Consider the following 57,671-nt stretch of genomic DNA (forward strand, 5'->3'; position numbering starts at 1 on the left):
AGATCGCCGAAACCTATAATTTTTATTGAGGTGTTCGCTTGCCGACCGGTTTGTGTCCTGCGCCTGCCGGTCATTCTTCTCGCAGCGATCCATGATCATCGAACCGCGATACATCGTAAGAGAGAATCTGATGCCCTTTCGTTCCGACACTTTCCTTGGAACCTACAATCCTGATCAACTCAGGTCATTGCAACACGCCTTTCGTGAGACCTGCATTGAATTGGGAAGAACAAACCTGACCCTTGCAGAGCAGCATAGGCTGGCAAAAATCATCTATGGCATTTATGACAGTGGCATCGAAGATCCGGTGGCAATCGCGCGGATCGTCCGGCATGCTGAGAGCATCTGAGGGGTTTGAATCGCTGAAAACGCGCATATCGATGCTGACATGGATTTTGTGTGGGAGCCCTGCGATCGGCTTTGCAGACATTTGGGCATTGTATTGCTGGACAGGGCGCTGAGCTAAAAGCGGGTGCCGGCTGCGGAAAGCCGTGTAAAATCCCGTCCTTTCGCGCAGAGAAAGATGCTAACCTTTTGCGGGCAGAGCAGGAATTGCGCGACTGCGACACAATTCGGGGGGACTGTTTTGGATAGTGCGACGATTCTGACCATTCATTCGTTGTTATCGACCTGTTCCATTCGAGAAACGGCGCGCCTGGAGGGGCGCGCCGCTTCCACCGTCAGCGCTGCGCTGGAGCGGATGGAAAGCGCACTGGTCATTCCGCTTTTGCGGCGCGAGGGCGCCGTTCTCAGTCTGACCCTCGAAGCACAAAAGCGTGTGAAGCTTTTTGATGAGGCGGCGTATCTCTGTCGCTCTTTGTTTGCCGTTGGCGGCAGCACAGTCCTTCGACCGACCATTCGCTTTTCCGCGCTTATCCGGTTTTTGGTCGCCGCCAAGACCGGAAGCATACGTGCTGCCGCAAAAGAGCTGGGCGTGGGACAGCCGCAACTGACGCGTCAGCTTTCAGAACTTGAACGCAGTCTCGATTGCGCGCTGCTGTTGCGAACCCGAACCGGCGTGCGTTGCACAGCGACCGGCGAGAGGGGCCAACACGGCGGAGGAGTTGGTTTCCGGTCTCAAAAGCCGGCGCTATGACGCTATCCTCATTGATCATGGCGACTTTTCAAAAGAATTTGACGGGCGAGTGGTTTCCGATGCCCCGCTTGCCTTGATCGGCGATCACCGCATCATGGCAGAGCTGAAGGGCGATATGGCAAAGTTCCTGCTAAGGCATCTGCTGGCGCTTCCCAGCGTGAAGAGCGGGATAATGCAGCACGCGATGCACTATCTTGAAGGCGTACTCGGTCCGCTAACGCAAGCAAAGCTTCGACTGATGGAGATGGATTCAATTCCAGTCATCATCAATCTTGTGACCCGCCATGGTTATCTTTCGATCCTGCCGGAACCCGTCGTGGCGCGTCTTCCCTTCCCCATCACCCAATATCCTCTGGGCGCCGAGCATCGCCAGATACTTTCCTTTGTCTGGCGACGGAACACTTTTGCACCAAAGATGTTAAATGAGATGGTCTCGCTGCTCACTGAAGATAGCGCGTAGAAATTTGTTTCTCGCGATACATTGGCTGAGAGGCCTATAAACGCGGTGGGGATGGGTTGCATTTGCCGAGACATCCTCTGTTCGGAATCTGGGATATATCCCGGCCCGGTGTTTTTAAATAGCCTGAAACGTAAACAGCCAATGACTGTGAGGGAGAACATAGGATGAGAACATCGGTGATTTTGGCCGGCATGCTGGCCGGCATGGTCTTTTCGGCAACGTCAGGCTTTGCGGCTGATGTGGTGGTTGGGTCGAAAATCGATACTGAGGGCGGTGTTCTGGGAAACATCATTTCGCAGGTGCTCAAGGCCAATGATATTGCGGTGATCGACAAGATCCAGCTCGGCGCAACACCGATCGTGCGTGAGGCGATTACTCAGGGGCAGATTGACATCTATCCTGAATATACCGGAAACGCTGCCTTCTTCTTCAACAAGGGCGATCTGGATGTGTGGAACAAACCCCAGGCAGGCTATGAAGAGGCAAAGAAACTCGACTATGACGCCAACAAGATTGTCTGGCTGACACCGGCCAATGCAAACAATACCTGGGCAATCGCGTTGCGCCGCGATGTCGCTGAGCCGAACAAGCTGAAGACGCTGAGCGATTTTGGCAAATATGTCAGTGATGGCGGCAGCGTGAAGCTTGCGGCCTCTTCGGAATTCGTCAGCTCCGCCACCGCGCTGCCGGCGTTTCAAACCGCCTATCAATTCACCCTCAAACCGGATCAGCTGATTACGCTGTCGGGCGGCGATACGGCCGCAACGATTGCCGCTGCGGCGCAACAGACATCGGGCGCGAATGCGGCGATGGTCTATGGCACGGATGGCGGCATTGCGCCTGCTGATCTGATCGTCCTTGAGGACGACAAGGGTGTGCAGCCGGTCTATCTGCCCACACCGATCATTCGGGAGGCCGTCTTGAAAGAGCATCCACAGATTGCTGATATTCTCAAGCCGGTTTTTGAATCCTTCACGCTGGAAAGCCTGCAGGAACTCAATGGGCGTGTTCAGGTTGGCGGTGAGCCGGCGAGTGATGTCGCCCGTGATTATCTCACCAAGAACGGCTTCATCAAGTAGTCCCGGCCTTTTAGGATCAGGATCCGACAGGATCCTGCGACGGTAGCCAACGCCTGCGGGAAGAACGTCAGGTGTTGGCGCTGCGGATGGCTTTAATGGATGAACAGGATCCACCATGCAGATAACCGCAGGTCGAAACACTGCAGCCGCATTACGTTTCAGCATCGATCGACTGGGGGTGGTGATAGCCCTCATCCTTATTCTCTCGCTGATAGTCCAGCCCTTTGCTCTTCTGCGACCCAATCGGGTTGCGGCAACGGCGCCGGTGCAGCTTGTTGACGCTCTGCCATTCACGCAGGCGGTTTTTCTGATGGGTTTGATTCTGATCACAGTGGCGTTGCTGGTGGTGCGCTCACCGCTCAGGCTGCGGCTTTCTGCTCTGATTGCAACCCTGATCGCTGTCGCGATAGCGATCGGGCTGAGTGCGGACTATCTGACACCTGCTGGCAATAATTATGCGCGTGTTTCTCCCGGCGGAACCGTGTGGCTGATCACCTTTGCGCTGGCCCTGGCGATTGGTGACACTCTGGTCCGCATGCGACTGGCGCCGTTGTCGCGGTTGGCGGCATTGTTTATCTTCGTGGCACTGCTGGGGCTGTTCCTTTATAGTGGTGTGTGGCGGGATGTTTCCATCCTCAAGGAATATGCCTCACGACGGGATGCCTTTGCCAGTGCGCTTCGGACCCACGCGCTACTGGCAATTGGATCGCTGATCGCAGCCTTTCTCATTGCGACGCCGATTGGCATCCTCATCCATCGCTTCAAACGGTTGCGCGACGCCGTCATCTCGTTTTTTAACGTCATCCAGACCATTCCCTCGATGGCCTTGTTCGGCGTGCTGATTGCCCCTTTGGCCTGGGTAGGTATCCATATGCCTGGCGCTGCCGCACTGGGTATTGCAGGCATTGGTCCCGCCCCTGCTTTTATTGCTCTGGTTGCCTACGCGCTGCTGCCAATCGTTTCGGCAACGGTAACCGGACTGGATAACGTGTCGCCTTTGGTGGTGGACGCGGCGCGCGGTGTCGGAATGACCCGCCGGCAACGTCTACTGTCGATTGAACTGCCCCTGGCCTTTCCGGTCATATTGACCGGGATCCGCGTGGTGCTGGTGCAAAATATCGGCCTTGCCGTCATTGCCGGACTGGTGGGCGGCGGTGGCCTTGGAATGTTCGTCTTTCAAGGCATCGCCCAGACGGCAACCGACCTTGTGTTGCTCGGCGCCTTGCCGACTGTCGCCATGGCGTTCATCGCCGCTATCCTGCTTGACGCGCTTGTTGAAATCAGCCGGGCGCCGCAGCATAAGGAACAGAGCCCATGATTGAGATTGCCAACCTCACCCGTCTTTATGGCGCACAAAAGGCGGTCGATGACGTCTCCTTGACCGTCAATGCAGGAGAGATTGTGGTGATTGTCGGCACCTCCGGCTCTGGCAAGACCACATTGATGCGCATGATCAATCGACTGGTGGAACCCAGCGCTGGCGTGATCAAGATTGACGGCAAGGACAATCGGGAGGTGAGTGCGCATATTCTGCGTCGCGGCATCGGTTATGCCATTCAAGGCCATGGCCTGTTCCCACATCGCAGCATTGCCGAGAATATCGCCACTGTGCCGCGCCTGCTTGGCTGGGACCGCGCCCGGATTGCCGCCCGGGTCGACGAGTTGCTTTCCCTGTTTCATCTCGATCCGGCGGTCTATCGCGATCGGATGCCTCATGAGCTTTCCGGCGGCCAGCAACAGCGGATCGGGGTGGCGCGGGCTTTGGCCTCCAATCCGGCGATATTGCTGATGGACGAACCCTTTGGGGCGTTGGACCCGATTATCCGTGACAAGGCCCAGGAAGATCTCCTGGCGATCCAGAAACATTATCGGACGACGATTGTGCTCGTCACCCACGACATGGAGGAGGCGATCCGTCTTGGGACACGAATTGCGGTGATGGATAAGGGCCGCCTTTTGCAATATGCGACACCGCAAGAGATTATCGCGCGCCCCGCAACCCAATTTGTGCATGACCTGCTGGGCGGGGGCAGTGACCGGGTGTTCCGCCTGCTATCGCTTGTCACCGTCGATGGTCTTGTCGAGCCTGGTGATGCAAATGGCGATCCAATCGCAAGTGATATGTCTTTGCGCGAGGCGCTGGGGGCAAGCCTTTGGTCAGGCCGCACCGCCTTGCCCGTGCGCCGCGACGGCGCAATTATCGGCCGTGTGACCCGAGTGGCGATTGAAGACCATGCCCGGAGCATTGCATGAAACCGGGTGGGATTTTGAAAACTGTACTGCTGATCGTTCTCGTTTGCTTCGTCATGAAGCCGGAATGGTTTGCAGGCGCGCTGGCGCCCTTCACACGAAACGATGCGCCCGCCATCTATACGCAGAATTCGCTGCTGGCGCTCACAATCAATCATCTGGTTCTGGTGGGGCTTGCGACAATGGTTGCGACCATCATTGCGGTAACGCTTGGCATTCTGACTACGCGGCCGGGTGGGCGGGAATTTCTGCCACTTTCGCGCGCCATCGCCAATATCGGCCAGACCTTCCCGCCAGTGGCGGTTCTGGCGATCGCGGTTCCTATCTTTGGTTTCGGCTCGGTTCCAGCTTTCATTGCGCTGCTGCTTTATGGCCTGCTGCCGATCTTCGAGAATACGCTGACCGGTCTGACTGAGCTGGAACCCGCAGTGGTGGACGCTGGACGAGGAATGGGGATGACAGACCGGCAATTGCTGATCAATGTTGAATTGCCGCTGGCCCTTCCGGTGATCTTGTCGGGTGTGCGTCTGGCGGCGATCATCTCTCTGTCGACTGCCACAATCGGCTCGACGGTGGCTGCGAGCACGTTGGGCGAAGTGATTGTGGCGGGTCTCTTGACTGGCAACACCGCCTTCGTTTTGCAGGGCGGTTTCATTGTCGCGGGCCTTGCCATCCTGATCAATGCGGGTTTCGTGGCGCTGGAAACGCGATTTCGCCGTAACACTGCCCAATAGCGTGTAGGAAATATCAGCGCTCGAGCGCCGGCTCCACACGGAACTTCACCTCGTCATGGGATGATCATTGATGGCGCGGTGGCGACGCGCGCGCCGAATTATTCTGTCAAAACGACCATCCAAGTGGCAGGCAAGCGCGGCCGGCGCTGAGCTCCAGAGACAAGAAAGCCCGCTTCGCTGGGAGGAGGAGTGCGAAGCGGGCTGATCTGGAAAACGCGGCTTTGGGAGGAGGAGTGCCGCGCTTCATGTTCAGTCCCTGGGAGGAGGAGTGAGACTGAACATGTTCTAACTACGCATTTTGGCGGGGTCTCACAACATGCAAAAATGCATGGCTGTTATGCGCAGGATCTGGGAATGCAAAACCGCCCGGCAGCGGCAAACGCGCCCAGGCGGTCTTTTCCTCCCAGAGGCCGGTCTTCTATCAGCAATTACTCAGTAGAGCAACAAGTATCCCGAAGTACATAATCCCACTATTTTAGTGTGATCATAACAATAGTCCGGGTGCCGAAGTCGTTTGGAAGAGAAAATCGATCGTCCCGTATCGCGGGTGTGGGCGGGGGGCTTGGGCGCGCGATACGGGGAGCTTCCTGCGAACAGGGTGCAAGCCAAAGGTAAGGCTATTTGAGAGAAAGCGAAATGACAGATTGTTGCGGTTGCAAATCGTAAGTGCAGCAACCTAGGAAGAACGAGCGACGGCTTCAGCCCGCCCAGGCAAGCCAACACCACAGATCGCAAAGGTTTTGCAGGTTCTACAAACGCTCGGTTGTTCGATCCATATTTTTGCTCCTGGGGAACGGAGGAAATGACGGTAAGGGTTCTCAATGTCTGGTGGGATGGTCGCATCGTCGGGCTATTCACCCAGGATAGGCACGGTGATATCGGCTTTGCCTACGCCGGAGCTTGGTTTGATGACGAAAAGGCGCTTCCGCTGTCTGCCTCCTTCCCAAAGCGTCCGGAACGGCTTTCCCGTCAAGAATGCCGACCATTTTTCGGCGGCCTGTTGCCCGAGGAAAGACAGCGCCCGAAGATAGAAATGGTGGGCGAGGATGAGCTGCCATTGGGGCGTGATTTTTGCGCGATGTCAATCGTGCAGCCTGGCAGGCACGCGTCTGGGGATTAAGCTATGGCGCCAGGTCGCTAAGATATTTTAAAATCACCCGCATATCCTGTGAGGCACAGGCGATGTAGCCGTCGGGTCTGACCAGATAGCAAATGTCAGAACTATCACTTTCGTGAATCTGCGGCTCAACCAGATTGGCAAACCGCGATAGGGTCTCCGCTGCCATCTGGAATTTGCCGCCGAAAAGCATAAAGCGACCGTCCATCGAGGGTTGCGCTGCCTGCCGCGTGCCCGGTTTGATGAAACGCTCCCCCGGCTGCGGCCCCCAGGCAGCAGCCGGCCCGTTCAGTGGGCTCTGCGGGTAATGGATCGACAGTTCGGTAACCGCGCTGCCGATCAGATGTTGGACAGGAGCTGCTCCCAGGATGTGATGGGCGGCAAAGTTGCGCAACATCTGCAGGACCGGGTTTTTCAAGATGGCGATTTTGGTCAATCGTCCCGAAGATTTAAGCACATCGTCGCCGACAAGGCTGCGCTCAGCCGAATAGCTGTCGAGCAGATCCTCTCTGCATATTCCCTTGATGACGAGCGCCAGTTTCCAGGCCAGATTGAACGCATCCTGCATACCGGTGTTCATCCCCTGGCCCCCGGCAGGGCTGTGGATATGGGCAGCATCGCCTGCCAGAAAAATTCGTCCGTATCGGTAAGAGCGCAGTTTGCGATCATTGATCCGGAATCCCGCAAGCCAGACTGGATCACGCAGCGTGCAGGCCAGGGCGGTTCTCTCATCGATCAACCGCTGCAGATCGGCAAGCGACGGCGGCACAGCTTCGCCGCTCTCATTGCTGTCAATATTGGCGATGACGCGATAGCGTTGCCGGGAAATCGGGAACACAACCAATATGCCGGTTCGATGCCAATGCACCGATACCTCGGGCGCAAGTGAAGCATCAGCGATATGGACATCGCCCAGTACCCAGTGACTATCGAGCGTCTCACCGGCAAACTCTCCACCGGTTGATTTGCGCAGCAGCGAATGCGCGCCGTCACACCCAATCAGCCATTGGCCGTGTAGCGTTTCGTGTAGGCCCGTTGCGTTGATTGTGTCGAGCTGGACGCCTGCATCCTGCTGTAATGCTGCCACCGCTTCAACGCCGCGTTCAACCCGGACACCCTGTTTGTTGAGCATATCCTCAAGAAGGCGCTCGGTCTCAGATTGCGGGATCATCAGCGCAAATGGATAGGCCGAAGGAACCGCGCTGACATCAAGTCGGCCGAGAAGATTTTGTTGATTGCAGATCGAGATCTTTGTCACCACAAGGCCAGCATCAACGAAGGCGGACGCGCGCGCTCCCAGCAATTCAAGCGTCCTGCTCCAGATCACCAGCGCTTTTGACTGCTGTGTTGGCGCAACTGCCTTGTCGATGATGCGGACGGCGATATTCAGCCGGGTCAGTTCCAAAGCGAGAGTGAGCCCGACCGGGCCGGCACCGACGATCAGAACTGGTGGTTTACTGCTATCTGCCATCAAGCGAGCTCCTTCCGACACGACTCCCAGCGTTTGGCGTGCCGCATAAGGCGATTGACGAGAGCGGCAGCCTCGGCGCTGCGGTACTGGGGCTTGTCGAGCAATATTGCATTGTTCAGCACCGGTCTTGCAAGCCAGTATGCCGTCATGATGCAAGCGCGCAACCGCGATCACCCGGTCCGGCGGATCTTGTTAAGAAGGTAAATAAGAAGCAGCGTCCTGAGCAGAGTTGCAATCAGCAAAGGACCGATATTATCCGGTGCGAAATCGCCGGCGGTCAACGCTTGGCTGATATGGCCCATGGCTGTACCAATGTAAAAGAGAATGGCGTAGAGCGCGATTGCACATTTGAACCCGCGACTGCACCAGAATGCCGTTATCGCGACAACACCCATCGCAAGATCAGCAATCCCTATTTCCGTTTCGAAAGGGCTTGGTGACCAGCCAATCTGGGCCGAGGCGATTGCTGAAAAAAAAACGTGAAATATACCGGCCCAAACCCCATCGATCCCGACGGCAAGCAGAAGCAGCCAGCTGAGCTGGCGGGTCCCAGTGTGATCACGCTTGTGGATTGCCAGCACCACACAAAAAGCAATCAGCGTGAGGATCGAGGGCAGATTGGACAAAATGAAACGGATAGCATCTGCGATCATTGACAGGCCCTTTGCAACGAGACAGGAGATCGGCTTTTCGACACGCGCGGTCGCGATCAGGGGCAGATCGGACCCTCAATAGATCGATTGACGTGTTGCCACATCCCCAGAATTGCTGATGCGACCACAATCCCCTTCGCCAGGCATTGTGCGCTGCGATCTGCCCGTAATCAATCCCAGCCACGAACAGCGCTTTGATTATCAGCCTCGATATCGACTTGGCAGCATGCCTTTTTCCTGACGGAAAGCCTTGCTGAAATGACTGAGATTGTCAAAACCCACCGTGTAGGCCGCCTCGGTGACGCTCATACCGCTTGAAAGCAAGGCTGCGGCAGCATTCAGACGCGCCGTACGAAGACAGCTGTGGATGGAGCGGCCAATCTCCATGCGAAAGGCTTCCTTGAGCCGTCTTTCGTTCAGTCCGACCTCGCGCGCCAGGCGCGGGATCGTCCAATCCGTGCTGTATTGGGCTTCGATAATGGCGACGGCAGCATCAAGCTTGCGCATTTCATCAGGGTTCAAATTTCTGACAGGCTTGCCGGTCTTGCCCCGTGCAACCACATCAAGGCCGATACTGAGGGCTTCAACTGCCTTGCTGTAAAGATGCAGCTGTCGGGCCATGCCCTGTTCATATCGACATTGCAGCAGGCTTGTTGCCGCTGCAATCAGTTCGGGTGGCGCCTTGAATCCGACCAGAAACACATCCTGTTCTGGCAAGCTGTTCTGCGTCATCACCGGCCCACCCAGTCTTGCGAGAGACACACCCCCCAGTTTTTTGAGCAAAGCGGCTTCGAAACGGATGTCGACGACCCGCAGTCTTCGCCCTGCCCGCACGCAATTTTCACCCCGTGTCTGTCGGTTACAGGCAAACAGCACGGCGGCTCCTGGCTTCAAGGCGAAAGGGACTGCACCATCGACAGACAATGTGCCGTCGCCATCCAGGAAAACCGAAAGCGAGAAGGTGGCCGGACCTTCCGGGTGAAACACCGTGTCTTCAGCCGGCGTCACGTCAATCATGAAAATCGTGACGTCACTATCGGGTTGCTCGACGCGGGTGAAGGCGCGCCAGCCGAGCTGATCGATCTTATCATCGACCGCGTCGCGCCAATGATCAGCGGTTTGCTGGAGGGAAGGATCTGAAAATGTCATCTCTCGCTCGGCTTTCGGGCAATTAGTCCCGTTTGCGTCAATCGGTGTTCAAAAAACGTTAGCCGATATCTCGATAAAGTGGAATAGAGGCCTCAAGTTTTAATCTGGCGGCTCCGGTGGATCAATATGCGTAACGTGAGAACGATAATTTGGGCAAGTTCGGTCTGTTGCTCGGCGGTGAGCTGCACGGCTGCTTTCGCACAGGAGAGCCAGGGAATTGTTCTGGAGACAATCACGGTCACCGCATCCAAACGCCAGCAGGCATTGAACAGGATTGACGGCTCTGTTTCTGTGATAAGCGGAGAACAACTTGAACAGCGCGGCGTGCGGACAGTCGACGATCTCCAGAAGGTCTTTCCTGGATTGAGCATCGGCAATCGAGGCAATCGCATCTATTCCAATGTCACCATTCGTGGCCTGTCTTCGCCGGACTATTTCAATCCAAGTGTACAAATCTATGTCGATGGTGCACCGCAGACCCCTTCAACATTTTCGCAGATGCTGGTGGATGTGGATCGCGTGGAACTGTTGCGCGGCCCGCAGGGCACGCTTTACGGTGCCAATGCCTATGCGGGCGTTATCAATATTGTCACCAAGAAGAACAAGGAGAACCTTTTCTTCGTCCAGTCGACGCTTTCTGTCGAGGAGCCGTCAATTCAGATTGGCGGAACTGCTGTCATAACGCCCGACACGCTGTTTCTCGACTATGCCGGAACATTTGCGCATTTCTCCGGCGATATGGATGATCGCACCACAGGCGACAACAATATCAACACATCCGACAATGGATTTGGCCGCGCGACATTGCGCTACGCGCCCACTGGCGGTGATTTTGACGCATCGATCACCTATTCACGCGAATGGCTGCGTTCGCACGAAGAGGTCTATGCCTTCCAGCGAGATGTGGATGACCGCATTTATGATAGCGGTCTCTACGGCGAACTGCCGCTTCTCAAGCGCAAGGTCACCAATATATCCGGTCAGTTGAATTATCGCGTCGGGGACGTCACGCTTTCAAGCATTTCCGCCTATCAGGAAAGCGATGTCATGCGCAATTTTTCATCCGGCGCCGGTTCGCGTTATTTCTGGCCTCAGAACGACAAGCTGTTCACGCAGGAACTCAGACTGGCCTATGAAAGTGACATATTGAGTGGGGTGGCAGGGCTTTGGTACAGCCATGACGATTTCACCGGCACCAAGAACGGCTATTCTGGCTATTATGGCGACGCTCGCAACAATGTCATCAATGATAGCCTCGCAGCATTCGGCGAAGTCACATGGCATGTGAATGACAGGTTCGATCTGACGGGTGGCCTGCGCGCCACATATGATCGCTCGCATATTGATGCCTATCGCGAAGACACATATGCAACCGGCTATGGCTTCGATTTCGACAACAAGGCCCATTTCACCAGTCTTCAGCCGAAAATCGCCATTGGCTATGAACTTGCAGCCGATACCCGGCTGTTTGGCGTGATTTCGCGTGGCTATAAGCCCGGCGGCTTCAATCACAGCATTTCCTCGATTGTCGATGCAGCGCCTTATGATGCTGAATCCGCATGGAATTTCGAGACTGGGGTAAAGTCTACGCTTTTGGGTGGCGCGGTCGATATATCGGCGTCAGTCTATTATATCCGCTCCACCGACAAACAGATCTATGTTGGCATGATCGGTCAGCAATTCATCCGCAATGCCGGTGAAGCGAGCAGCACCGGCCTTGAGCTGGAAGGGACATGGCGTGCAACAAATCGCCTGACGCTGACCGGGAATGCCGCTTTCGGACGCTCTGAATTTACCGATTTTACCGACCCTTATACCGGCGTAAGCTATGATGGAAATCATGTTCCTTATGCACCCGACGTCACTGCTCATGTGAATATTGCCTACGTGCTAAGCGAAGATATCCTCAATGGCACCTTAACGGCAAATGGTGGGGTCAATTATAACTCCAAAGTCTATTTCGACGAAGCCAATGCCACCGGTCAGGATGGCTTTGCCACCGTTGATGCAAGCCTTGATTTTGCCAATGCAACAGGCTTCAAGGCACAGCTTTATGTGCAGAACATTGCCGACAAGAGCTATAAGACCTCGGGTTACGTAAACGGCCCCTATGAGCTCGGAACCCTGGGCAAAGGTCGCAGCTTTGGCCTGACCTTGCGCAAGGATTTCTAAGCTCATGCCGGATGCCAAAGCTTCCAGTCTGCTGCGCATTCTTGTTGCGGCAGGCGGTATCTACACCGCGCAGAGCCTTGTCGGAGGCCTCACTTTCATGGGGATTCCAGCAGTCTTGCGCGCTGACAATGTGGCGCTCGACAAGATAAGCCTCGTCTCGCTGGTCATGCTTGTCTGGGCCTTGAAGTTTCTCTGGGCTCCAACGCTCGAACGCCTGCGTATCCTGCCCAATGGCAGACGCCGATCGCGCGGGATAATGGTTTGTGGCGAAGTGATAACCGCAGCTCTGCTCGTTGCGCTCGGCTTTACGGGCGCCGCAAGCTTCACAATGATCATTGCCTTGCTCCTGCTCCTGGCGGTCGCTTCGGCGACCATCGATATTGCCTGCGATGCCTTTATCATCGAGCAACTGGCGCAAGACAGCCGCGGGCCAGGCAATGTTGCGCAGGTTGGCGGTGGTTACCTCGGCCTGATTTTCGGCAGTGGTCTGTTTGTAACGACTGTGGCGCTTCATGGTTGGCTCGCTGCTTGCATCCTGCTCGCCTGTCTGGTGATTCTGATGAGTCTGCCGATGCTTTTGACACGGGAGGCTCCTGTTGCGCCGATTGCAATGGCGAGCATGCCCAGCCTGGTTGATGCGTTTCAGCGCGTCGATATTCGAACCGGCCTGGTTCTTGCTGTGGTGTTTGAAATGAGTGGCCGTCTTACCCAGTCTCTGACCGGCCCGTTTCTTGTCGATGCTGGCGTTCCACTTTCCCTGCTGGGCATGCTCAATGGATTGGGTGGTGTGACGGCCGGTATTTGCGGCGCGGCGCTTGGTGGATGGATCGTACATCGGCGCGGACCGGTCAAAGCCGTTTTTTCCATCGCTGCAGCCCATGTCATCGCCCTATGCAGTGTGGCCTTGATCGTTGCACTCGGGATAAGGCATCTGCCGCTGCTGGTGACACTATTCATGATTGAAACTGCGGTGATGGCCGCGGGCTTTGTTGCCATTTACGCGCGACTGATGGGCCTTGTATCTCCATCACAGCCGGGGGTCGACTTCACGCTATTTCAAAGCGCAAGCGCCATTGCCGCCGCCTTGTTCGGTACAGGCGGAGGCCTTCTCGCCCATCAAGCCGGCTACGCAGCAAGCTTTGTCATGTCGGCTGCGCTTTCAATGCTGACGCCACCCCTCCTAATCATCCTTGAGCGCCGTCTGACAAAGGGAACCGCCGCATGACCAAGCCAGTTGCCGTGATCAATGGAGCCGGCGTAGCGGGTCTTGCTGCCGCCTGGTGGCTGGACAAAGCCGGCTGGCAATCCGTCATCATCGAGCGGGCCGAAAGCCTGCGTGACAACGGCTATATGCTGGGCCTGTCAGGGCTGGGCTATCAGACGGCGGCGCGTATGGGATTGCTGAAGGCACTCAACGCTGCATCCTACACGATCAATGAGAACATCTATAAGGACCGGAAGGGCAAGGAGCTGTTGCGACTTCGCTATCGCGACTTCATACGCGACCTTCCCTATCTTGCGCTTCGTCGCAATGATCTGGTCCGGGCTCTCGCAGATGCGCTTCCTGACACGGCATCGATCCGCTTTAACGATCACATCGAAAGCTTCACGGACAAAGGTGATCGCGTCGAAGCACGGCTTGCCAGTGGCGCAATTCTCCAGGCCGATCTGTTGATCGGTGCGGACGGATTTCGCTCTTCGACACGGCAACAACTGTTCGGCTCCGACAACAACGATCCTGGTTGCCTGCAGCCCCTTGGCTATTATTTTGCAGTCTATGATGTCGCTGCCCCACGAAGTTTTGAGACCGATTTTCTGTCCTATGCAGAACCCGGCCATCTCGCGGAATATTATTCATTGCACGGCGGACGACTGGCGGCGATGCATGTCTGGCGCGATCAGCGCGCGGGGTTCGACAAAACTGAAGACCGTTATGATCTTCTCAAAAATGTCAGCAGTCAAAGCCATCCGGAAGTGCGGTCCCTGCTGGAGCAGGCACAGCAGCAAGGATCAAACCTGCTCATTGACAGCCTTACCATGGTTGAGCTTCCGAAATGGTCGCAAGGTCGCGTGCTCTTGTTAGGCGACAGCGCCCATTGTCTGACACTGGTTTCCGGTCAAGGGGCCGGCATGGCACTTGCCTCCGCAGAAATGCTCGGAAAGGCTTTGTTGGCTGAAGCCGACCTCGACAAGGCACTGGTTCTACACGAACAGAAATTACGGCCGATCATCGGGCGGTTACAGGCACGCAGCCGTAAAATGGCGGCAATGTTCATTCCAAGAAGTGCCTTTGCCTTTCACTTACGCAATTTCATCATGCGCAACATGCCGCGCGCCTGGCTTGGACGCTATTTTACCAATGCGATCAAGGCGGAAGTCGCTTTGGCCACGCCGCCGAACCTCGACAAGGGCGAATAGCGCAAGGCGCGACCCCGCTGCTCAACAGACAACGGGGGAATGCGCTCACGCTTACTGACTGGAAATCAGTGCATGGACGAGATCGGCCTCAAGATCTGCCGGGTCTTCAAGACCCACGGAAATCCTTATCAATTGGGGGCCGATGCCAAGGTCATTTTTCTGTTCTTCGGGGACGACGGCATGGGTGAGCGAGAATGGATGCTGGATAAGGCTTTCCACGCTGCCGAGGCTGACGGCGAAGTGGAAATAGCGGGTCGCTGTCAAAATACGCTCGACCCTTGCCAGATCCCCTTCGACATCGATGGAGACCACACAGCCAAAATTGAACATCTGCTGCCGGGCCAGATCATGCTGGGGATGACTGGCCAGTCCCGGATAGATGACCTTGCGCAATCCCAGTTCCTGCCCGCGTCGTTCCAGGCTCCGCGCCAATGTAAGCGCGGTGTCCGCCTGCCTTATGCAGCGGATTTCCAGCGTCTTCAGCGAGCGATGCAGAAGCGCACAATCGGGAGGCGACATCACGGCACCAAGGGCATTTTGAAGATATTGCAGACGTTCACCCAATTGAGCGGGGGCCTGCGCAGACACGGCCACCACACCGCCCAGCAGATCGGAATGTCCGTTGAGCATCTTGGTTGCCGAATGGACAACAACATCGATCCCGTGTTCGATGGGACGCTGTCCTGCGGGGGAAGAAAATGTGCTGTCGCAGACGGTGACGGCACCGGCTTTTCTGCCCAATTGTGCCACCATTGACAGGTCAACAATCCGCAGGGTCGGATTGGAGGGTGTTTCGAACCACAACAGGGCAGGCTTGTGATCCTGCACGGCTTTGACAAGCGCGGTCTCGTCCGAAAAATCGACAAAATGGACTTCATGGCCTGCCGTAAGCGGTCGCACATCGGCAAGCAGACGATAGACACCGCCATAAAGATCGTTGTGCGCGACGATCGACGAGGCTGCGGGCAGCGTTTCCAGCAAGGTTGCAGCGGCAGACAGCCCACTGGGAAATGCAAAGGCGCGTTCTGCGCCCTCGAGATCGGCCAGGCAGGTTTCAAGCGCGTTGCGTGTGGGGTTGCCACTGCGGCTATAGTCAAAGCCTTTGCTGGATCCGATACCATCCTGAACATAGGTTGTGGCGTGATAAACCGGCGGGATCACCGCGCCTGTCAAGGGGTCGGGCCCCTGACCGACATGCACCGCGCGTGTTGCAAATTGCGGCTGGTTGCGAAGAAGCTTGTTCGTCACCTTTGTGTCTTTCCATTCTTGCCGCATGTCCCTCGGGGGCGCGGCCTGTCTCGTCCTAATAATCGATGAGCTCGCTGGTATCCTTGAGATAGAGCGGATGTCCGGGGGAACCGTTATTGGTGATCTTGAGCGCCTTGAGTTTCACGCCCGCAGCCCGCAGCGCATCCGTTACCGCCTGACCGTGATGCGCCAGTTTCTTGTGCAGGGATCCATAGGCCATGACCACGATCTGAGCGCCCAGAGCCTGTTCGACAATGGTTTGCAGATTTTCCGCAGTGCAGGGTATCACGTCGTCTTTAAGCAACATCTTGGGATTGGTCGCGCGATAGTCCATGACATTGCATTTCACAAAGCGTCCGTAGCCCCATCGGCGCGTGAATTTCTGCTCCTTGAAGACGGTTGGATCATCGACATTGAAATCGGCTGTGCTTGGATTCATGCCGATCCACAGCACGTAGCCCTGTTTTTCCGCGCCATCCCATTCCCGCTTGAGAAGCCGGCGATAACGGCCACAGGGGGAGAAAATCGCATCGCTCCTGATCTCGGATTTGACTTTGAGGCGGACCTTGCCGCCAGGATCATGGAGTTGGTGGCTCATTGCTGCTCGATCTTTCCTGTCTTCACCACTTGCTGTGCCCCTTTTAAACACAACATCGCCTTTTGACGACAACAATTCGCCAGGGTTAACAGGCGTGCAGGTGGCAGCTCGCTTCACATCCTATGCTCGCGATAAGGGCGGGTGGCGGCACAAGCGGGTTGTTCTGATATCGTCTGCCTCCTTGATGCCGAACCGCAACTTGTAAAGTGCGGGCGGTATCTTCGAGCATCGATCACCCATTCTAGCTTTCGATCAGCCTTTTTTTGCTTGCTTGAGAACGGAGGGACCGGCGTTTGGCGGCTTTCATCTCGATTCCTTAATGTTTTCAGGCTAGAACGGCGCGGATGAACCACCCCCACCTGTGAGCGACCGTTGGAACTCGATCAGAACACTCTTTTCTTCGCCGCCGGCATTTGCTCGCTCGCTGTCGCGCTGACAATTTTGACCGTTTGGTATCAGAACAGATGGGACCAGTTTTTGTTGTGGGGCTGTCTGGGCATGATCGTGCTCGGGATCGGCTCTGTGTTTTATTATTCCTCCGATCTGGCGCTGGCCCCCTCTTCGATGATTGCTTTCAGCATCATGACCTGTGGTTTCATGCTGTTACTTGTCGGGGCCAATACGGTGTCAAAGCCCCGGATCGATTCCAGCCTGCTTCTCCTTGCAACAGCAATCATGACCAGCGTCATCATCACACCAATCCTGATCGGTTATGCGGGAATAGGCATTGCTATCTTCAATATTTTTGCCGCCGCCATCCTGATCAGGATCGGAACCGTATTCATGTCGGTCTATCAAGAGGCGCCGGTACCGGTTTTCGGCATGGTGACGCTTTATTTCCTGACCGCCCTTTCCTTTGTTCTGTGTGCTCTGGTTATTGTGGCGAACCAGCAATGGACCATGCGGACAATTCCAAGCAACTGGGCCGAGGATCTCAATGCCATCATGGCCATCATCGGCATTACCGGCATCGGTGCCTTATCCTTGAGCTTTACTCAGGCGCGCATTGCAAAGCGTCATGCCAATGAAGCCCGGATCGATAGTCTCACGGGATTGTTGAACAGACGGGCGGTATTCAGTCTGCTTGCAACCACGCCACTGAAGGCTGGTGATGCGGCCATTGCCTTTGATCTTGACGGTTTCAAAGCCATCAATGACACGCATGGCCATGCAGCAGGTGATCGCGTTTTGGAGGAATTCGCCAATATTCTGCGCAGCCTGGTGGGAGAGAGCGGGCTGACCGCGCGGCTAGGCGGGGAAGAGTTCCTCGTGGTGATGAGAGATATGAGCAATTTCCATACACTGGCAATTGCCGATGCGATCCGCGAGCGTTTGTCAGCCTTCACCTTTGATGGCAATGCCGGACCTTTTCAGACGACGACAAGCGCCGGGATTGCCTTCTTCACGCTTGCAGACCGAGAATTTGATGTGGTTTTTCAGCGCGCTGACGCGGCGCTTTACCGGGCCAAGGGACTGGGGCGCAACCGGGTCTGCACCGAATTGCAGGTCGTGGCCTGAGCCTTTTTCCGCTCGGCCCAATCACCAGCAAGGATTTGGAGCCGCCACTCACGAGATATTCAAGGCGTTAGCAGAGTTGAGCGGGCCGTGGGGAACTCGCCTGCCATGACACCGTTTTGTTGCGGGTGGTCAACCCTGCTGGAAGGAAAAGGCGTGATGGTGAAATATTCGACGATAGCCGCAGTGATCGCATCGGTTCTGATATCGGCTGCGCCAGCTTATGCGCAGAGTATTGAGATCGGTCCGAACGGCATTCAGGTCAACCCGGATGGCGAGCGCCGTATGATGCGTGAGCGCCGGCCCGATCGTGGTGAGATCAGCGAGCGGCGTGCGGCGCGGATTGCGCGCGATGAAGGCATGGATGAGGTGGAGACGATTGCACGACGCCGGGGCGTGTTTGTTGTGCGCGGCATCGATCGCCGTGACAATGATATGCGTGTGGTGATTGACCGTCTGACCGGTGATGTGCTCGAAGTTCGATAGAGGCACGAGCCGGCTAACGCTCCGTGCACTGCGCCGCGGATGCGCATCCTGCATCCAAAAGGTCGATCAGACCGGTATTTTTCGAAGCTTGGGCTTGATGTTCGCTTGACCTTGGTCGTCTTCGACCTAAGTCTGGATTATTCGTGGTTTCGATGGCGTTTTTCATTTGAAGCCGTGAACACCCCGGTCGTGACCTCATCCGACCGGGGACTTTTTTGGGGTCAAGATACTGAGAGCGTCAACTGGGTCATCGGCCGTTTGCAGGACCTTGCAGACCAGGTTTGAGCGAACGCGAATGCATCCGCGAGGAGCAGCGTGATAATGAAAGCCGGGATTTTCAGCGACCCGTGCGACGTCAGCCATCAAGTCGGGCGCGGTGCTTGCGAGAAGAGGCCGCCAGGCGAAAGGAACGGAGGCGACATTCTGAGCGTCACGCAATTGGCCCAATCAATGTTTATCGAACAAAGCAGGTTTTGACGGAATGTATCCCCCTCCAACAGGTTGCCAAACGGCACTAATTGCTTCAAGTAGTTTGCTCAAGCGATGCTGAAGCACCAATAGCGAGACAAAAGTTTGCGTACTGGTTTTATCTTTATCTTTCTCTTTCTGGCGGTTGTTTCTCCGGTAAAAGCACTCGAGACGAGCAGCGCACCTGTTCTCAAACCCACGCAGCAACAGGCCGAAGCCGCGCAATTGACGGCGGAGTTTCTTCAGCGGTTCCATTACAAGCCTGTCAAGCTCGACGATGTTTTGTCTGCCCGCATCATGGACCGCTTCATTGATGCCCTCGACCCTGACCGCCTGATTTTCTTGCAGGCTGATGTCGAGAGTTTCAAAACGCGCAGCAAAGAGATTGACGACGGTATCAAGAACCAGGATTTGAGCATTCCGTTCGCGATCTATAATATTTATGGCGAGCGCATTGATGAGCGGATGACATTTGCGCGTCAATTGCTCAATGAGAAATTCGATTTCAGTTCGAACGAGTCCTATTCGATCGCGCGCTACAAGAAGCCCTGGCCGGCCTCGACTGCGGAGCGTGACGCGTTGTGGCGCAAGCGGATCAAGAACGACTGGCTGCGGCTCAAGCTGGCCGGAAAAGAGGATGCCGCCATTCGCGACACTCTGACGAAACGCTATGAAAACACGCTGGCACGGGCCAACAAGTCGAAGGCCGATGATGTCTTCCAATTGTTCATGGCCGCTTACACGACATCGGTCGACCCCCATACCGATTATTTTGGCGCCAATGCGTCGGCGGAGTTCGACATATCGATGAAACTATCTCTGGTGGGCATTGGTGCGGTGCTGCAGGAGCGGGATGAATTCACCACGATCCGGGAACTGACAGCGGGCGGCCCGGCACAATTGTCGGGAAAACTGTTGGTGGGCGATCGCATTGTCGGCGTTGGCCAGGGCAAGGACGGCGCGATCAAGGAAGTCGTCGGCATGCGCCTGGATGAAGTTGTGCAACTGATCCGCGGCGACAAGGATTCGGTGGTGCGTCTTGAAATACTGCCTGCCGATGCCGGTCCGGATGGTCAGCATCGGATTATCAGTCTGGTGCGTGACAAGATCAGCCTCGACAAGCAGGCGGCACAGAAATCGGTGTTTACGCTGCAACAGGGCGAGAAGACCCGGAAGATAGGTATTATCAAACTTCCGGCCTTTTACGAGGATATTGAAGCCCGGCGCAAAGGCGACAAGAATTACCGCAGTGCAAGTCGCGATGTTGCGCGATTGCTTGGCGAACTCAAGCAGGAAAAGGTGGACGGGGTGCTGCTCGACCTGCGCAACAATGGTGGCGGTTCGTTAAGCGAAGCGATCGACCTTACCGGTCTTTTTGTCGGCAAGGGGCCGGTGGTTCAGCAGCGCAATGCCAAGGGTGAGATCCAGGTGGAAAGCGACAAGCTTCAGTCGCCTGCCTGGACGGGACCGCTTGGTGTCCTCATCAATCGTGGATCAGCCTCGGCTTCGGAGATCTTTGCTGCCGCGATTCAGGATTATGACCGCGGTGTGATCATCGGAGAGCCGAGCTTCGGCAAGGGCACCGTGCAGACTGTGGTTAATCTCGATGAAGTCGCCCAAAGTCCGACACCAAAATTTGGCGAGTTGAAGTTCACCATCGCTCAATTCTTCCGCGTCAATGGCGGAACCACGCAATTGCGCGGTGTCACCCCCGATATCCGCTTGCCGGGGCTGTTCAATCTGAAGACTGTTGGCGAGGAAAGTTTCGATAACGCCCTGCCATGGACGGAAATCAAAGCGACAAAATACCGGAAATTTGGTGCCGCAAAGGCGCTGCTACCGCAATTGCAGCAACGCCACGACGAGCGGGTGAAGGCCAATCCGGCGTTTCAGCGTTTCGTGGAGGACGTCGACGCGCTGGCCAAACAGCGCGACAAGGCAACCATATCGCTCAATGAGAAGGAGCGGCGCGCAGAAATCGAGGCTGCGTCCAAGCGGGCGCGGGCCGAGGGTGAAAATGGCGATGAAGCCAGCGTTGATGATGGTCTGCAGGCCAATGAACGCAGTCTAAGCGACGATCTCGCGCGAGAAAAAGCCCGTCAATCGGCCAAGGACACCTTGCAGGACGAGGCAGCATCGATCGTGATCGATCTGGCCGATCTGCAGAACGGCCGTCCGCAAACCGGAAAGTAAACCTGCGCGACCCGATCAGCGCAGGTGTTCCTCGGCCTTGATCAACGAGACAGAGACCGGCGCTGAATGCCCTTTTTGCGAAACGAGGGTGCGGCGCGGCAGCCGCGCCCACACAATCCGAGTTGGATCCGAAGCAAGGAGGGCTCGGGCTTTCGCGTTGATTGCGGTCGAGAGACGGCTGTCTCGGTCAAAATCGCGCGCTGATGGAGCGGTGATTGAGCAGGAGGGCAAGGCAAGGGACCCGACATCCGCCGCCACATGCGGCGGCGGCTAGCCAATCACCGAAAGACGCTCGCGGTATTTGTCGACAATGACGGCAAGGATGATGACAAATCCGGTAATCATCTGCCGCATGAAATCGCTAAGGCCGAGCAGGACCAGACCATTGGCCAGCACCCCGATAATGACAGCTCCCAGCAAGGTTCCCAGGATCGATCCGCGGCCGCCAGTCAGGCTGACACCGCCGATAATGACCGCGGCAATGGCATTTAGTTCGAAGCCGATGCCAATGATTGGGCTCGCCACATTCAGACGAGCCATATAGATGATAGCACCGATACCAACCGCTGCGCCGGCAATGGTGAAGGCAGCGATCTTGTACCAGAATACCGGATGACCAGCGAGCCGCACGGCCTCTTCATTGTTGCCGATACCATAAAGCAGCCGGCCGAACACGGTGCGGTTAAGCACGAACCAGCCCAGTGCCACCATGGCCAGCGCCACCAGAAAGGCCAATGGGATTCCCAAAAGCGTCTGGGAGCCGAAGGCATTGAAAGCCGGTGGAAACGAGTAGATGGCGCGCGCGTCGGTGACCTGAAGGGCCGCGCCACGGGCAATATTGAGCATCCCAAGCGTAACAATGAATGATGGCAGCCCCCAATAGGCACTAATGAAGCCGTTAAGGAAGCCACAGGCGATACCAATGCCGACCGAAGCCAGCGTTGCGAGCGCGACCGCTTCACCGACGCCGAGCCCGGGAATATTCATCACCGTCCCGCCCACAACCGCGCAGAGTGCGAGCAGCGAGCCGACCGATAGATCAATGCCCCCAATCAGAATGACAAAGGTCATTCCGATTGCCAGAATGAGATTGATGGTGACCTGGGTCAGAATATTGGTGATGTTGTTGAAGGACAGAAAATGCTGGGTCGTCAGTGAGAAGACGACGATCAGCAAAAGCAGCGCCAGCGCAATACCAGAGTCGCGCAACAGATTTGCAAGGCGGATCGAGGAGGCGCGCTTCGGTGCAACATTAACCATGGTCTGCCATTCCTTTTGCTAAGGCGGTCGGCTGGGATTTGATTGTCTGATAGGCAAGACTGAGGATACGCTCTTCGGAAAACGCGTCACGCTGCAATTCACCAGTGATGCGGTGACTGGCCATGACCAGGATGCGGTCCGAAAGTGCCATCAGTTCGGGCAATTCGCTTGAAACCACCAACAGCCCCCGCCCGGCGGCGGCAAAGGAGCGCAACAACGCATAGATCTCGGCCTTGGCACCCACATCGACACCGCGGGTCGGCTCATCGAGCAGCAGCACAGAGGGTGAGCGGGCGAGCCATTTGGCAAGAACCACCTTTTGCTGGTTGCCACCCGACAGGGTCGCAACAGGATCATTGAGTGATCCAAATTTCAGCCTTAATTCGGACGCCTTCTGTTCAGCCAGTCTGTGTTCACGCTGACGATTCAACAGTCCCAGGGTCGACACATCCTGCATGTCGGCCAGACTGATATTGGCTGCGATGGGCATTTCGAGGATCAGGCCCTCATCCTTGCGGTCTTCAGTCACAAAGGCAAGGCCTGCCTTGATGGCCTTTGCCGGCGAATGGAGGCTGCATTGGATGCCTTCGATGCGGACCTGCCCGGAAATCGCCTTGTCCAATCCGAAGATGGTGCGCAGCAATTCGGTACGGCCGGCGCCGATCAGCCCGCCGATACCGAGGATTTCGCCCTTGTGAAGGGTCAGACTGACCCCATCTTCATGCGGGGAGCGACTATGTCTGAGCCGGTCGACCTGCAGCAGGATATCCGGGGTGGCCACGCTGGCAACCTTGGCAAGCATTGGATCGATGAGATTGCGTCCGACCATGCCCTGGATGAGGTCATCGCTCGTGGTTTCAGCGATGGCTCGGGTAAAAACGGTCTTGCCATTGCGCATGACCGTGACGGTCTGGCAATGCGCGAAGATTTCATCGAGATGATGCGACACAAAGACGATGGCCACACCCTGTTGCCTGAGCCGATCAACCAGCTCGAACAGGCGGCGGGCTTCGTGGGCGGTCAGGGTTGCGGTGGGTTCGTCAAGGATCAGAATACGGCTGTCGCTCATCAGGGCACGGGCAATTTCGACAAGCTGGCGATGCGCGATACCCAGGCGTTCGACCGGCAGGGTGACGGCGATGTCCTTTAGGCCGATGGCATCAAGCGCGTGCCGGGCCTGTCGATGCAGGGCGGCGCGATCGAGAAGTCCGAAGGCATTTCGCGGCAGCTTCTCAAAACAGATATTCTCAGCAACCGACATGGACGGAAGCTGGCTGAATTCCTGATGGACGACCTGGACGCCCGAATTCTTGGAGTCTCTTGGCGATGCCGGATCATAGGGCTGTTGGCAAAGCACCATCTCTCCGGCGTCGCGTTTGATAATGCCGCTCATGATCTTGATCAGGGTTGACTTGCCGGCACCGTTCTCACCGACCAGACCGTGCACTTCGCCGGACCGCAGGTTGAGATCGACCCCGTCGAGAGCGATGACGCCACCAAATCTCTTTTTGATACCGGCCAGCGACAGGATCGGGGCTGCTTGCGCAACCTCAGGCAGTTCGGCCATGAATATTCTCCGCTGCAAGGGGCTGCAAGGGGGCTGCAAAGGGTCTGCAAGGGGTCTGCAAGGGGGTGGCTTTGTTGCAAAGCCACCCCCTTGCAGCGATTATTTCAGCTTGTCAGCCGTGATCAGCTCAAGATCCGTTTTGACCCAGCCGGTCAATGGCGCACTACCGGCCACCACTTCAAGCGCCTTGTCGATGCCCATCGCTGCCATTTGCGATCCGAACTGGTCGACGGTGGCAAGCACTTTGCCCGCCTTGATTTCCGGCTGGATGGCCGGCAGATTATCAAAGCCGACCACCTTGATATCGTTGCGCTTTGCAGCGTCGAGTGCCTTGACCACGCCAAGCGCCATCGAGTCGTTGGCGGCCATCACACCCTTTATATCGGGATGGGCCGTCAGCATGTTGGTGAATACCGAATTGGCTTCCTCGGTTTCCCAATGCGCAGTGCGGGAATCAAGCGTTTCGAGCCCGCCCGCCTTGACCGCATCGTCAAAGCCGAGCTTACGCTGCACCGCGTTGTCGGCGCCCGGATTGCCTTCCAGGATAACCACCTTGCCACCCTTGCCGATCGCCTTTGCCAGTTCATCACCTGACATCTTGGCGCCCGCACGATTGTCCGGCCCGACAAAGGCCAGTTCGAGTCCTGCATCCTTCTTTGCCTGAGCGTCCAGCTCGACATCGATATTGACCACCACGACACCGGCGTCAACCGCCCGCTTGAGTGGTGGCACCAGCGCCCGTGAATCGGCTGGCGCAATAACGATTGCGTTGACATTCTGGGTGATGAAATTTTCGACCGCATTGATCTGTGCTTCAATATCGGTTTCTGACTGCATGCCGACGGCCTTCAGCTCATAGGTGCCTTTTTCCTTGTTATGGGCCTGTGCACCTTCGAGCATGTTCTTGAAGAATTCGTTGGCGAGTGACTTCATCACCAGCCCGACAACCGGCTTATCGGCGGCAAAGGCCGCGATAGGTGTCCCAATCAGACCGCATGCAACCGTGGCTGCGGCAAGCAAAGTGTTAAAGCGCATGATAACCTCCCCGGTACATCGCAGCGATGGTCGCAACCAATCCGGCGATGCGATTGTCGATTGACGATTGTATATCTTGCCCGCCGCACTGGTCTGGCACGGCACGCTCTCCTGCCCTGTGACCGCAGTTTGTAACACGGCGGCCATGGCGCCAATCAAAAACAGAAGGGCGAGAGCGAGTCAATATGAAACGGTTCATTCCCCTGCGCGGCCTTCCCGTAACTTTTTGCCTCCAATATTGCAGTTATCGCCGTTCTGTGATCATCTTTCCCTGTCCTCGCTGGAAAACACAGCGGGGGAAGGCTGAAAAGTCAAATTGTTATATTTTTCGAATGAACCGTTTCATTTCGCCATTATCACATTTTTCTGGCAGAGGCGGTTTTCGCAGGAGGAACAGGAGGGGTTACCAATGAAGCGACTATTCGCAGTTTTGTGTCTGGTTACTGGCGTGGCTTTTACCGGCCTTGCGCAGGCGGAGAGCCAGAAAATGATCATCGACACCGATTTCAGCACAATCGGCGATGATGGCCAGGTCTTGATCATGGCCGCACAGCTCGACAGGCAGGGCACGCTGGATCTGCTGGGTGTCACGGTGGTGACCGGCAATAACTGGCTGCGCCAGGAAGTTGCCGATGCATTAAAGGCGGTCGAGCGACTGGGGATTGAAGACAAGGTCGGCGTCTATGCCGGTGCCAATCTGCCTTTGGTTCACGACCCCCGCAGTTTCGAGAATGAACGTGCCCTGTTCGGGTTTGGCGAGAGTTACAAGACAGCATTTCATCGTCCTGAACCGGCCGACAGTGATGTGATCGCACCACCGGACGGTTTTGCAAACAAAGCCAGGCTTCAGCAACAGGATGCTGTCGATTTCATCGTCAGTACGGTCAAAGCCAACCCGCATGAGGTTACATTGCTGGTGATTGGTCCGGCCACCAATATTGCATTGGCGATCCGCAAGAGCCCGGAAATCGTTCCGCTGATCAAGCGTATCGTCTACATGGCAGGGGCGGTCGACGTCAAAGGCAATACAACGCCGGCGGCTGAGATGAATGTCTGGGTTGATCCCGAGGCTGCGCGCATTGTCATGCGTTCCGCCATCCCACAAGCCGTCATTCCGCTCGATGTTACCAATATCACGCAGCTTGACCGGGCCACCTTTGAAAAAGTGAGCAAAGGCGACGGCGCGATCGCGAAGCTTTTTGCCGACAGCTGGATGGCTGAAAGCTTCGCCAAGGACAAAAATGCCAAGGCGAGTGTCTTCGATACGCTGGCGCTCGCTTATGCGATCGACGAAAGCTTTGCGACCAGGGTCGATGATCTTTACATGGATGTCGACATCGCCTTCGGCCCCGGTTATGGCCGCACGCTGGGCTATTGGCAGGCGCAGCCAACCGCGTTATTGCAAAAGATGAAAGTGATCAAGGAATTCGATAGCAAGCGTTTTTTCGATCTTTATGTTGATCTGATGCAGCGGCCGGTGCCGATCCAGTTCGACAAATGACAATGGTGAATGCCTTTCGCAACAGCGCGGAGGGCATTCGCAGCGGCGGGGCATAGGCATGGTGACAATCAGGGACGTGGCAAGGCGGGCGGGCGTTTCGGTGGGAACGGTTTCACGGGTGCTCAGCGACAATGCTGCGGTGACGCAGAGCTTGCGTGCCGCGGTGGAACAGGCGGTCGCAGAGCTCGGCTATCGTCCCAACAGTCTGGCGCGTGGCTTGCGCCGCCACAGGACCAACATGATTGCCCTGGTTCTCCCCGACATTACCAATCCCTATTTCTCGGAGTTGGCACAACGCATCGAAGCTGCAGCTCATAGCTACAATCATCTGGTGGTCCTTGCGGATACCCACGGGGACCTGGCCCGCGAAGAGCAGCAGATACTCGGCTTGCGAGCACATCTGCCTGCCGGGTTTCTGGTGGTCCCGGTCGACAGTCAGTCGCGGCCTTCCCTCACCGGCTCGGTCCGCACGATTGCGCTTGACCGCCCTTATGGCAACCATCCTTTTGTTGCGGTGGATCATTATGCGGGTGGCGAACTTGCGGCTCGTCACCTGCTGGCGCTCGGGCACCGCCGGATCAGCTATATCGCCGGGCCGTCAGGGCTGACGATTTCTGCACGGCGGCGCGAGGGATTTCTGGATTGTTGCCAGCGGGCGATCCAGGCGCAGGAAGTTGCAATGGCGATGCCTGAAATTCTCGAGGCGGGGTTCGACTATCATGCGGGTGAAGCTCTGGCGGCGCGTCTGTTCATGCGCAAGCATGACGAATTGCCGACCGCCATTGCTACCGCCAGTGACCAGCAGGCGATCGGCATCATGCGCGGTGCCTCCGATTATGGCCTGTCGATCCCGCGTGATCTGTCGATCATCGGTTTTGATGACATTCCCCTGGCGGGTCTGACAACGCCGCGTCTGACCACCATTGTGCAACCGGTCAGAGAGATTGCCGAGACGGCTGTTGCAGCATTGTTGAACCCGGAAATGCCGCAGGACACAGTTCTGCTTTCCCCGACGATCAAATTGCGCGAAACCACGATCAGGCTGTGATCGCTGGCTGTTGCAGCGCTTTGAAAGCGTCATCAACAGCCTGCGGCTATATGGAAGGCTGCCGGCTGGGTTTCGCGGCGAGCCATGGCGCGACCTGGCCCATTCAAGCCGGCCAGGTCACGCAGGCCCGGTCGAGATCACGATGCGCGGGCAAACAGCCACACGCTCTCGCGCGGAATATCGACCCAGACCGGCCCTTCCGGCAATTCCCTGGCGCCGAAGGCCTTGGCTGCCAGGTCGCCCGATCGCAGGCGATATTCCCAGCGGTCGCCGAGATAGAGACAGGCGTCGAGCTGCATTGGCTGCCGCGCCGCGCCGGGCTTGTCATGGACAGCAATCTGTTCGACACGAATGACCGCCTTATCGCGCGCCTCATCTGATTGTCCGATCATCACGCCTTCGAGCTGCCAGTCGCTGCCATGGATAGCAGCAGTTTCACCGGAGCCGCGAATTTCACCATGCGCGACATTGTTTGCACCAAGAAAATCCGCGGCATAAAAACTTTTGGGCCGCTGATAGATTTCCTGCGGACTGCCTTCCTGGACAATCGCCCCATTGCGCAACAACAGGATATTGTCGGAGGCGGCCAGCGCTTCCGACTGATCATGGGTGACAAGAACCCCACAGATCTCGAGATCCAGGATAAGCTTGCGGATCCAGTAGCGGGCTTCCTCGCGCAGTTTCGCGTCCAGATTGGACAGCGGTTCGTCCATCAGCAATACGCGTGGTTCATAGACCAGCGCACGACAGATGGCGACACGTTGCTGCTGGCCACCGGACAGCTGGTCGGGAAAGCGTTCGGCAAGATGACCGAGGCCGATTTTCTCCAGGGTCGCCTGAACGCGCTTACCGGCTTCGACCTTGCTGATACCGCGCAGCTTGAGACCATAGGCGACGTTTTCCATCACCGTGCGGTGTGGCCAGAGCGCATAGGACTGGAACACCAGACCGATATTACGGTTTTCAGGGGCAACGGTCAGACCCTTGGCTCCGTCCAGCATCGGTTTGCCACCGATGCTGATGCGACCCTGCTCCGGCTGTTCGAGACCAGCAATGCAGCGCAGCAGGGTGGTCTTGCCGCTGCCTGATGCACCGAGCAGCGACACGATCGATCCGCGCTCGGCAGTAAAGGACGCGCCCTGGAGGATATGCAGGCCACCGAGATATTTATGAACATTTTGGACAGTCAGTTCAGTCATGGATTTTAGCTCCCAGACGAAGGGCGAGGCCTAAGCCTGCGCCGGTAAGGACGATACTCACGAAGGCAAGTGCGGCAATGGTGTCCATGGCGCCCGACTGGATCATCGAGACCATCAGCGATCCGATCACTTCAGTGCCGGCGCTCATCAGATAGATACCGGTGGCATAATCACGCAGGAACACGATCATGATGAGCGCCCATGCCCCGACCAGTCCGGGACGAACGATGGGGATGACCACATCACGCCAGGTCTGGGTGATTGTCGCCCCCGTGGTACGCGCTGCTTCCTCAAGCTCCGGGCTCACCTGGATCAAGGTGCCCTGGAGAAGACGCAGGCCGTAGGAAAGGCCGACAATGAGATAGGCGATGAACAGGCTTATCAGCGTGGTTCTAAGCGGGACCAGGAAGGGAATGAACAGAAACAGCCAGAAGAAGGCCAGACCGATGATCAGGCTTGGCATGGATCGGGGAAGCAGGATCATATAGTCGAGAACGGTGTTTGAGACATCGCGATTGCGATGACCCGCGAGACCGACGATCAGGTAGAAAGCGACCGCCAGCGCACCCCCCACCACGGCGAGCAGGATGGTGTTGAACACGCCGCGATAAAGACTTGGCACTTCAAACAGCGCGTTGAAATGCCGGGTGGTCAGATGTGCGAAGGGATTGACGCCCTGCCCCCAGGCATCGACAAATGCCCGAAGCACAATGCCACCGATCGGCAGGATCACCGACAGAAACAACCAGAAGCCGATCAGCGAGAGGGCGACGATCTGGCCGGCGCGACCAAGACGCATCACGGTGGTCCGCGCGCCCTTGCCACCCAGCGCGGCATAGCGGCGACTATGGCGCAACAGGCGCCGCTGGTACCAGACCAGCGGCAATGTGAGCAGAACGAGAAGCACCACGACGACAGCCATCAACTGATAGGTCGGCACCCCGAACAAGGTGGTGAGCTTGTAGATATAGGTTGTGAGAACATTGATGCCACTGGGGTCGCCCAGCACCAGAGGAACGCCGAACATCTCGAAGCCGATCAGGAGATTAAGCGCGGTGGCAAAGATCAGCGCCGGAAGCACCATCGGCACGGTCACATCGCAGCACACACGCCAGATCGGTGCGCCGCTGATGCGCGCCGCCTCTTCCAGATCCGATGGCAGGTTGCGCATGGCTGCAGAAACATAAAGATAGACATGGGGGACATGGGCGAGACCGGTGACCAGGACGATGCCGGTCAGCGAATAGATATTCCAGGGCACAAAGCCAAAAATGTCTCGTGCGAGGATCGACAGGAAACCGGAAGGGCCGATTGCCACCGTATAGCCAAAGGCCAGCACCAGTGCCGAGATGAACATGGGCACCAGCACGATCACCTCCAGAGCCTTGCGAAACCGTACATCGGTGCGGGTCAGCAGGAAGGAGAGGGCGGCGCCCAGCGGGACGGCGATCGCCACCATGCCCACAGCCATGATGACCGTGTTCCACAGAGCGTCGTAAAACATCGGGTCGACGAGAATATATTGATAGGCACTCAGCCCGATCGTGGCACTGGCGCTGAAGAACGGGCCATCGAGAAAGCTCTGATAGAGGATCAGGGCGATCGGGGTAAGGACGCTCAAAGTCAGCAGGCCGATAACCAGCCGTCGGAACGCCAGCGCCTCGCCTGGCGCCCGCAATGTCTTTTGCCGACCGTTTCGAGCGGTGGCGTGGGTGAGATTTTGACTATAACTATCCGCCGGCATGGATTGACCTCCGGGAAAACGCGCGATGAACGGGAAGGCTGCCCAGCCCTCCCCTCAGCGACAGAACGCAATCGGGTTTGGGACGCGAGCAGGGATGGCTGTGACCGTGACGGTTCTGTCCGGCGTGACTGCCGTGCTGTGCAGCCGGCCGGACAGATTGCTGAGCGGTGGCTTATCAGCCTTTCAGGGCAGCCCGCCATTGCCTGAGAAACTTGATCCGCTTTTGCGGATCCATCAAATTGAGCAGGGTTTCATCAAGCGCGATCGGCTTGAGATTGCCACCGACAAGTGTGTTGAGGCTATCAACATTATAGCCCTCATTCACGTCCTTGCGCAGCGCTGGCATGCCCTTGGAGGCAAGCGCTGTCTGGCCTTCCTGCGAGAGCAGGAAATCGATGAACAGCTTGCCGGCATTGGGGTGCGGGGCATCCTTGAGCAGGCCGGTCACGCGGGAGAAGGCAGGCGTATAATCCTTGCCAAAGGCCACGCCGAGATTGGGCGCACTCTTGACCCAGTCAAGAGCATAGGAGCCAATCAGATTATAGGCCAGGACGTTTTCACCCGAAACAACGGTTTCACGCATCGAGCCGGTCGAGGAATAGGACTTGCCCTTGGCCTTTCCCAAAGCATTGGTGAGGTCCCAGAAATTCTGTGTCTGATCAAGATCATTGGTCTGGATCAAAAAGCCGACGCCGGATTTTTCCGGGTCAAAGGTCGCAAGGCGACCATCATAATCACCGCTGGCAATAAAATCGATCAGCTCCTGGCGGGTTTGCGGTACCTTGTCCTCTTTCAGTGCGGTCTTGTTGTAGATCATGCCGATCGGTTCGATCGAGGTTGCGTAGACGACGTCCTTATATACGGCCCAACCAGGCAGAGCGGCAGTTTCTGTTGATTGGTAGGGTGCGAGATAGCCGTCGACGGCGAGTTTGACGCCCTGGTCCATCGCTGATGTCCAGAACAGGTCTCCACCTACCTGCCCTGCCGCCGCCTCGGAGATCACCCGGTTATAGACACCATTGGTGCCAATATCATTGTAGTCGACGCGAATGTCGGGATATTTTTTGGCAAAGGCGTCGAGAGCCGCCTGGGCCTGGGCCTGGTCGGTGGCAGAATAGATGGTCACCGATCCTTCCTTGCGCGCCGCTTCAACAAGCTCGGTTCTCGCCGTAAGGCCAGGCGTGGCGGACAGGATCAGTGCGCCCCCGGTGATAAGCCCATAAGAAAAATTGCGTTTCAAAATGCAGGTCCTCCCAAAGTGATTCCGTTTTCCCGGGAAGAACTGGCGTCAAACAGAAAACTATACTTTGTTGTTTACAATACTTATCGATTTTTTCTGTCCGCAACAAAGTATTCCCGCATTTTACAATGCAGACTCAAGCTTTCAGTTGATCGATATCCTCCCAAGGATACAGAAAAGCCATTCACTCCTACGAATAGCCTTTCATAATACATATATTCTACGGTGAAACTGTCAGGAACCTGTCATAAATTGTTAGGTTTTAGTTGCCGGGAAACATTTTCTATGCAATCTATCGGCAATGCGCATCCTTTTGGTTGAAGACACACGGGATGTCGGGGAGGCAATCAATCAACGGCTGGTGCGGGTGGGGCATTCAGTCGATTGGGAGACGGACGGACTCGTTGCCGCCGAGATTCTCGACTTCACCGATTACGATCTGATCATTCTTGACGTCATGCTCCCCGGGCTTGGCGGCTTTGACATCCTGCGCCGGCTGCGCGCCGCCAAGAAGACGGTTCCGGTTCTTGTTCTCACTGCGCGCTCGGAGATTGAGGATCGGGTCAGCGCGCTTGATCTGGGTGCCGATGATTATCTGGTCAAACCGTTTGACTTTCGCGAATTGGAGGCACGGGTCCGGGTTTTGTTGCGCCGCAACAGCGGCGAGACCACCAATATCATCGTCTGCGGCAATCTTCAGCTCGACCGGCACAGCCGCAATGTGCGGATCGGCAATCGCGAGGTGCAGCTCAAGCGCCGTGAAATCGCCATTCTGGAGGTTTTTGCCAGCCGGCCCGGCAGGCTTTTCAGCAAGGATGAGCTGATGGACACGCTGTTTGGCTTCGATGAAGGGGTCAATCACAATGCGGTTGAACTCTACATCAGCAGAATTCGCAAGAAGATCGAGGGATCGGGCGTATCGATCATGACGCAACGCGGGATGGGCTATCAATTGGTGATCGATGAAAGCGCATGAACCCTCGCTGTTCTCGCGGCTGTTTATCCGGGTTGGCCTTGTTCTGGTGATCGGGGCGAGCCTTCTGATCACCGCGGCCTGGTTTTACGGCCAGACGGCTTCCAACAAGACCTATGACCAGCTGCTGCAGGGGGCTGCCATGCAGATTGCCGAGGGGGTCACGCAGATTGACGGCCAGTTGATCGTCAATCTGCCTTCCTCTGCCTTTGAACTATTGGGATTTGCGGAAAGAGACAGGATTTTTTATCGCATTGTCGGGCCCGATGGCGCGGTTGTGAGCGGGTATCCGGATTTGAATATCCATGATGATCTTGGTGCCGCGCGGCGTGCGCCGAAACTTGCGACAGAAATCTATCGCGGGGCCGAGGTGCGGATGATCACGGTCGCGCGGGCGCTGGCCGATCAGGCCGAGGCGGGCTGGGTCTATGTGGTGCTGGCGCAAACCACCGAGGCGCGGCGTGCTCTTGCGGCGGAAGTCACACAAGGCGCAATGCTGATTGTCGGCGTGATGGTTGTGCTCGGACTTGCCGGGACATTCCTTGCAGTGCGCTATGCGCTGCGGCCCGTCACCAGCCTTGCCGATGCGCTCCGGCAACGCAATCCGGAGGATCTGACGCCGATGCAGACACCAGCACCCGATGAATTGCGGCCTTTTGTCGGTGCGATCAATTCCTTCATGACACGGCTGGATCTGCGGGTGGTGCGACTACAGCAATTCATTGCCGATGCCGCCCATCAGATCCGCACACCCTTGACGGCACTTGCCGCCCAGGTCGATATGCTGGATGCCGATGCCATGAGTGAAGCTGATCGCGAACGCACACGGCGCATCAAGCGCAGAACAGGCGAATTGGCACAATTGACCAACCAGTTGCTCAGCCATGCCATGGTCATTCATCGTGCAGGGGTGGTGCAGCTGGAAGTCATCAATCTGGTAGAGGTGAGCCGCGCGGCGTTTCACCATGCGGTCCCGCTGACAATCGACCCCGACATGGTGATATCATTTGAGGCTGGCGAGACCGGGCTGATGGTCAAAGGGGATCCTGTCAGCCTGCGCGAAGCCATCGCCAATATTATCAACAATGCGCTTAGCCACGGCGCGATCTCGCGGCTGGAAGTGCGCGTGCAGCGCGTTGATGGGCGGATCTGTGTTGAGGTTGAGGATGACGGACCGGGCATTGCGCCCGCAAACTGGGATCAGATGGTACGCCGGTTCAACGCAGCATCGCCCAAGGCAGGCGCGGCCTCGGGGCTTGGCTTTGCCATCGCGGCGGAGGTTGCATCGGCCCATGACGGGATCATCCGCTTTCGCGAGAAGGGCGAGACCGGCTTCACGGTGATCCTCGATTTGCCGCGCGCAGGGGAGGATGGACGGTGAGACTTTATTTCTTTGCCTTTTTGCTTTCAGGACTGGCAAGCTATGCGCAGGCCCAGTCGGATGAAGGAACGACCACCCATTTTCCGTCGCTTGATACGGAAATCGCCCGCCTGGTGATCCATGGCGCGGCCGACACCTCGGCGCTCAAGCCGTTGTTGCGCGATTTTCAGGTCAGCGAGCCGCATGTCGCGATCGACTATACCGACTTTGTCACCAATGAGCTGTATCGGGAGGCAGATAGCGCCTGTCGTGAAGGCCGCAATTTCGGTGATTTACTGTTGTCTTCTTCGGTGGATCAGATGGTGAAGCTTGCCAATGACGGCTGCGCTCTGGCCCATGTCTCGGCGCAGACGCGCGGCGCTGAAAATCATGCCAATAACTGGCGCAACGAGGTCTATGGCTTCACCTTCGAGCCATCGGTGATTGTCTATCACAGCGATTACGTGGATCCGGAGGAGGTGCCGCATACCCGGGCTGAACTCGCGGATCTGTTGCGGCGCAAACAGGAATTCTACCGCCGTCATGTCGCCACCTACGACCTGCGGGAATCGGGTGTTGGCTATTTGCTGGCCTTTCTTGACGCGGAGCAGAATTCGACCGCCTATGGGCGCTTGCTGGAGAGTATGAGCCGTGTGGACACGCAATTGCGGTGCTGCAACAACTCGATCCTGAGCGATCTGGACGAGCGCAAGATCTATATCGGCTATAATATCATCGGATCCTATGCCTATGCGGCAAGCCTGCGCAATCCCAAGCTCAAAATCGTTCTGCCGCGCGATTATACGCTGGTTCTAAGTCGCGCGGCCTTTATTCCAAAACAGGCCGGTCAGGCGGCGCTGGCCGCGCGTTTTCTCGATTATCTGCTGTCCGAGCGCGGGCGGAGGGTGGCGCGTGAGCAAGCGTTTTTCTTTTCGCGTGATGGCAGCCTGCCTTCAGGCGTGGATGGACCACCATCGCTGATCGAAAGCGGGGTGGGACGGCTGGTGCGGATTGGCCCTGCTCTGCTTGCAACCCAGGACGGCGCACAGCGCAAGCGTTTCATTGACGACTGGACCGAGGTGATGGCCCCGACCGTTGCGCCCGGCCCTCAGTGAGTGGCGTTTCTGAAATGGGCCGCAGTCAGCTGTTGGCGTTGCGGATCAGTGTCATGGCAGCAAGCCCGGCCGTCTCGAAATAAGCCGGTTCGCGATGAAGAAGTACGGTGGCAAAGGCGCCGTCAAGCAAGAGCATGATCTGAGCTGCGAGCCTGCGCGCATCGACAATGTCTTGCCCCTCTGCGAAAAGGCAACACAACCAGTCTTCAACCCGCTTCTTATGCGCCCTTCCCGCAACCAGGGCCGGATGGCCCGGGAACTCGACAAGTTCGACCGCACTGCGCAGAAACCCACAGCCTTGCCAGTCTTTGCGGCGCGCGGCGCGTGCGAGACCCAAGAAAATGCCATTGACCTTTTGGGCCACATCCCCGGGGCTGCGGGCATACCATTGTTTGAGGATTGAAAGATTTGGCGCGTCGCGCGCTTCTAGACAGGCGGCGATCAGATCATCCTTGCTGCGGAAATGATAATAGAGGCTACGCTTGGTAAGGCCGGCGCGTTCGGCGATGAGATCAACGCTTGCCGCCCTGATGCCCTGCTGGTGAAAGAGCCGGGATGCCGCCTCAATGATACGGTCGCGTGTGGATACACTGTCTAAAGCCATCGACATCATGTATACCGCCTAGTGAATATACTCAAGGTGGAATAGTCGTCATTCTCGCGTCTGAACCCGAACAGCAAAGCGGCAGGCGTGATGGAGCGACCAGCAGAAAGCATCGTGATCGATTGTGTTGACGGTGTCCGGTTACACGGACATCGATGGGCCGCGCCGGGTCTTCGACAACACGGCGTCATCATCATCAATCCGGCAACGGGTGTCCGCGCATCCTATTATCATCGCTATGCGCAATTTCTCTCAAAGCACGGCTTTGAGGTGCTGACCTATGATTACCGCGGGATCGGTGCGTCGCGGCCGGCAAGCCTCAGGCACAGTCAGATTTGCTGGCGTGACTGGGGCGAGAAGGATTTTGAGGCGGTGCTGCGGTTCACCTATGAGCAAAGCGGGCTTTCTCCACAGGTGATCGGTCACAGCATTGGCGGGTTTTTGCCTGGTCTTGCGCCAAGCAATATCCTGGTCAGCCGGATGCTGACCGTGGGTGCGCAATTTGCGTGGTGGGGCGATTATCAGAGAAGCCAGAGACTGCAGCTGTTTTTCAAGTGGCATGTGGTCATGCCGGCGCTCACCGCATTGTTCGGATATTTTCCTGGCAAGCGGCTGGGCTGGCTTGAAGATCTGCCCAAAGGCGTTGCCAATGAATGGAGTTTGCGTCGATCCCGTTTTGAGCGAAGCTATCCAGAGCCATTGCGCGGTGAGGTGCTCAATACTCTGAGCAGTTTCCGTGCACCCATTCTCGCCGTGGCGGTGAGCGATGACCCCTTGGCCACGGAGCGGGCAATCCGTCGCGCGCTCAGCTATTATAGCGCTGCGGATGCGCAGTTAATCATGATTTCGCCGGATGATTATCACTGCGCCCGTATCGGGCATTTTGATCTTTTTCACGACCGTCATCGCATGGGCTTCTGGCAGCAGAGCATCGGATGGTTGCTTAATGGTCAAAATCCCTGGCGCGAACGAAGGATTGACGGCGCCTCAATTGACAATTGATCGCAAAAGCAGTGCGACCAGACGGGGCGTGAGGATTGCGTGAAGGCGCTGCATTTGTTTGAACAGGAAACCGCTCAACCGCAACATAGTGGCTGAGATATGGATGATCTGGCTCGCGGCATAATGCCTTAAACTTCTATCAGCTTAAGGCATCATGCAGCAAATTGCATCTGGCAGGGCGAGGTCTGGGCGCCGGTAGGGCGCACGGCGCTCTAATGCCGCGGCGGCAGCACAGGAAGCGGTTCGGCACGGCCGACGATAAAGGCATAGGAAAACGCGCCAACCACCGCCATGATCGCAGCCATCAGAAAGGAGGGTGTGTAGCTTCCCCCGAATTGATCGAGCAGGAATCCGAACAGAAACGGGCTGATGATCCCGGCGATATTGGAGGCAAAATTCTGAATGCCACCAATCGATGCGACATGGTGCGAGCTTGGCGCAACATCGGCCGGCAGCGACCAGATCGCGGTCGCGGCGATGGCCAGAGAGCTATAGGAGACTGCGAGGAAGAACAGCGCGGCGTAGAGCGATTCAACCATCGCGGCGGGCAGAATGGCTGCACCGCCCAGCATGCCGCCGACCATCACCGTCTTGCGCACGGTGGTGACATTGGTGCCGCTGCGGATGGCCCGGTCGGCCAGAAGGCCGGCGATCCAGGCGGTGACCACCGCCGCAAGCCCGGGCAACATGCCGTAAAGTCCGAGCTCGGTGAGATTAAGTCCACGGGCGGTCTTCAGATAGGTCGGAAACCACGTCAGGAAGAAATAGATGACGAAGTTCAGGCAGAAGAAGCCGAGCATCATTCCCCAGACGGTGCGGTAGCGAAACAGATCGATCCAGCGAATTTTTTGGGCTTCCAGATCGTCATTGTCATCGGTACGGGCGCCATTCTGGATGATATATTGACGCTCGAGATCATTGGCGCGTGGATGGTCATTGGGATCCCGATAGGTTTTATACCATAGCAGCGCCCAGACGATGCCGATGGCGCCCAAGATGATAAAGGAATAATGCCATGTCGCAAAGGCGATGATCGAGGTGACAATGGGCAATGCCAGGACAGTCCCGACGCGCGAGCCGGAATCAATGACAGCAGTTGCAAAGGCGCGTTCGTTTCTGGGAAACCAGCGCGATGCCGCTTTGGTTGCTGCGGGATAGGCCGGTGCCTCGCCGGCGCCAAGAAAGAAGCGAACGGTAAAAAAGCTCCAGAAGCTGTTGGCAAGCGGCGTCAGCGCGGTGAAGACCGACCACCAGACTGCGGCAAGTGAAAAGCTTTTGCGCGCGCCCAGCTTGTCGGTGATCCAGCCAGCAAACAGCATCATGCCGTCATAGGCCCAGAAAAACGCACCCAGGATCAGACCCTTTTGGGTATTGGTGAGGTTGAGGCCGAGTTCCTGATCGATGAAAGGCAGAGCAACGCTCATATTGGCGCGGTCAAGGTAATTGATCGCAATACCGATGAAACACATGAAAAGAATGAAATAACGGAAGCGTGTGGCACCAGATGGCGCCTTTTTTGAAGTGTCCATTCCCAATTTCCTCCCGGGATGTATCTTCGCTCGTCTCTGAGGGGCAATGGTGCTGATCAGCCCGATTGTTCAATCGGCGCAGGCGGGGCGACGTGAAAGCGTGCAGCGAGATCGGCAAATGATTGCATCGTCACCGGATCAATCTTCACACCGTGCGCATCACGCTGCTTTGCCACCTGCCATTCGCGATCGCCGGGCGCCATGACAGTGCAGGACTGTCGGGCCGGCGACGTGCGCAGCGTGTCAAGATAGCGGGTCATGCCGGCGTCAAACAGCGCAGGGTCGATAAAGGCGTCCGGCTTGAGCGCAAGGACAAAGGCCCCCATTTTGCGCGGAGTGGAAAAATCCGGCCCGCCCATCGGCGCGATATCGAAACTCAATGTCATCCCGGTGAGAACGGCACTGAGAATTTCTGCAAGCCCTGCCAACGCTGCCCCCTTGAAGCCGAATTCACCACCCATTGGTGCCAGCATTGCGGCCTTCTTTCCCTCAAGCGTGTCAACGCCATCCGCATCGGAGGCCACGCCTTGTGGCAGCGGCACGCCGAGGCTCTGATAGAGCATGACGCGGTTATAGGGGATTGAACTTGTGGCCATATCGAGCAGCCACGGCTGGGGTCCGGTGGTGGGAACGCCGACCGCGATAGGGTTGGTGCCATGAAAACGCATGGCGCCGTCATGCAGGCGCACGAAGCTGTCGGAATTGCAGACCGCAATGCCAATATAACCTTGACGCGCGGCCTCAAGCGCATAGGCGCCGGCGGCGGCGAAATGCGAGCTGTTCTGAATAGCGACAGCACCGATACCAAACTGATCGGCAAGCGCGGTGGCCCGCGCCATCGCGGTAAAAGTCGCAAGAGCGCCATGGGCATGATCGGCATCGAGCGTTTCGATGGCTCCGAAACTGCGGACCGCCCGAAGGCTTGGTGTCTTGTTAATGCGGCCGCCGAGCAGTGCGGTGACATAATGCGACAAAAGACGCACACCGTGACTGTCCACGCCAAGGCGGGTGCCGTGCATCATGGCGCGGGTTGCGGCATCTGCGGTCGCATCATCAGCGCCACAGGCGGTGAGAACTTCCGTGCAAAATCGCTCAAGCGCGCTGAGTGAAAAGGCGGCCTCATGATCAGACTGCTGCATTATGATACTCCTCCAGCTCATAATGTCTTATGCATGCACTATACAATAATCTCTGTCAACGCAGTCCGCCATGAAAATTCCTGGCGCTCAGCGGCCATGCAGGATCACCTCTTGTCGTGCTCCGTCCTCAGCGATTGGGCACGGCAAGAATGCGAAAGGCCACTTTACTCAATGCGTTGAACGTGGTCTTTCTGGATCTGAAACCGGTTGTGGGCCGGCCTATTCATCTGCGCAGTCGCGGATAGCGAGAGCAATGCGGCCGATCAGTGGAAGGACATTGTGATGCGGGGTGCAGCACCCAGGCTTTATCAGAGTGCGCGCGACAGACTTGCGCTCGACATCGCCAATGGTGGTCTGGTCGAAGGCCAGCGCTTGTCCGAGACCTGGGTGGCTGAGCATTTCGGCATCAGTCGCGCGCCCGCGCGCCAGGCACTTGTCGAACTTGCAGCGCAGGGCCTGCTCGCAAAGGAGCAGGGTCGCCGTGGCTATGTGGTGGCAGCATCGGCGGACGTGAAAGGCTCAAATGAGGGTGCGGTGGCCAAGCGCGGCCCCATTCAGTTCCTGCCGAGCTGGCAACGCATCTATAGTGGGATTGAGCGGGAGATCTTTGCCCGCACGTCGATTGCCAGCTGGCGGGTCAATGAGCTGGCGCTGGCCAAACATTATGGTGTCAGTCGCACGGTCGCGCGTGACGTGGTCGCACGCTTGCAGCAGCGGGGTATCATCGACAAGGCGGAAGGCGGCCGCTGGCTTGCGCCAGCACTGACGGACAAGCGCCTGCATGATCTTTTCGAGCTTCGTTGGGTTCTTGAGCCGCTGGCGCTCGAAAAGGCGCTTCCGCGCCTGCCTGAAGATCTGCTGATCAGGCTGCGCGCCAATCTTGACGCGGCCGTGCTCGCTGCGCAGGTGAGCGCGGCAACGCTCGACGCACTGGAACAGCAGCTTCATGTCGAGCTGCTTGGATATTGTGACAACCAGGCGCTTTTGGAAGCGGTGCGACTGCCACAGACCTTGTTGGTCGCCCACCACTTCCTCTATCAGTGGACGTCAGGACTGTTTGCGACAGAGCCATTTCTGCCCGAGCATCTCGCGATCGTGGCCGCATTGCAATCGGGTGATCTCAACGGCGCACAGGCGGCACTGGTTGATCATCTGCAGATTTCGCATGAACGCGCGATGCTGCGCGTTCAAACCATTGCCGGCACGATCGAGCCTTATGACCTGCCCTATCTGGAGCGCCAGGACGGCTAGGAGACGAGGCAAGCCGCTGCGGTTTTGCGCCATGACGCGGCGCGTCAGCAGGCGGGTTTGATGGCTCAATCGGCCGCATTTAAAGTGACGGGCCCTTGCGCCGGGCGAGAGCGACGAATTGCAGCGTTACGCCCAGGATCAGAACAATTAGCAAGCCAGCCTGCGCGCCCAGCAACAACGGCGAATTCAGCTCGGTGACGAGCGGGTGACCGTCGGGAACACGGCGCAGGATCTCGCTGACCGTCGGCACCATCAGCAGAAAGGCTGACAGGCTGAGCAGCAGTTCAATATAGGTCGAAGCAGCGCGCAAGACGCTGAGGCGGCCGACGCTATAGCCGGCGATCAGCACTGCGAGCGTCACGCCGCCAATGACAACGCTCACCGTTTGTCGCGCGACGAGAAAGGTCGTCAATGCGCCAATCAGCATGAACAGCAGATAGAGCCTGCCGGCCCGCGACGCAGACACAATCCGCCCGTAGCGCAGGAACATGTAAAGGGCGAGCGGGATTGCCGGGAGGCTACCGAGCGTGAGCACCCACCCTAAGGGGGAAATGCCAAACATGTCAAAACTCCAGAAAACAAGCGGCTTGATCAACAGGTATACCTACTAGAAGGTAGATTTTTGGATGAGACTGGCGCCGCATCACGCCCGTGCGGTCAGCGCGCGGTCAGGCGTTGCAAAAGCGGTTCGGTAATTTTCGAAAACATGGCCGGATCGCCATAGGCGCGTGCCGAGAGCATGGCGCCATGTATGCCAGCCATGAAGGTTTCAGCCTCGATTTGCGGCGCATGCTTTAATCGGATCGAGCCATCCGCCTGCCCGCGTTCGAGCACGGCTGCCAACCAGCGCGACAGAGACTTGAAATAGGCCTTGATCTCGGCAGTCAGCGGCTCAGGCAGAACCGGCAATTCGCTCGCCAGCAACGCACAGACACAGAACGGGGTTTCGCCACCCTCGATACAGTCGCGCCAATAATGACTATAGGCGCGCAATTGCCCGGCGGGCTCGGGGATCGTCGCTTCAAGATGCGCAAATCCCGCCTTTGTTTCGGTATGGTGTCGTTGGATGAGAGCGGTGACGAGATCGACCTTGCTGGGGAAATGGTGGTGAATGCTTGCCTTGCGGATCAGCACAACGGCGGCGATATCGGCATAGCTGAATCCATTATAGCCGCCCTTGAGAAGGAGGCTTTTCGCACAGGCAAGAATATCATCGGCAGTGGTTGAAAACGTGGTCATGCGCTAATCTACCTTCTAGTAGGTTGATTGTCAACCATCCCGCACATTCTCGCCTGCTGCCCCAAAAAGCCTCTAGGGCAATCTGGCCTGATCGCAGCCTTGCCGCCCCATTTTGCAACGATCACTTGGGACAGGCGAAGCTGCTGCTCGGCCCGTTGCATGGTTTCGAATGCAGATTCGATCACAATGCGATCAATGGATCTTGATTGTAGAAAGCGGCTTTACACCCGCACCGCGGGCAACGGCAAATGGATTGCGCTGCGCGACGAGGCCTGACTTGTGCACAAACTGGAAATAGTGCGCGACCAAATTATATAAGCACGTGAATATATAGATAAATTGTGCCATCTTCACTTTGATTTAGGCAATTCTCTTTACTGATCTTAACTATCATGGAGAAATGCGATGAAACTCATTCGATCCTTTTTTAGCCTATCCCTTTGCTTGTCGCTTTGCTTGTGTTTGTCGCTGTTGTCGAATGGCGGCGCCCAGGCTGAACCGCTTGGCCATCCTGTAGCAAAACCCATTCTGGTGATATCGGGCAAGATAGCCAATACCAATGTCGGCGATACAGCCCAGTTTGACCGCGACATGCTGGAGGCGCTCGGCCTCGAAACCGTTGAGACGGCCAATCCCTGGTATGATGGTCGCGTGCGCTTTGAGGGCGTATCCATCGACAAGCTGATGCGTTTGGTCGGCGCCAAGGGAACGAAGGTGACAGCGGTGGCGTTGAACGACTATGTCAGTTCGTTGCCGATGGAGGATTTCAAGAAGTTCAAGGTGATCCTGGCGATGAAGCGCGACGGCAATTACATGGCGGTTCGTGACAAGGGCCCCCTGTTCATCATTTACCCATATGACAGCGACCCGCAGCTCCAGAGTCAGACCTACTACACGCGCTCTGCCTGGCAGGTTGCCAAGCTCATCGTTGAATAGAGGCAAAATGTGAGACGTATTCTGGGCGTAATTATATTCTGTTTCGTGCTGGCAACGGCTTATATTGCCTATGTCATTGCCGAGCGACAGACTGCGCTTCAGAAATTCTCGCGCTACAATGATTCCTGGTCGATCGGTCAGACCGTATCGGAATATATGCGGCTGGAGCATGTGCTTTCGGCCTATGCGCTTGATCCAAGCGACGATCGTCGCGAAGAGGCGCGTCTGCGTCTTGACATCATGCTGGGGCGCCTTGAATTGCTGCAGCAGGGCAACCTGCGTGCGTTCATTCAGGACGACACGCAACGTCGCGCACTCTTTCTCAAACTCAGCGACATCCTGCATCGTCTCGACGCAGGTTTTGACCAGTTGAATGACGAGAGCCTGCGCCAGCAATTGCAGGCGATGGCCATGCTTGACGGCCCGATGACAGCGCTTGCGTCAGCAGCGGTCGAATATGATGTCGGCCTAATCGACACCGCCCAGGCAGAAGTACGGCAGCTGCATCTCATCTATACAGGCCTTGCAGCCGGGCTGATCCTGTGTGGTGTTGTGCTGGTTCTGCTGTTGTTGCGCCATAACAAGCTGCTGGATCGCGCACATGGCAAGATGCAGCGGCTGACCAATGACCTTCAGGAAGCGACCGGCGAGCTGCAGTCGCAGAATTATCGCCTTGAACATGATGCCCATCACGATGCGCTGACGGGTTTGCCCAATCGTGTGCTGTTTCGTCAGGATCTGGAAGAACGGTTGCGCGCAGCGCAAAGTGGCCTGCAATCGGCGATCATCCTGCTTCTTGATCTCGACGGTTTCAAGGATGTCAACGACACACTCGGCCATGATGTCGGCGATGCCTTGCTGCAGGCGGTTGCCAGTCGATTGGCAAAGATTGGCAGGGATGGCGACGTGGTCTGCCGACTGGGCGGCGATGAGTTTGCGCTTCTGACCACCGGCATTGCCGAAGCGGACGCGCTCGCACTTGCCTCAGATTTGATGGAGGCCATCAGCCGCCCCTATCTGATCGGCGAGCTGGAAATCAAGATTGGTACCTGCGTTGGCGTTGCGATCTCGCAGGGTGAGCCGAATACAGAGGAATTGTTCAAGCATGCCGATCTGGCGCTTTATGAAGCCAAGGCGCTGGGGCCGGGCCATGCCAGTCTTTTCCGGTCGCAAATGCAAACGCGGCTGCGCGACAAGAAGTCGTTTGAGGCCGATCTTCAAAAGGCGTTGCTCAACGGCGAGATGACCGTTTTCTATCAACCCCAGGCCCGGACAGACACCAGAGAGATCTGTGGCTATGAAGCGCTGGTGCGCTGGAACCATCCGGTGCGTGGCGCAGTGTCCCCGATGGAGTTCATCCCGGTTGCCGAGCGGATTGGCTTCATCAATTCACTGGGCGACTGGGTGCTCAAGACTGCCTGCCTGGAAGCGGTGAGATGGACCAGACCCTTGAAGATTGCTGTCAATCTATCGCCGGTCCAGTTTCGCAACCCCGGCCTGATTGAGGCGGTAACCGAGGCGCTTGAGCAAAGCGGTCTGGACGCCGAGCGGCTGGAACTGGAGATCACGGAATCCGTCTTGCTGGACAAGAACGAGCAGACGCTAAATACATTGCGGCAATTGAAGGCGCTCAGCATCCAGATTGCCATGGATGATTTCGGCACCGGCTACTCCTCTCTGGGGAGTCTGAGCGGCTTTCCGTTCGACAAGATCAAGATTGATCGGTCCTTTGTCCGCGATGTCACGACGCGCCTTGATGCACTGGCGATTGTTGAACTTGTGACCGGCGTTGGTCGCAGTCTCAAAATGACAACCATCGCCGAAGGGATCGAGACGGAAGAACAGTTTGAATGTCTCAAGCGGCTGGGTTGTGATCAGGTCCAGGGTTATCTGATCGGCAAGCCGGTACCGGCATCGGAGCTCCGCGATGTTCATCAAAAGGATCGCTACGATCTGAAAGCGGCGATCTGATCCTTGCTGTTGGTTGCATCGCTTAGCGCTGGCGGTAGCCTTGCAAATCAGCTAGGTCAGGTGCCATCGCAAACTCGACTGCGTCATGACGCAGGGAAACCGGGCAAAGACGTGTTGAACGTACATGGCATTCGTGTGCCGATCACCTCGGAAGAGGTTTCTCCGATCATCTGGCAGGCTCTCGAGAACCAGTCTTATGAGGCCAAGGAGGCACGATCGGTCTTCAGGGCGGTCAAACCCGGCGACCGGGTGCTGGAACTCGGCGCGGGCATCGGCATTATCACCGCAACCATCGCCAGCATTCCCGATGTCACCGTCTGGGCGTTTGAGGCGAACCCGGCCACCGCAGCCCTTGCCGAGCGGGTGATTGCTGCCAATGAAATTCACAATGTTGTCTTGACTCAAGGGATTCTCACGGCTGGCCAGCCGCGCTCGCATGTCTTTTATGTCAGGCAGGATCTGTGGATGTCTTCGATGGATGAAGCCCAAGGCCCCTATCAGAGCCGCATGGAACTGCCATCCGCCAATATTGATGATTTCATCACCGCGCACGCCATCAACGTTCTGGTCATGGACATTGAGGGGGCAGAGCGTGATCTGCTTTCCAATGCCGATCTGCCGGGCATTGAGCGGGTTTTTCTGGAATTGCATGACCATCTTTATGGGCTTGCCGGTATCCGTGACATCACCCATGCCCTGACCGGCAAGGGCTTTGCTTATGATCCGCGCGGGTCGCAGGGGCCCTGCGTGCTGTTTGCAAAAGATGACGGCGCCCGGCTTTATTGTCCCGACTAGGCGGTTTCTTCACCGCAGGCTGCCGCAGCGGTGTGAAGCGCAATAACCCATGAGCGTTTGGCCGCCGAAAAAGCCAATAATATGAGTTCTTCGATCTTGTTTTGCGACATGCATTCGGATTATAGCAAATCCGGGCCCAACAGGCCTTGATAAGCCCCGCAGGAAACCGAGGATCTCCCCCCGTGATCACCATCAAGTCTCTTCTGGCCGCCGCATGTTTTTCGGCGCTGCTGGCATTCCCCGTCGATCTTGCTGTGGCGGCGTCGACGCATTATCCGCTGGTGCTTGAGAATTGCGGTGCCAAGGTTACCTTCGACAAGGCACCACAGCGGGCGATCGGGCTTGGACAGAACAGCGCCGAAATCCTGCTCCTGCTTGGTCTTGAGGACCGGATGGCGGGCACCGCATTCTGGCCGAGCAAGGTTCTGCCTGAGCTTGCGGCTGCCAATGCGAAAGTCAAGCTGCTGACCGTCGAGTTTCCGACCTTTGAAGCGCTGCTTGCGCAGGACCCGGATTTTGTTGCTGCAGCATTGCCAAGCCTGGTGGGACCGAGCAGCAAAGTCGCCAAACGCGAGGATTTCGACAAGGTTGGTGTCCCGACCTATCTATCGCCAAGCACTTGTTTGAGCACCATTGAGGTCAAGGATGAATATGGCAGCCGCGATCAATTATGGAGCATGGATCTTCTGTATCAGGAGATTGACGAGCTATCGCAGATTTTTGATGTGACCGATCGCGGTCAGGCGCTGATCGCCGATCTCAAGGCGCGTGAAACCGCTTTGCGGAGCCGTGTTGCAACGGGCGGCAAGAAGCTTGGTTATGTATTCTGGTTCTCCAGCCAGTCGCCTTCCGCTGACGCCTATCTGGGTGGCGGCAATGGCGCATCCAGTTACATTGCTGACGTTTTGGGTGGTGAAAATGCCATCAAGTCCAAGGCCGAATGGCCAACGCTTGGCTGGGAAAGCATCATTGCGGCCAATCCCGATGTCATCGTCGTTGCCAATCTGGACCGCAATCGCTGGGAACTCGACAAGCCGGAAGCCAAAATCGCATTCTTGAATTCCGACCCAGCGGTCAAGGAAATGCCAGCAGTCAGGAACCGGGCCATTGTGGTTATGGACGGACAGGCGATGAACCCGACGATCCGCACACTTTATGGCGCAGAGCAGGTCGCCGAACAGCTCAAAGCGCTCGGCCTGCTTCAGTGATGGTGCGCCGCCAGTCTATCGGGACAGGCGTGATGAGCGCGTTCATGCTGCTGCTATCGCTGTTGGCAATCCTTCTGGTCGTGGGCATCAGCACGGGGATTGGCGATCTGCCAATCCCGCTTTCCACCACGTTTTTTGCTGTCACCAATCGGCTCGGCTGGACCGGGGTTGAACTCAACCGCATTCATGAGACCGTCATCTGGGACTATCGTCTGAGCCGGGCTCTTGTTGCTGCCTTCTGTGGTGCGGGTCTCGCCCTGTCGGGTGCGATCATGCAGTCCTTGTTGCGCAATCCCCTGGCTGAACCCTATGTGCTTGGCATTTCGGCGGGTGCTTCCACCGGCGCGGTCGCCGTGGTGATCCTGGGTCTTGGGGCGGGTGCGGTCTCGCTGTCAGCGGGCGCGTTTGCCGGCGCGTTTCTGGCTTTCTTGTTTGTTGCCCTTCTCTCCAATGGCACGCGCGGCGGCGCTGATCGCACCATTCTCGCAGGCGTCGCTGCCTCGCAGCTTTTCAACGCCGCGACCTCCTATATTGTCACCACATCCGGCAATGCCCAGCAGGCACGCGATGTGATGTTCTGGCTGCTCGGCAGCTTTGGTGGGGTGCGCTGGCCAGAATTCCTGCTGGTGGCTGTGGTGATTGCCCTGGGACTGCTGATCTGTCTGTTTTATGCACAGGTGCTCGACGCCTTTGCCTTTGGCGACGAAGCCGCCGCATCGCTGGGCGTGAATGTTGGCCGCGCCCGCATTGTATTGTTTGCGCTGACCGCGATGATGACAGCGACAATTGTCAGCATGGTCGGCTCCATTGGCTTTGTTGGACTGGTTGTCCCGCATGCGGCGCGTTTTCTGGTCGGGCCGCTGCATATCCGCTTGTTGCCGGCCTGCGCGATCGGCGGAGCGATTTTCATGGTGCTGGCCGATATTGCATCGCGCGCCCTGGTTCCGCAGCAGGTTCTCCCGATCGGGGTGGTGACTGCGCTGGTTGGCGTGCCGTTCTTTTCGATCATTCTTTACCGGTTTCAGCGCGCATCATGACGATCAAGGCGGAAAATATCAGCTGGACAATAGGCGGCAAGACTGTGCTGGATGGCGTGTCATTTTCGGCAAAGCCTGGCCAGATGCTTGGGCTTCTGGGACCCAATGGCTCCGGCAAGACATCCTTGCTGCGGCTGCTTGCCGGGCTGAGGCGCCCGACGCGTGGCCGCGTGCTGTTGGATGCGGCTGATCTAAACAAGATATCCCGGCGCAAGCTCGCGCAACGCGTGGCCTTTGTCGAGCAACATGCTACCACCAATGCCAATCTGAAGGTGCTCGACGTGGTCAGGCTTGGCCGTTTTGCGCACAGGTCGATGTTTTCAGGCTGGACGGGGCATGATGAAAATGCGGTCGAGGATGCGCTTGAACGCACCGGCATGCAGGCCAAGCGGCAGGATTATTGGCAGAGCCTGTCGGGGGGCGAGAAACAGCGCGCGCATATCGCGCGGGCTTTGGCGCAGCAGCCCCAGGAACTCATTCTTGACGAGCCCACCAATCATCTTGATATTCAGCACCAGATGAGCCTCTTGAAACTGATTTCCAGCCTGCCGATCACCAGCATCATCGCCTTGCACGACCTCAATCATGCGGCCATGTTCTGTGATGCATTGATGGTGATGCAGGCAGGCAGGATTGTGGCCTATGGCACAGCCGAAGAGGTGATCCAACAGCAGCTTCTAAAGGACGTGTTTCATGTCGATGCGCGGGTGGAGATCTCGGCCCATTCGCAGCGCCCGCATATTCATTTTCTAAAGGATTGAGCGCAGCCGCGCGCTGTGGTCTTGTCGATGCGGGGCCGCAGCGGTGAGACGTGATGAGACTCGCCGTGCGAAAACTGCTAGGATGACCCGGTCAATGCACCAAACCGAAGCCAGGAGACAGCTATGAAACTCGCTTTCTTGACGACAGCAGCGCTCGTTTTGTCCGTGACATTTGCGATGGCGGACTGCCCGGGCCACAGCGCGCAATCGACAAAGATGGAAAAGCCGCAGACGACTGCGAGCATTGAGACCACGATACCGACACAGAAATGACCCGCCTAAAAATGCTGCCGAAACCAAGGGCTGCAATGTCCTCTGCCTGAAGCGATTGGCGGAGCGGCTTGATCAGGGCCGCTTCGCCACGCGCCAACGCCGCCCCGGATCGCGCGACTGCATCACAAGCGCAGCCTTTTAGCGGTCGCTTTAAACCGGGACCGCCCTCTCGCATCCGCATGATGTTTGCGTGGCTGTCAGGGCCCAGTTTATTGCCGCTCTTTGTCGCTGCTCCGGCTCATCCTTTCGCTCAGCCACTGCACCATGAAATAGATGCCGGGTGTCAGCAGCAGGCCGATGGTGGTTGCGGCGACCATCCCCCCGAAAATCGTGACACCGACCGCCTGGCGCGCACCGGCGCCGGCGCCTGAGGACAGAACGAGTGGCAGAATACCAAGGATGAAGGAGACGGCAGTCATCATCACTGCACGAAAGCGCTGTTCGGCGCCCAGACGCGCCGCATCGCGGGCGCTTGAACCGGCCTCGCGCTTCTCCTTGGCGAATTCCACGATCAGAATAGCATTCTTGGCAGCAAGACCGATCAGCAACACCAGCGCGATCTGGACATAGAGGCTGTTTTGCAGTCCAAACAGGCTGAGGGCTGCGACCGCACCCAGCAGCGCTGCCCCCAGGGATACTATGACCACCAGCGGCAGGCTCCAGCTTTCATATTGCGCCACCAGAAACAGATAGGCGAACAGGAAAGCCAGCGCAAAGACCAGGGCCTCCTGACCACTGCTACGGTTTTCCTGAAACGACAAGCCCGACCATTCATAGCCGTAACCGTCGGGAAGCGCGGTGGCCGCAACATCCGCCATCGCGCTCATCGCTTCGCCACTGCTGGCGGCGGGGGCAGGCACGGCATTGATCTGGGCGGAGACGGAGAGATTGTATCGTGTGATGACGAAGGGTGCCAGCACGGTCGTCAGGGACACCACGCCGCGCAAGGGGACAAGCGTTCCGGTGCGATTTCTGACATGGAGTTTGAGGATATCTTCTGCATGGGCGCGAAAGTCGGAATCCGCCTGCAGATTGACCTGGAACACCCGACCATTGAGGGTGAAATCATTGACGTAGCGGGAACCGAAATTGGCGCCAATGGTGGCATAGATGTCGGACACGCTCAGGCCAAGCGCCTCGGCGCGGGCCCGGTCCACATCGACATAGATTTGTGGCACATTGGCATTGAAGGTGGTCGCTGCGCCACCGATTGGCGCTTGCCGGTTGAAATAGCCCAGCAAAGCAGTGGTGACCTGTGCGATCTCCTCGGGGGACTGACCTTGCAGGGCCTGCAGGCGGAAATCGAGCCCGCCCACCGAACCAATGCCGGCAATGGCCGGCGGCGCGAACACGGCGACATTCGCCCCTGGGATCTGCATGAACTGGCGACGCAGCGCCGCAATAATGCTGTTGAGCTGCAGGGCCTGGGTCTCGCGATCGTCCCAGGGGGCAAGCGCTGCCACCGCCATGGCACCATTGGGCGTGCTGGTGGATTGCAGGATGCTGAAGCCTGAGACGGTGATGACGTCTGCAACGCCGGCAGTCTCGCTCAGCACTTTGCGCACATCCTCGACAATGCGATTGGTGCGTTCGAGCGATGCGGCGCTGGGCAGCTGAATATCGACAAACAGCGCGCCCTGATCCTCGTCGGGGAGAAAGGTTGCCGGCAGATTGGTAAACAGCAGATAGGCGCCGGCGAAGCAGGCGACAATGCCGGCAAGCGGGATATACCAGTGTCTGACGGTCAGCCCCACCAGATGACCATAGCCGTCGCGGGTGCGTTCCATGAAGTGGGTGAACCAGGCAAGCGGGCCGCGTTGGAAGCCGGTCTGATCGCGCCTGAGCAGCAGCGCGGCAAGTGCAGGACTGAGTGTGAGCCCGACAAAGGAGGAGATGATCAGGGCCGATGAAATGGTGACGGCAAACTGCCGGTAAAGTTGTCCGCCAATTCCCTCCAGAAAGGCTGTCGGGGTCACGACGGCGAGCAGCACCAGGGTTGTGGAAATAATCGGACCAGTGATCTGGCGCATGGCTGTGCGGGTCGCTTCGACAACGCTGATTTCGGTTGCATCATCAAGCACATGCTTGACATTCTCGACCACCAGAATGGCGTCATCCACCACCAGTCCGATTGCCAGAACCAGCGCGAGCAGCGAGATCATATTGAGTGAATAGCCGAGCGCCAGCAGCACGGCGATCGCTCCGAGCATGGAGACGGGAATGGCAAGGGCGGAAATCAGGGTGGCGCGCCAGTCCTGCAGAAACACGAAAGTGACGGCGAGGACGATCAGGAACGCTTCCAGAAGGGTTCGGGTGGTGAGCTGCAGGCTGGCTTTGACGAAGCGGGTTGCATCATAGACCACGTGATAATGCAGGCCCGGCGGAAAGCGCGCCGAAAGACGCTCTAGCTCTGCTTCCACGGCTTGTGCGGTGTCGATCGCATTGGCACCCGGCGCCTGATTGATCTGCAGCATCGCCGATTGATGGCCGGCAAAACTCGCGCTGGATGCGTAATTGCGGGCGCCCAGTTCCAGCCGGGCAATATCGCGCAGGAAGACTTTTGCGCCGTCTGCGCCGGTGCGGATGACGATAGCGCCGAATTCCTCGGGATCGCGCAGGCGGCCTTCAGCGACCAGCGTATATTGCAGTTCGGTGGCTTCCCGCATCGGCGGCGCCCCGGCCTGGCCGAGGGTCGCCTGAATATTCTGGCGTTGAATGGCGGCTGCAACCTCATCGACCGATATGGCAAGAGCCTCCATTCTTTGTGGGTTGAGCCACACCCGCATGGAATATTCGGAGGCCCCCACCACGCTTGCCTCACCGACGCCGGCCACCCGCGAAATCGCATCAACGATGGTTGTGGTGGTGAAATTGGTGATTTCAAGGGCGTTCAGGCTGTCATCCGGGGAATAGAATGCGATGCCGAGCACAAAATCCGGTGAGCGGGCGCGCACTGACACACCTTGTTGTGCAACCGCGGCGGGCAGACGGGAGATCGCCAGCTGCGCGCGATTTTGCACATTGATCTGTGCGAGTTCCGGATCGGTGCCCACTTCAAACGTCACCGAAAGCGCATATTGCCCGGCATTGGAACTGGTGGACGACATATACATCATGTCATCGACGCCATTAATGGCGGTTTCAAGCGGGCCGCCCACTACATCGGCGATCACTTCTGCACTGGCGCCGGGATAGAAGGCGGAGACGGTGACCGTGGGGGGCGATATTTGCGGATATTGCTGGATGGGCAGGGCAAAGATTGCAATTGCGCCGGCAATGGAGATCAGGATTGAAATGACGATGGCAAGGCGGCTACGGCGGATGAAGGTCTCGGAGATCATTGTTCCGCCCCTTCGCCATCATTGGCTTCGCGCGGTGCGACCAGTTGCTGATCGGCGATGCGTTGCAGCCCCTGGGTCACGATCTGTTCGCCTTGCTTAACGCCGCTCGTGACGGCCCATCGATTGCCGATGCGCGCACCGGTGACGATCGCGCGTCGCGAAACCTTGTTGTCTGTACCGAGCACGAAGACATATTTGCCCTGTCGATCCTGCAACACGGAGGCCATTGGCACCACAGGCAGCGTACCGATTGCGTCATCGACGAGTTGAACAGCCACCACCTGACCTGGCACGAGAAGCTGGTCTGGATTGGCAAAAAGTGCACGCACGGCCACGGTTCCGGTCTGGGCGCTGACTTCATTATCGATGAACTGGATGGTTCCACGCTGCGGATAGCTGGTGCCATTGGCGAGAACCAGGCTGAGCGAGAATTGTTGTGGCGTGACTGCCTGTCCGGCGGCGTCCTGCTGGCGCAGGCTGACCAGGGCGCGGTCGGTGATGGAAAACACCACACGCACCGGATCAAGCTGGACAATGCGCGCGAGCGGACCACTGCCTGGGCCAACGAGATTGCCAACAGACACCAGCGAGCGGCCAATGGTTCCTTCGATCGGTGAGCGGATCTGGGTATAGGACAGGTTGAGGCGGGCGGTGTTGAGATTGGCCTCCGCGCCCTGCACGTCGGCGCTGGCAATATCGAAAGCGGCCTGTGCGTCATCGAGCGCCGCCTGCGAGGCGGTATTGCGATTGGCGAGCGTCCGGGTGCGCGTCAGTGTCTGTCGGGCAGCGTTCTGGTTGGCTGTTGCGCGGGCCAGCTGCGCCTGCGCCAGCGTGAGGGCCGCCTGCAAGGCATCGGGTTCGATTTCAAAAAGCAGATCTCCCGCCTTGATGGGCGCGCCCTGCTCGAAGGCCTTGGCTTTGAGAAAACCGGTAATGCGCGCCTGGATATCGACGGCCTCGATGGCTTCGATCTGTCCATTAAAGCGTTGCGGCGCTGCCGCAGAGGCAACAGCGACAGTCTCGACCACAACGGCGGGCGCCGGCGCGGCTGGCGGCTGTTGTGCCTTGCCTGCGGTTACCGATGCCATGATGAGAACGGCCAGAAGCATGGCCCCCCTCAGATTTTGATGAACCAGAGCCCTTTTCACCGCCGGATCTCCCTCAAGATGGTGGGTGTTCAGTCACGCATTTCTGGTCGTAAAGGCAATTCCCACATAAGCGAGGCCGGCGATCAGCAGCGCGATGCCGGCGATTGATCCCGAAGGCAGGTCACGGATCAGTGGCCATTTGAGTACAAGCGCTGCACTGGCCATCCAGGCGATGATCCCCGACAGGGTAAACCACCACCATCCGCCCTCGGGTCGGATCTTCAACGACATGGCGATCTGAAGAAAGCCATGAACAAAAACCACAATGGCAATCAGAAGCGTGATCGCCAGAGCGCCCTTGAGCGGATTGAGACAGATCATGATACCACCGACCAGCTCAACGACCCCGGACAATTCCTGCCAGACAAATCCGGCCCAGCTCTTCACCCATAATGACTGGATGATCTTGATGACGCCGATAGCCACCAGCACCAGTCCAAACACCGTACTGGCGGCAAATTCCGAAAAGACCGGCAATAGCAGGCAGAGCACCCCGCCCAGCAACAGCAGCATTCCCAGCAGCAGAAAGCCGCGCCATTTGCGCTGCTCGACGGTCCTGCGTTGCATTTTCAGCAGTTGGGGAACATTCATCCCTCAATCCTCACGGGGTTGAAAACGGACTGACTGCTTGCTGGTAAGATAGGATGGTCTGCTCATATGAACACGTTTGTATTTAAGAGTACAGAGCATAATATTGGCAAAGTTAATGCTGATGTGGCCAGTCACTCTCCTCAAGTTTTACCCAGCTGGTCGAAATTATGCTTGAGCGCAGGCTTAACTGGGCGACCAGCGCCTCCACAGCCCCATCCTCTTCTTTGCCGGTAAACAGGGTTGCCTCGACTTCCATGTCATCACTGCCTTCCAGACGATGGCTGCGAATGGCGTGGAAGCGCAGTTTTTTCAGATCCAGCGCCTGGATGAGCAAGGCGCGCACCGCGATTTCGCTTTCAGGAGGGCATCGGAACCGCACCCGGTAATATTGTTCGCTTTGCGGCGTGATGAAGGAATAGCGGTCCACCAGCGTCGCGATCTTGGGTAGCGAGAGATTGAGGCAGACAATGAAAAACGCAGTCTCAATCGCCAGGAACCAGAAGCCATAGCCGGTAAGCACGCCGACGGCGCCGGTACTCCAGATGGTTGCCGCCGTGCTCAGGCCCTTGACGCTGGCCCCGTCCTTGATGATGAGGCCAGCCCCCAGAAAGCCGATCCCGGTGACCACCTGCGCGCCCATGCGCGGATCGGCGACGATCCCCAGCGCGTGGGGAAGGGAGGCATAAGCGGCAGCGCCCAGTGCCACCAACCCGTGCGTGACAAGGCCGGAATGGCGTTGGCGCAGCTGTCGTTCCAGTCCGATAGCGGATCCGAGCAGCAGTGCCAGACAAAGATTGAGCATGATTGATTGCAGTGCGACAAGTTCGCTCATCAACGCTTTGCTTTCCTTTGACCCTTGCGCGCCCAACTGACTGGCTGCTGCGCATTGCGGTGCGGATAACAGGGGAAGGTCACCGGCAAGGCTGCAACGGACGGCGGCCTGCGATGAGACAATTTAACGGTATCTGGCAAGTCGACGGTTTGCGGCAGCAAGAAAGGATCCATGGTTGCTCCGACTTCACGAATGGCTGCGAGGACTTGGGACACCACAGTTGATTGGGACTTTATCCGAGCATAACAGCGCTGTCACAAATATCGTTTCATTATGATGCTTGTATTCTTCAAATTAAAGTTGTTTTATGAAGGAAATTTCGCAGGCATTCTTACCAGTATCGACTGAGGGGTCAGATAATATGGGTTTGCTCGGAATATTACTCGGCCTCGTTCTTCTTATGTGGTTTGCCTATCGCGGTTGGAGCGTGTTGATGCTTGCGCCGGCGGCAGCCTTGCTGGCGGCGCTGATTTCCGGCGAACCGCTGCTGGCCAACTGGACCACCACCTTCATGACCGGAACGGCGAATTTCGTGGCCCGCTGGTTTCCATTGTTTTTGCTGGGCGGCATTTTTGGCAAGCTGATGGATGACAGCGGATCGATCACCGCAATTGCCCATTCGCTGACCGAGCGGCTTGGTGTGAAGCGGACGATGCTGTCGGTCGTGCTGGCTTCGGCCGTGGTGACCTATGGCGGGGTCAGCGTGTTTGTCGCGTTTTTCGTGCTGGTTCCCATGGCGCGCGAGATGTTCAAGGCGGCCAATATACCGGCGCGGCTGATGCCGGCGGCGATTGGTCTGGGCGCATTCACCTTCACCATGTCGGCAATGCCAGGCACGCCTTCGACCAACAACGCCATCCCGATGCCCTATTTTGGCACCACGACCTTTGCCGCCCCCGGCTTGGGGATCATTGCCTCGATCATCACGCTGGCCTTTGGCATGTGGTGGTTGCAGCGCGCGGAGGCACGGGCGCGGCTTGCCGGCGAGAATTATGTCGACGAACCAAGTGAGGTGGAAATCACCGAGAAGCTCAGAGAGCAATCCACCCTGACCGGGGACTTCGATCCGGCCGAGCTCGACCACGGTGTCCGCGCCACCGACAAGCCGTCCTTCTTCGTGGCGCTGCTGCCGCTTCTGGTGGTGATCGTCGTCAATTTTCTGATGGCGCTGATCATTCTCCCCCGGCTGGATTTTTCTTTCCTGAGCCAACCGCCCTGGGGGATTGATGTCTCTTCGGCAATCGGGCTCTGGGCAGTGCTGATAGCGCTTGCGGCTGCGATCCTGACGCTGATCATCGCCAATTTTACCCGTTTGAAGGCCATCCGGGAAAGCCTGGATGCCGGAGCCAATTCCTCGGTTCTGCCAATCCTGACCATCGCCAGTCTTGTTGGCTTTGGTGCGGTGGTTGCGGCCATGCCGGCTTTCATGCTGGTGCGTGATGCGGTGCTTGAGGTCCCCGGCGGCCCGTTGGTGTCACTGGTGGTCGCCATGAACGCACTGGCGGCGCTGACCGGCACCGCCTCAGGCGGTATGGCGATCGCGCTCAATGCGCTGGGTGAACAATATATGCACCTTGCCAATCAATATGGCATTGACCCGGCCCTGATGCATCGCCTGACGGTGATCAGTGCCGGCACCTTGGATGCATTGCCGCATAATGGCACAGTGCTGCTGCTTTTGCAGATCAGCAAGCAGACCCATGCCTCAAGCTATTTCGACATGGTGATGACGGTGATTGTCGGGGTGATCATTTCGCTGGCTGCCGTCTTCATCCTGGGATCGATGTTTGGTTCGTTCTAACCTGTGTTTTTTTGTCGAAAGGACGCGACGATGAAAAGATCTTCGGTTCTTGCAACTCTTGTCCTCATGGTGACAAGCAGTCCTGCATTTGCACATTTGAACCCTGCAGAACACGGCTCGTTTGCTGCGGGCTTCACCCATCCGCTGACCGGCGCTGACCATATTCTGGCCATGGTGGTGGTGGGTCTTTGGGCCGCGATGCTGGGTGGGCGCGCGCTTTATGCGGTGCCGTTGAGTTTTGTCGGCGTGATGGTTCTGGGCTTTGTGGCAGCGCTGTCGGGATTGCCGTTGCCTTATGTGGAGCCAGTCATTCTTGCCTCGGTGATTGTGATAGGTCTGCTGGTGGCGCTGGCCTTTCACGCTTCCACCCGCAATGCCGCGCTGATCGTCGGTTTTTTCGCATTCTTCCATGGTTATGCCCATGGCGGTGAGATCGGCAGCGCGAGCTTCCTCTCCTATGCAACCGGCTTCGCGCTTGCCACCGCGCTGCTGCATGCCGCAGGGATTGCGGCCGGTCTTGCGCTGGGCAGTCTGGCGAAAGGAAAATCCGGGCAGCTTGCCGTCCGCATTGCCGGTTCGCTGGCAGCGTTAAGCGGGGTTTATCTCGCCATTGGATAAGGTGCGTCCGATTTCCCCGGCTTTTGCGCGACGCCAGCCCGACGCCGAGACTGGATCTGAGAGTAACCGTGAGGCAGGCGCGAGCCATGAACTGCCGCCCGCCTCGCCGTTGCATCTGCTGCGGCTGGTAAGCCCCAACCAGCCGGTGGGGGGCTTTTCCTATTCGCGTGGACTGGAATGGGCTGTTCATGCAGAGATCGTCACCGATGCCGCAAGCTGCGCCGCCTGGATCATCGGGCTGCTCAAACACAGCTATGCGACGCTTGATGGCGCCCTGTTCTGGCGGATGATGCAGGCGTTGCAGCGACAGGATAATGCCGAATTCGAGCGGTTGAATGACTGGCTCAGCGCCAGTCGCGAAAGCCATGAACTGGAACTGGAAGACCGGCGGATGGCAGAATCCCTGTTGTCACTGCTGCGCAGCTTGGACGGCGGGGGTGGGGAGC

General features: G+C 57.4%; 50 protein-coding genes and 2 pseudogenes (1 of these 52 running past the window's edge). 32 read left to right on the forward strand and 20 right to left on the reverse strand.

What is annotated here, in order from left to right:
* The first annotated feature begins 91 nt into the window (after positions 1-91).
* The 9 genes and pseudogenes from CEV34_RS20020 to CEV34_RS20060 all read left to right on the forward strand — a co-directional run.
* A complete protein-coding gene (locus tag CEV34_RS20020) occupies positions 92-349 on the forward strand; it encodes a hypothetical protein (RefSeq protein ID WP_007880645.1) in 258 nt (85 codons plus the stop codon).
* Between the two features lie 237 nt (positions 350-586).
* Entirely contained in the window at positions 587-1,096 is a 510-nt protein-coding gene (locus CEV34_RS20025; RefSeq protein WP_039861085.1) for a helix-turn-helix domain-containing protein, read from the forward strand.
* Positions 1,065-1,556 (forward strand): LysR substrate-binding domain-containing protein, encoded by a 492-nt coding sequence (locus tag CEV34_RS20030; RefSeq protein WP_039861087.1) that lies wholly within the window; start codon positions 1,065-1,067, stop codon positions 1,554-1,556. The genes CEV34_RS20025 and CEV34_RS20030 overlap by 32 nt, the downstream gene beginning before the upstream one ends.
* 191 nt (positions 1,557-1,747) lie before the next feature.
* Positions 1,748-2,635, forward strand: coding sequence for a glycine betaine ABC transporter substrate-binding protein OsmF (osmF, locus tag CEV34_RS20035; RefSeq protein ID WP_374891536.1), 888 nt, complete (start codon positions 1,748-1,750; stop codon positions 2,633-2,635).
* Between the two features lie 115 nt (positions 2,636-2,750).
* Entirely contained in the window at positions 2,751-3,953 is a 1,203-nt protein-coding gene (locus tag CEV34_RS20040) for an ABC transporter permease (RefSeq protein WP_094544367.1), read from the forward strand.
* Positions 3,950-4,888: an ABC transporter ATP-binding protein gene (locus CEV34_RS20045; RefSeq protein WP_007880649.1), complete on the forward strand. Its 939-nt coding sequence runs from the start codon at positions 3,950-3,952 to the stop codon at positions 4,886-4,888. The genes CEV34_RS20040 and CEV34_RS20045 overlap by 4 nt, the downstream gene beginning before the upstream one ends.
* A complete protein-coding gene (locus tag CEV34_RS20050) occupies positions 4,885-5,619 on the forward strand; it encodes an ABC transporter permease (protein ID WP_007880650.1) in 735 nt (244 codons plus the stop codon). The genes CEV34_RS20045 and CEV34_RS20050 overlap by 4 nt, the downstream gene beginning before the upstream one ends.
* Before the next feature lie 710 nt (positions 5,620-6,329).
* Positions 6,330-6,425: pseudogene (locus tag CEV34_RS20055) on the forward strand (transcriptional regulator); the annotation flags it as partial.
* Positions 6,422-6,640: pseudogene (locus tag CEV34_RS20060) on the forward strand (HipA N-terminal domain-containing protein); the annotation flags it as partial. The pseudogenes CEV34_RS20055 and CEV34_RS20060, both read left to right, overlap by 4 nt.
* Before the next feature lie 100 nt (positions 6,641-6,740).
* Here CEV34_RS20060 and CEV34_RS20065 read toward each other — a convergent pair.
* The 3 genes from CEV34_RS20065 to CEV34_RS20075 form a co-directional block, all read right to left on the reverse strand.
* Positions 6,741-8,207 carry an FAD-dependent monooxygenase gene (locus tag CEV34_RS20065; protein WP_007880652.1) on the reverse strand — a complete coding sequence of 489 codons (1,467 nt, stop codon included), beginning with the start codon at positions 8,205-8,207 and terminating at the stop codon, positions 6,741-6,743.
* Positions 8,208-8,377: 170 nt separating this feature from the next.
* The gene (locus CEV34_RS20070) at positions 8,378-8,860 is read right to left on the reverse strand and encodes a DUF6790 family protein (protein WP_094544368.1); all 483 of its coding nucleotides are present in this window, start codon (positions 8,858-8,860) and stop codon (positions 8,378-8,380) included.
* A gap of 201 nt (positions 8,861-9,061) precedes the next feature.
* On the reverse strand, positions 9,062-10,009 hold the full coding sequence (locus tag CEV34_RS20075; protein WP_007880664.1) for a helix-turn-helix domain-containing protein: 948 nt from the start codon (positions 10,007-10,009) through the stop codon (positions 9,062-9,064).
* Positions 10,010-10,135: 126 nt separating this feature from the next.
* On the opposite strand from CEV34_RS20075, the gene CEV34_RS20080 reads away from it, so the two are divergent.
* From CEV34_RS20080 to CEV34_RS20090, 3 genes are read left to right on the forward strand one after another with little or no spacing between them, the layout of a single operon-like run.
* On the forward strand, positions 10,136-12,181 hold the full coding sequence (locus CEV34_RS20080; protein ID WP_235819131.1) for a TonB-dependent receptor: 2,046 nt from the start codon (positions 10,136-10,138) through the stop codon (positions 12,179-12,181).
* 4 nt (positions 12,182-12,185) lie between these two features.
* Positions 12,186-13,406 (forward strand): MFS transporter, encoded by a 1,221-nt coding sequence (locus tag CEV34_RS20085; RefSeq protein ID WP_007880666.1) that lies wholly within the window; start codon positions 12,186-12,188, stop codon positions 13,404-13,406.
* Complete coding sequence (locus CEV34_RS20090) at positions 13,403-14,599, forward strand: FAD-dependent monooxygenase (protein WP_007880667.1); 1,197 nt, start codon at positions 13,403-13,405, stop codon at positions 14,597-14,599. The genes CEV34_RS20085 and CEV34_RS20090 overlap by 4 nt, the downstream gene beginning before the upstream one ends.
* A 51-nt stretch (positions 14,600-14,650) precedes the next feature.
* Here CEV34_RS20090 and CEV34_RS20095 read toward each other — a convergent pair whose 3' ends face one another.
* Positions 14,651-15,874 carry a trans-sulfuration enzyme family protein gene (locus CEV34_RS20095; RefSeq protein WP_064322803.1) on the reverse strand — a complete coding sequence of 408 codons (1,224 nt, stop codon included), beginning with the start codon at positions 15,872-15,874 and terminating at the stop codon, positions 14,651-14,653.
* Between the two features lie 28 nt (positions 15,875-15,902).
* The gene (locus tag CEV34_RS20100) at positions 15,903-16,445 is read right to left on the reverse strand and encodes a DUF1643 domain-containing protein (protein ID WP_007880669.1); all 543 of its coding nucleotides are present in this window, start codon (positions 16,443-16,445) and stop codon (positions 15,903-15,905) included.
* Between the two features lie 372 nt (positions 16,446-16,817).
* Between CEV34_RS20100 and CEV34_RS20105 the strand changes: the two genes are divergently transcribed.
* From CEV34_RS20105 to CEV34_RS20120, 3 genes are all read left to right on the forward strand, one after another.
* Positions 16,818-17,963 (forward strand): GGDEF domain-containing protein, encoded by a 1,146-nt coding sequence (locus CEV34_RS20105; protein WP_007880670.1) that lies wholly within the window; start codon positions 16,818-16,820, stop codon positions 17,961-17,963.
* Between the two features lie 156 nt (positions 17,964-18,119).
* Positions 18,120-18,446, forward strand: coding sequence for a hypothetical protein (locus tag CEV34_RS20110; RefSeq protein WP_007880671.1), 327 nt, complete (start codon positions 18,120-18,122; stop codon positions 18,444-18,446).
* A gap of 573 nt (positions 18,447-19,019) precedes the next feature.
* Positions 19,020-21,107 (forward strand): carboxy terminal-processing peptidase, encoded by a 2,088-nt coding sequence (locus CEV34_RS20120; protein ID WP_094544370.1) that lies wholly within the window; start codon positions 19,020-19,022, stop codon positions 21,105-21,107.
* A 270-nt stretch (positions 21,108-21,377) separates the two neighbouring features.
* On the opposite strand, the gene CEV34_RS20125 is transcribed toward CEV34_RS20120, so the two are convergent.
* From CEV34_RS20125 to CEV34_RS20135, 3 genes are all read right to left on the reverse strand, one after another.
* Positions 21,378-22,367 carry an ABC transporter permease gene (locus tag CEV34_RS20125; protein ID WP_007880683.1) on the reverse strand — a complete coding sequence of 330 codons (990 nt, stop codon included), beginning with the start codon at positions 22,365-22,367 and terminating at the stop codon, positions 21,378-21,380.
* Positions 22,360-23,934 (reverse strand): sugar ABC transporter ATP-binding protein, encoded by a 1,575-nt coding sequence (locus CEV34_RS20130; protein ID WP_007880686.1) that lies wholly within the window; start codon positions 23,932-23,934, stop codon positions 22,360-22,362. Before CEV34_RS20130 ends, CEV34_RS20125 begins: the two co-directional genes overlap by 8 nt.
* A 99-nt stretch (positions 23,935-24,033) precedes the next feature.
* Positions 24,034-24,969, reverse strand: a complete 936-nt coding sequence (locus tag CEV34_RS20135; RefSeq protein ID WP_094544371.1) for a sugar ABC transporter substrate-binding protein — start codon at positions 24,967-24,969, stop codon at positions 24,034-24,036.
* A 409-nt stretch (positions 24,970-25,378) separates the two neighbouring features.
* On the opposite strand from CEV34_RS20135, the gene CEV34_RS20140 reads away from it, so the two are divergent.
* On the forward strand, positions 25,379-26,470 hold the full coding sequence (locus tag CEV34_RS20140) for a nucleoside hydrolase (RefSeq protein WP_007880690.1): 1,092 nt from the start codon (positions 25,379-25,381) through the stop codon (positions 26,468-26,470).
* A gap of 58 nt (positions 26,471-26,528) precedes the next feature.
* Positions 26,529-27,518 carry a LacI family DNA-binding transcriptional regulator gene (locus CEV34_RS20145; RefSeq protein WP_007880692.1) on the forward strand — a complete coding sequence of 330 codons (990 nt, stop codon included), beginning with the start codon at positions 26,529-26,531 and terminating at the stop codon, positions 27,516-27,518.
* Positions 27,519-27,655: 137 nt separating this feature from the next.
* On the opposite strand, the gene CEV34_RS20150 is transcribed toward CEV34_RS20145, so the two are convergent.
* The 3 genes from CEV34_RS20150 to CEV34_RS20160 form a co-directional block, all read right to left on the reverse strand.
* Positions 27,656-28,717, reverse strand: a complete 1,062-nt coding sequence (locus CEV34_RS20150; RefSeq protein WP_007880693.1) for an ABC transporter ATP-binding protein — start codon at positions 28,715-28,717, stop codon at positions 27,656-27,658.
* Positions 28,710-30,461: an ABC transporter permease gene (locus tag CEV34_RS20155; protein WP_083898686.1), complete on the reverse strand. Its 1,752-nt coding sequence runs from the start codon at positions 30,459-30,461 to the stop codon at positions 28,710-28,712. The genes CEV34_RS20150 and CEV34_RS20155 overlap by 8 nt, the downstream gene beginning before the upstream one ends.
* Positions 30,462-30,636: 175 nt before the next feature.
* Positions 30,637-31,701, reverse strand: a complete 1,065-nt coding sequence (locus tag CEV34_RS20160; protein WP_094544372.1) for an ABC transporter substrate-binding protein — start codon at positions 31,699-31,701, stop codon at positions 30,637-30,639.
* A gap of 301 nt (positions 31,702-32,002) precedes the next feature.
* Between CEV34_RS20160 and CEV34_RS20165 the strand changes: the two genes are divergently transcribed.
* The 3 genes from CEV34_RS20165 to CEV34_RS20175 are packed head-to-tail and all read left to right on the forward strand — an operon-like array spanning position 32,003 to position 35,149.
* Positions 32,003-32,677: a response regulator transcription factor gene (locus tag CEV34_RS20165; RefSeq protein ID WP_007880697.1), complete on the forward strand. Its 675-nt coding sequence runs from the start codon at positions 32,003-32,005 to the stop codon at positions 32,675-32,677.
* Positions 32,664-34,055, forward strand: coding sequence for a sensor histidine kinase (locus CEV34_RS20170; RefSeq protein WP_007880698.1), 1,392 nt, complete (start codon positions 32,664-32,666; stop codon positions 34,053-34,055). The genes CEV34_RS20165 and CEV34_RS20170 overlap by 14 nt, the downstream gene beginning before the upstream one ends.
* On the forward strand, positions 34,052-35,149 hold the full coding sequence (locus tag CEV34_RS20175; RefSeq protein ID WP_007880699.1) for an ABC transporter substrate-binding protein: 1,098 nt from the start codon (positions 34,052-34,054) through the stop codon (positions 35,147-35,149). Before CEV34_RS20170 ends, CEV34_RS20175 begins: the two co-directional genes overlap by 4 nt.
* Before the next feature lie 25 nt (positions 35,150-35,174).
* On the opposite strand, the gene CEV34_RS20180 is transcribed toward CEV34_RS20175, so the two are convergent.
* Positions 35,175-35,753 carry a TetR/AcrR family transcriptional regulator gene (locus CEV34_RS20180; RefSeq protein ID WP_039861099.1) on the reverse strand — a complete coding sequence of 193 codons (579 nt, stop codon included), beginning with the start codon at positions 35,751-35,753 and terminating at the stop codon, positions 35,175-35,177.
* 90 nt (positions 35,754-35,843) lie between these two features.
* Here CEV34_RS20180 and CEV34_RS20185 point away from each other — a divergent pair, with 90 nt between their 5' ends.
* Entirely contained in the window at positions 35,844-36,755 is a 912-nt protein-coding gene (locus CEV34_RS20185; protein ID WP_007880705.1) for an alpha/beta hydrolase family protein, read from the forward strand.
* Between the two features lie 212 nt (positions 36,756-36,967).
* Here CEV34_RS20185 and CEV34_RS20190 read toward each other — a convergent pair whose 3' ends face one another.
* Both CEV34_RS20190 and CEV34_RS20195 read right to left on the reverse strand, forming a co-directional pair.
* On the reverse strand, positions 36,968-38,284 hold the full coding sequence (locus CEV34_RS20190) for an MFS transporter (RefSeq protein ID WP_007880707.1): 1,317 nt from the start codon (positions 38,282-38,284) through the stop codon (positions 36,968-36,970).
* 56 nt (positions 38,285-38,340) lie between these two features.
* Positions 38,341-39,423 carry an Ldh family oxidoreductase gene (locus tag CEV34_RS20195; RefSeq protein WP_007880708.1) on the reverse strand — a complete coding sequence of 361 codons (1,083 nt, stop codon included), beginning with the start codon at positions 39,421-39,423 and terminating at the stop codon, positions 38,341-38,343.
* 282 nt (positions 39,424-39,705) lie between these two features.
* Here CEV34_RS20195 and CEV34_RS20200 point away from each other — a divergent pair, with 282 nt between their 5' ends.
* Positions 39,706-40,674 carry a GntR family transcriptional regulator gene (locus CEV34_RS20200; protein ID WP_179253601.1) on the forward strand — a complete coding sequence of 323 codons (969 nt, stop codon included), beginning with the start codon at positions 39,706-39,708 and terminating at the stop codon, positions 40,672-40,674.
* A gap of 79 nt (positions 40,675-40,753) precedes the next feature.
* Here CEV34_RS20200 and CEV34_RS20205 read toward each other — a convergent pair whose 3' ends face one another.
* Both CEV34_RS20205 and CEV34_RS20210 read right to left on the reverse strand, forming a co-directional pair.
* Positions 40,754-41,236, reverse strand: coding sequence for a hypothetical protein (locus CEV34_RS20205; protein WP_007880712.1), 483 nt, complete (start codon positions 41,234-41,236; stop codon positions 40,754-40,756).
* Between the two features lie 95 nt (positions 41,237-41,331).
* Positions 41,332-41,913, reverse strand: a complete 582-nt coding sequence (locus CEV34_RS20210; RefSeq protein WP_064322806.1) for a TetR/AcrR family transcriptional regulator — start codon at positions 41,911-41,913, stop codon at positions 41,332-41,334.
* Between the two features lie 405 nt (positions 41,914-42,318).
* Here CEV34_RS20210 and CEV34_RS20215 point away from each other — a divergent pair, with 405 nt between their 5' ends.
* The 7 genes from CEV34_RS20215 (at position 42,319) to CEV34_RS27115 (ending at position 48,894) form a co-directional block, all read left to right on the forward strand.
* Positions 42,319-42,849 carry a putative pterin-binding protein gene (locus CEV34_RS20215; protein ID WP_007880715.1) on the forward strand — a complete coding sequence of 177 codons (531 nt, stop codon included), beginning with the start codon at positions 42,319-42,321 and terminating at the stop codon, positions 42,847-42,849.
* 9 nt (positions 42,850-42,858) lie between these two features.
* Positions 42,859-44,820: a putative bifunctional diguanylate cyclase/phosphodiesterase gene (locus tag CEV34_RS20220; protein ID WP_007880716.1), complete on the forward strand. Its 1,962-nt coding sequence runs from the start codon at positions 42,859-42,861 to the stop codon at positions 44,818-44,820.
* 111 nt (positions 44,821-44,931) lie between these two features.
* Positions 44,932-45,615: an FkbM family methyltransferase gene (locus tag CEV34_RS20225; protein WP_112804449.1), complete on the forward strand. Its 684-nt coding sequence runs from the start codon at positions 44,932-44,934 to the stop codon at positions 45,613-45,615.
* A gap of 182 nt (positions 45,616-45,797) precedes the next feature.
* The gene (locus CEV34_RS20230; RefSeq protein WP_007880719.1) at positions 45,798-46,823 is read left to right on the forward strand and encodes an ABC transporter substrate-binding protein; all 1,026 of its coding nucleotides are present in this window, start codon (positions 45,798-45,800) and stop codon (positions 46,821-46,823) included.
* 32 nt (positions 46,824-46,855) lie between these two features.
* On the forward strand, positions 46,856-47,860 hold the full coding sequence (locus tag CEV34_RS20235; protein WP_007880720.1) for a FecCD family ABC transporter permease: 1,005 nt from the start codon (positions 46,856-46,858) through the stop codon (positions 47,858-47,860).
* Positions 47,857-48,621, forward strand: a complete 765-nt coding sequence (locus CEV34_RS20240) for an ABC transporter ATP-binding protein (RefSeq protein ID WP_007880721.1) — start codon at positions 47,857-47,859, stop codon at positions 48,619-48,621. Before CEV34_RS20235 ends, CEV34_RS20240 begins: the two co-directional genes overlap by 4 nt.
* A gap of 123 nt (positions 48,622-48,744) precedes the next feature.
* Positions 48,745-48,894 carry a hypothetical protein gene (locus CEV34_RS27115; RefSeq protein ID WP_153223153.1) on the forward strand — a complete coding sequence of 50 codons (150 nt, stop codon included), beginning with the start codon at positions 48,745-48,747 and terminating at the stop codon, positions 48,892-48,894.
* A 209-nt stretch (positions 48,895-49,103) separates the two neighbouring features.
* Here the strand turns inward: CEV34_RS27115 and CEV34_RS20245 are convergent, their stop codons facing one another.
* The 4 genes from CEV34_RS20245 to CEV34_RS20260 all read right to left on the reverse strand — a co-directional run bounded on the left by CEV34_RS20245 (position 49,104) and on the right by CEV34_RS20260 (position 54,806).
* A complete protein-coding gene (locus tag CEV34_RS20245; RefSeq protein ID WP_094544374.1) occupies positions 49,104-52,235 on the reverse strand; it encodes an efflux RND transporter permease subunit in 3,132 nt (1,043 codons plus the stop codon).
* The gene (locus CEV34_RS20250; RefSeq protein WP_039861107.1) at positions 52,232-53,383 is read right to left on the reverse strand and encodes an efflux RND transporter periplasmic adaptor subunit; all 1,152 of its coding nucleotides are present in this window, start codon (positions 53,381-53,383) and stop codon (positions 52,232-52,234) included. Before CEV34_RS20250 ends, CEV34_RS20245 begins: the two co-directional genes overlap by 4 nt.
* A gap of 33 nt (positions 53,384-53,416) precedes the next feature.
* Positions 53,417-53,974: an HdeD family acid-resistance protein gene (locus CEV34_RS20255; protein ID WP_094544375.1), complete on the reverse strand. Its 558-nt coding sequence runs from the start codon at positions 53,972-53,974 to the stop codon at positions 53,417-53,419.
* Between the two features lie 112 nt (positions 53,975-54,086).
* Positions 54,087-54,806 carry an MgtC/SapB family protein gene (locus CEV34_RS20260; protein WP_007880730.1) on the reverse strand — a complete coding sequence of 240 codons (720 nt, stop codon included), beginning with the start codon at positions 54,804-54,806 and terminating at the stop codon, positions 54,087-54,089.
* A gap of 361 nt (positions 54,807-55,167) precedes the next feature.
* Here CEV34_RS20260 and CEV34_RS20265 point away from each other — a divergent pair, with 361 nt between their 5' ends.
* The 3 genes in view from CEV34_RS20265 to CEV34_RS20275 are tightly spaced (at most 30 nt apart) and all read left to right on the forward strand, a layout consistent with a single transcriptional unit that may run on beyond the window.
* A complete protein-coding gene (locus tag CEV34_RS20265) occupies positions 55,168-56,607 on the forward strand; it encodes a GntP family permease (protein WP_007880732.1) in 1,440 nt (479 codons plus the stop codon).
* 30 nt (positions 56,608-56,637) lie between these two features.
* Positions 56,638-57,225 (forward strand): HupE/UreJ family protein, encoded by a 588-nt coding sequence (locus tag CEV34_RS20270; protein WP_007880733.1) that lies wholly within the window; start codon positions 56,638-56,640, stop codon positions 57,223-57,225.
* Positions 57,218-57,671 carry the 5' portion of an urease accessory protein UreF gene (locus tag CEV34_RS20275; protein ID WP_007880735.1) on the forward strand. It continues 317 nt past the right edge of the window, so the window shows 454 of its 771 coding nt (coding positions 1-454); it begins with the start codon at positions 57,218-57,220; its stop codon lies off the right edge, out of view. Before CEV34_RS20270 ends, CEV34_RS20275 begins: the two co-directional genes overlap by 8 nt.

This window comes from Brucella pseudogrignonensis (genome assembly GCF_002252525.1).
Classification (GTDB): domain Bacteria; phylum Pseudomonadota; class Alphaproteobacteria; order Rhizobiales; family Rhizobiaceae; genus Brucella; species Brucella pseudogrignonensis.

Excerpts from the sequence above, each read along its gene's own strand:
- CEV34_RS20150 (WP_007880693.1), bottom strand. The coding sequence starts at position 28,717 with ATGACTGAACTGACTGTCCAAAATGTTCATAAATATCTCGGTGGCCTG.
- CEV34_RS20145 (WP_007880692.1), top strand. The coding sequence starts at position 26,529 with ATGGTGACAATCAGGGACGTGGCAAGGCGGGCGGGCGTTTCGGTGGGA.
- CEV34_RS27115 (WP_153223153.1), top strand. The coding sequence starts at position 48,745 with ATGAAACTCGCTTTCTTGACGACAGCAGCGCTCGTTTTGTCCGTGACA.
- CEV34_RS20085 (WP_007880666.1), top strand. The coding sequence starts at position 12,186 with ATGCCGGATGCCAAAGCTTCCAGTCTGCTGCGCATTCTTGTTGCGGCA.
- CEV34_RS20135 (WP_094544371.1), bottom strand. The coding sequence starts at position 24,969 with ATGCGCTTTAACACTTTGCTTGCCGCAGCCACGGTTGCATGCGGTCTG.
- CEV34_RS20255 (WP_094544375.1), bottom strand. The coding sequence starts at position 53,974 with ATGAATGTTCCCCAACTGCTGAAAATGCAACGCAGGACCGTCGAGCAG.
- CEV34_RS20265 (WP_007880732.1), top strand. The coding sequence starts at position 55,168 with ATGGGTTTGCTCGGAATATTACTCGGCCTCGTTCTTCTTATGTGGTTT.
- CEV34_RS20210 (WP_064322806.1), bottom strand. The coding sequence starts at position 41,913 with ATGACCACGTTTTCAACCACTGCCGATGATATTCTTGCCTGTGCGAAA.
- CEV34_RS20170 (WP_007880698.1), top strand. The coding sequence starts at position 32,664 with ATGAAAGCGCATGAACCCTCGCTGTTCTCGCGGCTGTTTATCCGGGTT.
- CEV34_RS20090 (WP_007880667.1), top strand. The coding sequence starts at position 13,403 with ATGACCAAGCCAGTTGCCGTGATCAATGGAGCCGGCGTAGCGGGTCTT.
- CEV34_RS20065 (WP_007880652.1), bottom strand. The coding sequence starts at position 8,207 with ATGGCAGATAGCAGTAAACCACCAGTTCTGATCGTCGGTGCCGGCCCG.
- CEV34_RS20235 (WP_007880720.1), top strand. The coding sequence starts at position 46,856 with ATGAGCGCGTTCATGCTGCTGCTATCGCTGTTGGCAATCCTTCTGGTC.
- CEV34_RS20240 (WP_007880721.1), top strand. The coding sequence starts at position 47,857 with ATGACGATCAAGGCGGAAAATATCAGCTGGACAATAGGCGGCAAGACT.
- CEV34_RS20205 (WP_007880712.1), bottom strand. The coding sequence starts at position 41,236 with ATGTTTGGCATTTCCCCCTTAGGGTGGGTGCTCACGCTCGGTAGCCTC.
- CEV34_RS20190 (WP_007880707.1), bottom strand. The coding sequence starts at position 38,284 with ATGGACACTTCAAAAAAGGCGCCATCTGGTGCCACACGCTTCCGTTAT.
- CEV34_RS20050 (WP_007880650.1), top strand. The coding sequence starts at position 4,885 with ATGAAACCGGGTGGGATTTTGAAAACTGTACTGCTGATCGTTCTCGTT.
- CEV34_RS20070 (WP_094544368.1), bottom strand. The coding sequence starts at position 8,860 with ATGATCGCAGATGCTATCCGTTTCATTTTGTCCAATCTGCCCTCGATC.
- CEV34_RS20110 (WP_007880671.1), top strand. The coding sequence starts at position 18,120 with ATGGTGAAATATTCGACGATAGCCGCAGTGATCGCATCGGTTCTGATA.
- CEV34_RS20195 (WP_007880708.1), bottom strand. The coding sequence starts at position 39,423 with ATGCAGCAGTCTGATCATGAGGCCGCCTTTTCACTCAGCGCGCTTGAG.
- CEV34_RS20125 (WP_007880683.1), bottom strand. The coding sequence starts at position 22,367 with ATGGTTAATGTTGCACCGAAGCGCGCCTCCTCGATCCGCCTTGCAAAT.
- CEV34_RS20245 (WP_094544374.1), bottom strand. The coding sequence starts at position 52,235 with ATGATCTCCGAGACCTTCATCCGCCGTAGCCGCCTTGCCATCGTCATT.
- CEV34_RS20185 (WP_007880705.1), top strand. The coding sequence starts at position 35,844 with ATGGAGCGACCAGCAGAAAGCATCGTGATCGATTGTGTTGACGGTGTC.
- CEV34_RS20165 (WP_007880697.1), top strand. The coding sequence starts at position 32,003 with ATGCGCATCCTTTTGGTTGAAGACACACGGGATGTCGGGGAGGCAATC.
- CEV34_RS20075 (WP_007880664.1), bottom strand. The coding sequence starts at position 10,009 with ATGACATTTTCAGATCCTTCCCTCCAGCAAACCGCTGATCATTGGCGC.
- CEV34_RS20155 (WP_083898686.1), bottom strand. The coding sequence starts at position 30,461 with ATGCCGGCGGATAGTTATAGTCAAAATCTCACCCACGCCACCGCTCGA.
- CEV34_RS20140 (WP_007880690.1), top strand. The coding sequence starts at position 25,379 with ATGAAGCGACTATTCGCAGTTTTGTGTCTGGTTACTGGCGTGGCTTTT.
- CEV34_RS20260 (WP_007880730.1), bottom strand. The coding sequence starts at position 54,806 with ATGAGCGAACTTGTCGCACTGCAATCAATCATGCTCAATCTTTGTCTG.
- CEV34_RS20200 (WP_179253601.1), top strand. The coding sequence starts at position 39,706 with ATGCGGGGTGCAGCACCCAGGCTTTATCAGAGTGCGCGCGACAGACTT.
- CEV34_RS20020 (WP_007880645.1), top strand. The coding sequence starts at position 92 with ATGATCATCGAACCGCGATACATCGTAAGAGAGAATCTGATGCCCTTT.
- CEV34_RS20270 (WP_007880733.1), top strand. The coding sequence starts at position 56,638 with ATGAAAAGATCTTCGGTTCTTGCAACTCTTGTCCTCATGGTGACAAGC.
- CEV34_RS20215 (WP_007880715.1), top strand. The coding sequence starts at position 42,319 with ATGAAACTCATTCGATCCTTTTTTAGCCTATCCCTTTGCTTGTCGCTT.
- CEV34_RS20100 (WP_007880669.1), bottom strand. The coding sequence starts at position 16,445 with ATGAGCCACCAACTCCATGATCCTGGCGGCAAGGTCCGCCTCAAAGTC.
- CEV34_RS20180 (WP_039861099.1), bottom strand. The coding sequence starts at position 35,753 with ATGGCTTTAGACAGTGTATCCACACGCGACCGTATCATTGAGGCGGCA.
- osmF (WP_374891536.1), top strand. The coding sequence starts at position 1,748 with ATGCTGGCCGGCATGGTCTTTTCGGCAACGTCAGGCTTTGCGGCTGAT.
- CEV34_RS20095 (WP_064322803.1), bottom strand. The coding sequence starts at position 15,874 with ATGCGGCAAGAATGGAAAGACACAAAGGTGACGAACAAGCTTCTTCGC.
- CEV34_RS20080 (WP_235819131.1), top strand. The coding sequence starts at position 10,136 with ATGCGTAACGTGAGAACGATAATTTGGGCAAGTTCGGTCTGTTGCTCG.
- CEV34_RS20040 (WP_094544367.1), top strand. The coding sequence starts at position 2,751 with ATGCAGATAACCGCAGGTCGAAACACTGCAGCCGCATTACGTTTCAGC.
- CEV34_RS20045 (WP_007880649.1), top strand. The coding sequence starts at position 3,950 with ATGATTGAGATTGCCAACCTCACCCGTCTTTATGGCGCACAAAAGGCG.
- CEV34_RS20130 (WP_007880686.1), bottom strand. The coding sequence starts at position 23,934 with ATGGCCGAACTGCCTGAGGTTGCGCAAGCAGCCCCGATCCTGTCGCTG.